The sequence below is a fragment of the Paenibacillus ehimensis NBRC 15659 genome (assembly GCF_004000785.1).
Taxonomy (GTDB): Bacteria; Bacillota; Bacilli; order Paenibacillales; family NBRC-103111; genus Paenibacillus_G; species Paenibacillus_G ehimensis.
The window spans coordinates 1-57,671 of the sequence record NZ_BILX01000034.1 but is presented as its reverse complement, the minus strand read 5'-3'; the positions used below and the strand labels follow the sequence as shown (position 1 = coordinate 57,671).

Here is a 57,671-nt window from a genome sequence, read left to right as displayed (position 1 = left end):
ATGTCGAAGGGGTTGAGGTCGGCATGCTGTTTAAGGAAAAAGAGCCCGGAATTATTAAAGTCAGCTTCCGGTCCGGAGGGTTGGCCGATGTGGCGGCAATTGCCCAAAAATTCGGAGGCGGCGGGCATGTCAAGGCGGCCGGTTGCACGATTCGCGGTGCGATGTCCGAAGCGGTCGAACGAGTCGTTCGGGAAGTAGGGATGGCGCTCGCATGACAACGGAATTGGAAGGCATTTTGCCCGTTTGGAAGCCGAAAGGCTTTACTTCACACGATGTGGTGGCTAAAGTGCGCCGCATCGTAAGAATCAAGCGGATCGGTCACACGGGAACGCTCGATCCCCAAGTGACAGGCGTCCTGCCGCTTTGCATCGGCAGGGCGACCCGGCTTGTCGAGTACATCCAAGAGCTGCCGAAAGCGTACGAAGCGACTCTGCTCTTGGGACTTTCCACCGATACGGAGGACTTGTCGGGGGAAGTGCTGGAGCGGGTGGAGCGTCTTGGAGAACGGTTGACGCCGGAGCAAGTGACCGCGGCGGCCTTACGCTTTGTCGGCAACATTGAACAGGTGCCGCCGATGTATTCCGCCGTCAAGGTGGACGGCAAACGATTGTATGAGCTGGCCCGGCAGGGCGTTCAAGTGGAGCGGAAGTCCCGAACCGTCACCATTTACGGCATCGAAGTGCTGGAGACGGACTGGTCGGGAGATTATCCGCAGGTCAAGTTTCGCGTCGACTGCTCCAAGGGAACGTACATCCGCACGCTGTGTGCGGATATCGGACAAGCTCTCGGCGTTCCTGCCGTAATGGGGGAGTTGGTGCGAGTCTCGACCGGACATATCGGGCTGGAACGCTGCCTGACGCTTGAGCAGATCGAAGCTCTCCACCAACGCGGAGAGCTCGCCGAGCGTTTGATTCCGATGGAGCAGGCGGTTGCCCATTTGCCGTCCGTCCGGCTTTCTTCCGTTCAAGCACAGAAAGCGCTGCAGGGTCAAAAAATTCGCGCCAGCGAAGGGCAGAAGGCGGCATTAAACGCCTTTTCGTCCACCGGCGAGCGGGCGGTCGCTTGCTTCACGGAAGAAACGGGCGCGTTAATCGGTCTTTTTGACTGGGATTCGGAACCGGGCTTGCTGCTGCCGGTCAAAATATTTTCTTGAGCTTGAGCGGTAAACGCACCAAAGAAATGTAGGTGAAGGATACATCCATGGAAACGGTACAGCTATCGTATCCGCTGCCGCAGGACGGCCGTCCGGACGATTCCGCCAAGGTGCTGGCGATCGGAGATTTCGACGGCGTTCACCTCGGTCACCGGGAAGTGATTCAGAGGGCGGTCGAGCGCGGGGCCGAGCTTCAACAGCCGGCTGCCATCATGACGTTTCATCCGCATCCCAGACAAGTGCTTGGGATGGACAAATACACCAGGCTGCTCACGCCGCTCGCGGCGAAGCAGGAATTGCTGCGGCAGCTTCAGGTCGACGCGACCTATGTCGTGAACTTCAGCGAATCGTTTATGCGCGTCACGCCCGAACAGTTTGTCGAGCACATGCTTGTGCCGATGAAGGTCAGTACGGTTTTCGTCGGATTTGACTTCACCTTCGGCTACAAGGGCGCAGGGACCCCGGATACGCTGTGCGATTTGGCCAAGGGGAGATTTGCGGTCGAGGTGGTTCGTCCGTTTCACAGGAACGGAGAGAAGGTAAGCAGCACTTTGATTCGCGAATGCTTGCTGCGCGGCGATATTGCCGAAGCGAATGCGCTGCTTGCCCGGCCTTACCGGCTGGAAGGGACGGTCGTACACGGAGACGGGCGGGGCCGTACCATCGGTTTCCCGACCGCGAATCTTGAGGTAAGCCAGCCTTACGTCATTCCGGCCAATGGCGTCTACGCCGTACAGGTCACTGTCGGGGGCCGCAAAGTAGGCGGGGTCATGAATGTCGGGGTGAAGCCTACCTTCGTCACCGGACTGACGCAGCCCGCGCTGGAGGCGCATTTGTTCGATTTTCACGAAACGATCTATGGAGAGAACGTGCAGGTGGAACTGCTCGCTTTTATTCGCGAAGAACGGAGATTCGCTTCGGTTCAAGAGCTGATTTCCCAGATCGGTCAGGATGCGGATCAGGCGCGTTCGATCCTTGCGGCTCGGAATACGGTACAAAACTCGTAATTTTATTTTACTTTTATAAACAAACTATGGTATACTATGAAACGTTGTCGATTCAACATGCTTTTGCATGAGGAAATCAGGACATCGCATGAACCTTGGCATGGAGAATCGAGTACTCCATCGGTCTCTGGGCCATAGGGGATATACTTATTATTTTCGGAGGTGACTCAATCATGGCATTGACACAAGAACGCAAGCAGGAACTGATCCAAACGCACAAAACGCATGAAAGCGACACTGGATCTCCAGAAGTGCAAGTTGCAATTCTTACGGAAAACATCGTGAACCTGACGAACCACTTGAAGACGCACAAGAAAGATCATCATTCTCGTCGCGGTCTGCTCAAAATGGTCGGCCAACGCCGTAAGCTTCTGACGTACTTGAAAAACAAAGACGTCAAACGTTACAGCGCTTTGATCGAAAAACTCGGTCTGCGCCGTTAATTCAGCCTTACAACTAAAGCAACCACGTTTGTCCTTTGTGCACGCCGGAACGCCTGGCGTACGGATGCACGGGCTGCGGGGTTGCTTTTTTAAAATATCGGGATAGCCTTAACTTGGCAATTTGTTCGGTCAGGACTGATCGTTGCCGCAGGCATAAGCTGCATTTTTGAGTTACTATTTTCATAAAAAGAAGGAAATACTGACTGATATGCAGAATGGTTAAGGAAGACCTTCGGTCGAATGATCCCTACATAACGAATTCCGGACATGGAATTTCAGAAGCTTTGAACGAAAATTGAGGAGGTTGAATATGGAGAAGCAAGTGCAGATGGATCTCGGCGGACGTCCGTTGATTCTGGAAACCGGGCGTCTGGCGAAGCAGGCGAACGGCGCTGTCGTTGCGCGCTACGGCGAAACCGTCGTGCTATGTACGGTAACGGCTTCTGCCGAGCCGAAAGATTTGGATTTTTTCCCTCTAACCGTAAACTATGAGGAGCGTCTTTATTCGGTTGGCAAAATCCCCGGAGGCTTTATTAAAAGGGAAGGGCGTCCCAGCGAAAAAGCGATTTTGTCCAGCCGCTTGACGGACCGTCCGATTCGTCCGTTGTTTCCGGAAGGGTTCCGCAATGACGTGCAGATCGTTGCGATCGTCATGAGCGTGGATCAGGAATGCGCGCCGGAAATTGCGGCAATGATCGGAACCTCCGCAGCGCTCAGCATTTCGGACGTACCGTTTAACGGTCCGGTTGGCGGCGTCATTGTCGGACGGGTGGACGGGCAGTTCGTCATTAACCCGACCGTCGAGCAGTCGGAAAAAAGCGACATTCACCTCGTCGTGGCAGGCACGAAGGATGCCATCATGATGGTCGAAGCCGGTGCGGAAGAAGTGCCGGAGGAAGTGATGCTGGAAGCGATCATGTTCGGTCATGACGAAATCCGCAAAATCGTTGCCGTTCAGGAGCAATTCGTGCAGGAAGTCGGCAAGCCGAAAATGGAAGTCAAGCTTCACAGCGTCGATAGCGAAGTGAATCAAGCGGTTCGCGAGTTCGCCCAAGCGCGACTGGTCGAAGCGGTCAAAATTCCGGAGAAGCATGCGAGACAAGATGCGATCGACGCGATCAACAACGAAGCGAAGGAGCATTTTGCCGCGGTCTACGCCGAAACGCCGGAGAAAATGGCCGACGTCAAAGAAACGCTGTACGATATCGTGAAAGAAGAAGTGCGCCGCTTGATTACGCATGATAAAGTTCGCCCGGACGGTCGCGGACTCGATGAAATCAGACCGATCGAATGCGATATCAACCTGCTGCCGCGTACGCACGGCTCCGGCTTGTTTACCCGCGGCCAAACGCAGGCGCTCAGCGTCTGTACGCTTGGAGCGCTCGGCGATGTGCAAATTCTCGATGGTCTTGACCTGGAAGAATCGAAGCGGTTTATGCATCACTACAATTTCCCGCCGTTCAGCGTAGGCGAAGCCCGACCGCTGCGTGCGCCGGGACGGCGCGAAATCGGACACGGGGCGCTCGGCGAACGCGCGCTGGAGCCGGTGATTCCTTCCGAAGCCGACTTCCCGTATACGATCCGTCTGGTTTCCGAGGTGCTGGAATCGAACGGCTCGACCTCGCAGGCGAGCATTTGCGCGAGCACGCTGGCGATGATGGATGCAGGCGTTCCGATCAAAGCTCCGGTAGCGGGCGTAGCCATGGGGCTGATCAAGGACGGGGAGCATTACTCGATCTTGACGGACATCCAAGGGATGGAAGACCATCTCGGAGATATGGACTTCAAAGTGGCCGGTACCGCCAAAGGCGTCACCGCGCTGCAGATGGATATTAAAATCGACGGCATCGATCGGGCGATTTTGACGGATGCGTTGGAACAGGCGAAAAAAGGCCGCATGCACATTTTGAACAAAATGCTGGAGCGTATTTCGCAGCCGAAATCGGACCTGTCGCCTTATGCGCCGAAAATCGTCACGATGCAAATCAACCCGGACAAAATCCGCGATGTCATCGGAGCGGGCGGCAAAATCATCAACAAGATCATCGAAGAAACCGGCGTGAAAATCGACATCGAGCAGGATGGCCGCGTCTACATCGCTTCGTCCAACAGCGAGATGAACGAAAAAGCGCGTCAAATCATCGAAGGCATCGTCCGCGAAGTGATCGTCGGGGAAACGTATCTCGGCACGGTGAAGCGGATCGAAAAGTTCGGCGCTTTCGTCGAAATTTTACCGGGCAAGGAAGGCTTGGTGCACATCTCCCAGTTGTCGACCGAGCGGGTAGGCAAGGTTGAGGATGTCGTCAAGATCGGCGATGCGATTACCGTGAAAGTAACGGAGATCGACAACCAAGGCCGCGTCAATTTGTCGCGTAAAGCGGTATTGACGGCGCAAGTTCCGGCCCAAACCTAATTTAACGCTTGAGTGTTCAAGCGAGCATGCAGAAAGAGCCAGAGCAGTCTGTCTCTTTTTTGTTTGCCCGAAATTCCGGATTCCAGCCGCGGCGCTCCCTATACGTTGGTCTAAACCTGTCCTGCAGGGCATAAGATGGGGACAAACAGGTGTGGACAGGAGAATGGGCATGAAACGCAAACAATGGTTAGCTGCGTCATTATGCTTTGGAGCGCTGCTGCTCGGCCTGCAGTTTTCTCCGGAGGTCGATCGGTTCGTGCAGCATGCGCGAGAAAAGAACGGCACCGAATGGGCTGCAGACGATGTACGGACGCGGTCTTCTCTGCTTTCGCTTAGGGCATGGCATGACGAAGGGGGAGAGCGCCGTGCCAGAATGCTTGAGAGAATCAAGGCCGAGGCGGCGAAGCGCAATATACCGCCGGTGGATGCCAAGATCGACCGCGTCTGGAAAGCGATACCGGGATATAACGGGCTTGAGGTCGATGTGGAGAAGTCGTTAGAGCTGGCGGAGCAGCAGTCGTTTCCGGAAACGCCGCAGCTTGTGTTCCGCGAGGTGCCGCCTCAGATCGATCTGGATCAGCTCGGACCGAATCCCATCTACAAAGGCAATCCGGCGAAGCCGATGGCGGCTCTCATGATCAATGTGGCGTGGGGCGACGAGTATTTGCCGCGGATGCTGGACGTTCTGCGCAAGGAGCAGGTGCATGCGACCTTTTTTTTCGACGGGATGTGGCTGCGAAAGAATATTCCGACCGCCCGCAAAATTATGGGGGAAGGACATGAGGTCTCCAATCATGCTTACTCTCACCGGGACATGAGCAAGCTGAGCCGCACGCAAACCGCTGCCGAAATCAGCAAGACCGAGACGATGCTGAAGCAGGAATTGGGCGCGCAGAACCGTCTGTTTGCCCCGCCATCGGGCGACTACAATCAAATGACCGTAGACGTCGCGCATGAGATGAACCTGCGCACCATTCTGTGGACGATCGATACGTTGGATTGGAAGAAGCCGGAGCCGTCTTCCATCGTGCATAAAATCGCTACCCGGATCGAGCCGGGCTCGCTGATCCTGATGCATCCCACGTCTTCGAGCAGCGCCGCGCTGCCGGGCATCATTCGCGCAATTCGGGCCAAAGGGCTGTCTTTGGGCACCGTGAGCGAGGTAATCTCGCCCGCTCGGGTTCCGGAGGTTGAGTCCGCCGGACAATAATGGTAATATCAGAATGTTATACCTATGCAGGGAATCAAGACTTCGCCGTACCGAGGAGGCTTAAAGCGTTTGGACAAATACACACTTACCAACGGACTGCGGCTCGTCATCGAGAAAATTCCGACGTGCCGCTCCGTTGCTTTCGGCATCTGGGTCAAAACCGGATCGCGCAGCGAACATGAGACGAACAACGGCATTTCGCATTTTATCGAGCATATGCTCTTTAAGGGAACGGAAAAATACTCCGCCAAAGATATCGCCGAAATTTTCGACGGCATCGGAGGCAACGTGAACGCCTTCACCTCCAAGGAGTATACATGCTATTATTGCAAGGTGCTGGACGAGCATCTGCCGCTTGCGGTGGAAGTGCTCTCCGACATGTTTTTCGGTTCGTTATTCGATGAGACGGAATTGGAAAAGGAAAAAAATGTAATCTACGAAGAAATAGCGATGTATGAAGATACCCCCGACGATATGGTGCACGATCTTATTGCCCGGGCCGCTTTCGGCGGGCATTCGCTTGGACGTACCATCATCGGCACGCAAAGCAATCTGGCGGCAATGACCTCCGATACGCTCAAGGAGTATATGAAGTCGCAGTATACGATTGCCAATACGGTCATCAGCATCGCCGGCAACATCAACGACGATGTCGTCGGGTTGATCGAGAAGCATTTTGGCAGCTTCGCGAATGCGGGCTCGCAGGCTCCGCTTGAGCCTTTGGCATTCCGGAGCGGCTCCGAGTACCATCAGAAGAAAACCGAGCAAAATCATATCTGCTTATCGCTGCCCGGGTTAGCTGCGAAGGACGACCGGCTGTATGCGATGATCCTGCTGAACAATGCGATCGGCGGCGGCATGAGCTCCCGGTTATTCCAGGAAATCCGCGAGAAACGCGGGCTGGCCTACTCGGTATATTCCTATCATTCTTCCTACCAGGATGGCGGTCTGTTTACCGTCTATACCGGTACGGCGCCTAAGCAGACCGAAGAAGTGCTTAAGGTGACGCTTGAGCTGCTGGCCGACATCAAGGAGAAGGGATTGACCCCGACGGAGCTGAAGAAGGGCAAGGAACAGATGAAGGGCAGCTTGATTTTGAGCCTGGAAAGCACGAGCAGCCGGATGAACCGGATCGGGAAGAACGAGCTGATGCTTGGCCGACATTACAATCTGGATGAAATGATCCAACGGATCGAAAGCGTGGAGATGGAGCATGTTCAAGCGCTGACGTCGGAGCTGCTGTCCGTACCGTTTGCGCTGGCTATGGTCGGGCAGACGAATGATGCCATCGCCGGATTTAGGAGGGATCAGCTTGTCTGAACGAATCGAAGTGTTCATTAAACGGCTGCCGGGGAACGAGGACATCGCGCTGCCGCAAAAAATGTCTGAGCTGGCCAGCGGCTTTGACTTGTACGCGGCCGTAAGCGAGCCGGTCGACCTCGGGCCGGGCGAACGGGCGCTCATTCCGACCGGATTTGCGCTTGCCATGCCGGCAGGGCTGGAAGCCCAAATCCGTCCGCGAAGCGGACTTGCTTTTAAACACGGGATCACATCCTTAAATACCCCGGGCACGATCGATGCCGATTACCGCGGCGAAGTCAAGGTGCTGCTGATCAATCACGGCAAAGAAACGTTTACCATCAACCGTAACGAGCGTATTGCGCAAATGGTGTTCCAAACGGTGCCGCTCATTACGCTGACCGAGGTAAACGAGCTGGACGAGACGGCACGCGGTGCGGGTGGGTTCGGGCACACGGGAACAAAATAAGGTAGACTGACAAGCTAAGCGTTTTTCCGCAGGCCGGCAATTCGGCCTGACGGAAGAGCGCTTTTTTGTTGGCCGCCGAAGGATGCCCAGCCGCTGGCGATTGGGGACTTGATCTGCTGGAACCCATCTCTGGGCTGTCGCATAAGATGATTTATCGAGAGCGACATGGAAAGAGGTGAGAATGAATGCTGACCGGGATTCAAGTAGCGTTGATCGGCGGCGATGCCAGGCAGCTCGAGGTGATTCATAAATGCTCCGAACTCGACGCATCCGTCGTCTTGTTCGGCTTTGATAATTTGCAGAACGGTTCAAGCGGGATCACCAAGGCAGAATTGACGCCCGAAGCGCTTCAGGCTGTGGATGCCGTCATTTTGCCTGCTGTTGGGACGGACGATCAAGGAAATGTGGACAGTCTGTTTTCATCCAAAGAATTGCGACTTACCCATGAACATATAGCTGCTCTGCCGAAACATGCCATCATTTTTACGGGCATGGCCAAACCTTACTTACGCGAATTATGCTCGAACGAAGGCATCGGGCTGATCGAATTGTTCGACCGTGACGATGTGGCGATTTACAACTCCATTCCGACAGCCGAAGGCGCGGTGATGATGGCGATTCAGAACACGGATATTACCATTCACGGTTCGGAATCGATGGTGCTGGGCTTCGGAAGAACCGGAGCGACGCTCGCCCGCACGCTGCAAGGCATGGGCGCGAAGGTCAGGGTGGGCGTGAACAAGCCTGAATATTACGCCCGTGCGATCGAGATGGGAATGAACCCCTTTTATACGCAAGAGCTGATTTCCCACGTATCCCAAGTGGATTTGCTGTTCAACACCATCCCGGCCATGGTGGTCACCGCCCAAGTCATCGCCAATATCCCGCATCGCGCCATTATTATCGATCTTGCATCCAGGCCGGGCGGAACCGATTTCCGCTATGCCGAAAAACGCGGTGTCAAGGCGATGCTCGCGCCGGGGCTGCCCGGGATTGTCGCCCCGAAGACGGCCGGGCGCATCATTGCCGATACGCTGACCCGCATCATCATGGAGGACGCAAGACGAAGGAGGAACGGGGAATGAACTGGGATCAATTGACGGTGGGCTTCGCGTTGACCGGCTCTCACTGCACGTTTGCCGAAACGATGCCGCAAATCCGGCGCTTTGTCGATGCCGGGGCCAAAGTCGTGCCCATCGTATCCAATACGATCATGACCACGGACACGCGTTTCGGCACCTCGGCAAATTGGCAAAAAGAGTTGAAAGAGATCACAGGAAATGATATTATTTCTTCAATTGTAGATGCAGAACCGCTCGGTCCTTCGAAACTCCTCGACATAATGGTTATTGCCCCCTGTACCGGGAATACGACGAGCAAGCTTGCCAACGCCATGACGGAAAGTCCCGTGCTGATGGCGGCCAAAGCGCAGATGCGCAACGGGAGACCGCTCGTGCTGGCGATTTCGACAAATGACGGATTGGGACTGAACGCGACGAACATCGGTAAGCTTCTGATTACCAAAAACATTTATTTCGTCCCGTTCGGCCAGGATGCGCCGACGGTCAAGCCGAATTCGCTTGTGGCGCGTATGGATTTGATCATGGAAGCTTGCGAAGCGGCCCTTCAGGGCAAGCAGCTGCAGCCGATGCTGATTGAACGGTTTAATTACTGATCCTGCATTTTTCATCATTTATCTTTAGGGGAGAGGACAATACATGTCGAATCAAAAGTTGTTTAACGTCGCAGTAGTAGGCGCGACAGGTGCCGTAGGAGAACAGATCCTCCGTTTGCTGACTGAACGGAATTTCCCCATTCAAGAGCTGAAGCTCTTGTCCTCGGCCCGGTCGGCAGGCAAGAAACTTCAGTTCAAAGGCCGTGAAGTGACGATTGAAGAAGCAACGCCGGACAGCTTTAAAGGCGTGGACATCGCCCTGTTCAGCGCAGGAGGCGACGTCAGCCGGGCGCTGGTTCCGGAAGCGATCAAGCACGGAACCGTATGTATCGACAATACCAGCGCGTTCCGGATGGACCCGGAAACGCCGCTTGTCGTACCTGAGGTAAATATCGACAAAGTCAGCGACCACAAAGGCGTCATTGCCAACCCGAACTGCTCTACGATTCAAATGGTGCAGACGTTGAAGCCGCTATACGACCGTTTCGGCATTTCCCGCATCATCGTTTCCACTTACCAAGCCGTATCCGGCGCCGGCGCCAGCGCGATTAACGAGATGCTCCGCCAGTCCCGCGAAGTCCTGGAAGGAAATGTTGTGGAGCCGCAAATTTTGCCGGTAGGCTCTTTGCCGGTCAAGCATCAAATCGCATTCAACGCTATTCCGCAAATCGACAAATTTGTGGAAAATGGCTTTACTTATGAAGAAATGAAAATGATCAACGAAACAAAAAAAATTATGGGTGACGACACGCTGGAAGTTACCGCGACTTGCGTGCGGATTCCGGTCGTTTACGGCCATTCCGAATCGGTTTATGTCGAGCTTAAGCAAGATTTCGATATCGAAGAGGTGAAACGCCTGCTGGCGGATGCCCCGGGGATCGTGGTGCAGGATAACGCTGCCGAACAGCTGTATCCGCTGGCTACGGAAGCCGCAGGTAAGCTGGAAACGTTCGTCGGCCGTATTCGCCGCGATCTTAGCAACCCGAGAGCCCTCAATCTGTGGATCGTATCCGACAACCTGCTGAAGGGAGCGGCTTGGAACGCCGTTCAAATTGCCGAATACATCGCGATCGAGCAGCAATAAATGGAACTATACTGGCTTTCTGAGACATTCAGGAAGCCAGAATTTTGCTTTTAACTATGGCAGATGGATAAGGGGAGAGATCAGATGAGGATCTTGGTGCAAAAATTTGGAGGCACATCTCTTTCCACAGCCGAGGCTAGAACACACGTTATTGAACACATCCAAGATGCTTTGAACCAAGAATACAAAACGGTTGTTGTTGTTTCGGCTATGGGTCGCAGAGGGGAGCCTTACGCAACGGACACGCTACTGGATTGGATTGGTCAAAATGGAAATAATCTTCCTGCGCGCGAAAGAGATATGCTGCTATGCTGCGGCGAATTCATCTCGGCCGCTACGCTTTGCAGCCTACTGAACGCCGAAGGCATTCCTGCCGTTGCTTTAACCGGTGCGCAAGCGGGAATTTTAACGAATGACGAGTTCGGCAATGCCCAAATCGTCTCGATCCGGCCGGGGCGGATGCTTGAGCTGCTGGAGCAGGGGAACGTCGTTATCGTCGCCGGCTTTCAAGGCGAGACGGCGACGGGCGATTTCACGACGCTCGGCCGGGGCGGAAGCGACACGTCGGCTACCGCGCTTGGAGCGGCTTTAAATGCGGAGCTCGTTGAAATCTTCACGGATGTGAGCGGTATTTTGACGGCAGATCCGCGGATCGTGGAAGAAGCAAGGCCGCTTTCGGTCGTCTCGTATATGGAAATCTGCAACATGGCGCATCTGGGCGCCAAGGTCATTCATCCCAGAGCGGTAGAAGTCGCTATGAATGCCGGGATTCCGGTGAGGGTGCGCTCTACGTTTTCCAAGGACAAGGGAACGCTTGTTACGCATGCCGACGCGCTTCGGAACGAATCGGACGCAGTCCAGGACCGGTTTGTGACGGGCATCGCCCACGTGCCGAATATCTCGCAAATTCGGGTAGCGCCTCAGGAAGGCAGCTACGATCTTCAGCTTAACGTGTTTAAAGCGATGGCGCGGCAGCGAATCAGCGTCGATTTTATTAACGTCAACCCGTCCGGCGTCGTATACACGGTCTTTGATCATGAGGCGGAGCGGGCGGCCGAAACGCTTCAAGGAATGGGCTACACGCCGCACATCACGCCGAACTGCGCGAAAGTTTCGATCATCGGGGCGGGAATGAACGGCGTACCCGGCATCATGGCCCACATTGTCGAAGCGCTTACGGAAGAGGACATCCAAATTCTGCAATCTGCCGATTCGAACACAACCATCTGGGTATTGGTGCAAGGCGACGATATGGTCAAAGCCGTCCGTGCCCTGCACCGCAAATTCGAGCTCCATAGATAACGCATAATGTTTTAGGAGGAGACAGCACGTGGATTTTGGCACAATGATAACCGCCATGGTTACGCCGTTCGATGACAAGCTTAGTATCGACTGGACACAATTTGAGAACGTGATGGACTACTTGATCGAGGAGCAGCAAAGCGACAGTCTCGTCATCTGCGGCACAACCGGCGAATCTCCTACGCTAACTGATGAAGAGAAGCTCGAAAGTTTTCAAAGGGCTGTAAAGCACGCGCGCGGCCGCTGCAAAATAATTGCAGGGACCGGCAGCTACGATACCGCTCATTCCATTCATTTGTCGCAAGCGGCCGAAAAGCTGGGTGTCGATGCGCTGCTTCTGGTGGCGCCGTACTACAATCGGCCTTCGCAAGAAGGACTTTTTCAGCATTACAAAGCCATTGCCGAGTCGGTTAACATCCCGATCATTCTTTATAACGTGCCCGGGCGGACCGGCGTCAATATCGACCCGGAAACGACGATTCGTTTGTCGCACATTCCGAACATCGTAGCGACGAAGGACTGCACCGATACGGACCAGTTGACACAGATCATTACCGGTGCCGCCCCGGGCTTTCTTGTCTACAGCGGCGACGATAGCGCCACACTCCCCGCTTTGGCGGTGGGAGCGCGGGGAATCGTGAGCGTTGCCAGCCATGTGATCGGCAAAGAAATGAGAACGATGATCGATCGTTACTTGCAGGGCGAAGTAAAAGAGGCAGCGAGGCTTCATGGCCAGTTGCTACCGGTGTTCCGCGGGCTGTTCTTATGCCCTCATCGCGTACCGAGTCCTGCTCCTGTCAAGCATGCGCTCAACCTAAAAGGACTTCGCGTGGGCGGGGTTCGTCTGCCGCTCGTGGACGTCACGGAACAAGAAAAACAATTTATCGCTTCGCTTTTTGCATAAGCTATACGACAATCGGTGCCCTGCGGCATCGGTTTTCTTTTTTTGGGAATAATACGCTTTACGCTGGGTGGATGGCGAAATGACCGGCTCACTTGTAAAGAGTCTTTTTTTTCATGTATAATGATGTCAAGTGACTGGTGCGGTTAAAATTTGGTTTTGAATAATCATATGGAAATCGTCGTCAATTACATTGAGGAGGTTTAGTTACTTGTCCAAGAAAAATATAGACAAATTAACGATTTTCGCCCTGGGCGGCGTGGGTGAAATCGGGAAGAACATGTATGTCGTTCAATATGCGAACGATATTGTAGTCGTAGACTGCGGCTTGAAATTTCCGGAGGAAGATATGCTCGGGATCGATATCGTCATTCCCGATATTTCTTACTTGATGGAAAATCGCGATAAAGTGCGCGGAATCGTCATTACACACGGCCACGAGGATCACATCGGCGGCTTGCCGTACGTTCTTAAGCACCTGAACGTCCCGGTGTACGGAACAAGGCTGACGATGGGCCTGATCGAGATGAAGCTGAAGGAAGCGAATCTGCTCGGTGAAACGAAACGGATTGTCATTACGGCCGATTCGGAATTAAAGCTCGGCTGCATGACCGCGACATTCTTCAAGACGAACCATAGTATTCCCGACTCGGTAGGGGTATGCTTGGAAACGCCGGAAGGCAACGTGGTTCATACCGGTGACTTCAAGTTCGATCAGACGCCGGTCAACGAGCAGTACGCGGATCTTCACCAGATGGCAGCGATCGGCCGCAGAGGCGTTATTGCACTGTTGTCGGACAGCACGAATGCGGAGCGTCCGGGATATACCGGTTCGGAGCGCAGCGTAGGCGCGGAAATCGAAGACGTATTCCGGAAAGCGAAGCAACGTGTCGTGATCGCAACCTTCGCCTCCAACATTCACCGGATTCAGCAGGTGATTGACGCGTGCGAATCGACCCGCCGCAAGCTGACCGTGATCGGACGGAGCATGGTAAATGTCGTGAGCATCGCCAGCGAGCTGGGGTATCTGCGCATTCCGGATGGAATGTTGATCGAACCGGAGGAAGTGAACAAACTCGCGGCCGACCGCGTAGCCATTCTGTCTACAGGATCACAGGGCGAGCCGATGTCGGCGCTGACGCGGATGGCCCGCTCCACGCATCGCAAGATGGACATTTTGCCTGGCGACACCGTCATCATCGCCGCTACGCCGATTCCGGGGAATGAGCGGTACGTAGGGCGGACGGTGGACGAACTGATGCGCATTGGCGCGCATGTCATTTATGGACCTGGCTCGATCACGGGGGTACACGTATCCGGACACGGCAGCCAGGAAGAATTAAAGCTGATGCTGAATATTATGCGTCCGAAATATTTTATCCCGATTCACGGGGAGTACCGGATGCTTCGCCAGCACGGGATGCTTGCCGAATCGGTCGGCATCGCGCGCGAAGATATTTTTATCGTGGATAACGGCGATACGGTGGAGATTCAGGACGGCGTCGCCCGCAAAGGCTCCAAAGTGCCGGCAGGCAACGTTCTGATCGACGGTCTCGGCGTCGGCGACGTCGGGAACATCGTGCTTCGCGACCGCAAGCTGTTGTCCCAAGACGGCATTCTGGTCGTCGTCGTAACGCTCAGCAAGCAGGATGGGACGATCCTGTCCGGTCCGGATATTATCTCTCGCGGCTTCGTATACGTGCGGGAGTCGGAAGGATTGCTGGAAGAAGCGAACCGGATCGTGACGAGCACGCTCCATCGCTTAATGAACGAAAATGTCAATGAGTGGGCTTCGCTCAAAACCCATGTCAAAGACGCGCTCGGCCGATTTTTATATGAGCAAACCCGAAGAAGACCGATGATTTTACCAATCATCATGGAAGTGTAAAACTTCCCACCAGTCATACGAGCTCACTTTAGGATAGAGTCGAATAAGAAGCGGTTCTTGTAAAGACCACGTAAACGGAGGGCAGATTCCCACGGTTTACGCGGTCTTTTTTCCGTATATCCTTCTCGGAACCCCGCATAGTTTTGGCCGACTGCACCATACTAACAAGGACATTTCAGCTAACGGAGGGATGTTCTTCATGCAATCCAACGACAAACAAGAGCAGCAGCCGGTGCAGCCGCCCCAAGCGCCGACAACGGAAGAAGGACGCAAAAGCGCGACGGTCGATACGATTCAGCAGTTAGGGCAGACAGCTGCGCCTACCACCGAATCCAATATTTTTTGCATGACCATTATCGGTCAGGTGGAGGGACATATCGTTCTGCCGCCGCAAAACAAAACGACCAAGTACGAGCATTTGATTCCGCAGCTTGTAGCCGCGGAGCAAAACGCAAAAATTGAAGGCGTGCTTATTATTTTGAACACGGTAGGCGGAGACGTGGAAGCCGGGCTGGCGATCGCCGAAATGATCGCTACGTTGTCCAAACCGACGGTCACGCTCGTGCTCGGCGGCGGGCACAGCATCGGAGTCCCGATTGCCGTCTCGGCCAATTATTCGATCATTGCCGAGACCGCAACGATGACGATTCATCCGATCCGTCTGAACGGTCTGGTGATCGGCGTTCCCCAGACCTTCGAATATTTGGACAAAATGCAGGAGCGAGTGATCCGCTTCGTCACCCGGCATTCCCGGGTCGACGAGGAGAAATTCAAAGAACTGATGTTCAAAACGGGCGAGCTCACGCGCGACATCGGCACGACGGTCATCGGTGCGGATGCCGTCAAATACGGACTCATCGATTCGCTGGGCGGCATCGGAGAAGCCATTCGCAAGCTCAACGCCTTGATCGACGAGCGCCGCGCCGGCCATGCGGGAGGCATGATCCAATGATTCATTATTCGATACTGCCGCTGGAAACCGTCTACGAAGGAATCGAAGCGATGAAATCGTCCACCGTCGATATCGTGATGAACGGGGTCAGGATGCAGGTTGAGCCGGTCAACGCGCAGCAAGCGAGGATCGTCCGGCTGATCAGCTGCAACCCGCAGGATTTTTTGAACCCCCAATACGCTCCAGGTCGAATGATCGAGTTTCAGCCGATGGCCCGGGAAGCCGGTGAATAAAGGAAGCCGACAGTTTTCCCCGCTCCTGATTTGCCGGAGGGGAATATATTTTCGCATTCTTCGTTTAGCTTCACCCCAGTTTATGGTATAATGAAGGCTCGGGGGTGAGCGGCCTTGGCCAGGAAAAGGAAAAAGGGCAAGGGAATCAAAACAAATCTCAAATTTGAACTGTACGGCATCGTTATTTTGATTTTTTCGATCATCGCTTTATCCCGTGAAGGTTCGGTAGCCCGTTCGTTGACCTATCTGTTTCGATTTGTGATCGGAACTTGGGATTTTCTCATTCCGCTCGTGTTTATATACGCCGGATTGTACGCGATGATGAAAAGAGAATGGCCGGTTTGGCGGACGCACCGCAAGCTCGGGGTGCTTCTGATCATCCTGTCGCTGCTGCTGATGAGCCATATCAGCCTGTTCTCGCAGCTTTACCCGAAAGGGAATTTCACGGAAGGCCAAGTGCTGTCCCAGACATGGGCGAGTATGATAGACGGATTGGATCCGACGGAAAAAGGAATGGCGATTCTGACCGACGGCGTCGGCGGTGGAATGATCGGGGCGGTGCTCTACGCGGTGCTGCATTTTTTGTTCAGCAACCTGGGCGCCCGTCTGATTCAGTACACGCTGTTCGTCGTAGGATTCATTCTCATTACGGGATTATCGGTCGGCGATATCATGAACAAAATTAGCGGGCGCAAGCCGTTTGCCGAGACGCTGCTTGGCCAATACATAAAGCGCAAGCTGCTGGAGAGAAGCCGTGTGAAGGCGGCGGCCGCGAGCGCGCAGCGCAAGAAGAAGCCGTCTGTTGCAACGGTCTATGTGCCGCCCCCGGAGGACGAGTTCGACGAAGAGACGCTGAAGCCGGAGCGCAAGGAACGAAAGCCGGGAAAAATGCGCAGCTTGTTCTTCGAGCTGCTTAATCCGACCGAAACGCCGGAGAAGAGCAAGGCGGAAGGCAAGAAGAAAAAGGACCGCGTTCAACCGGAAGAGGAGGAAGAAGCGGTTACGGTCTATTCGGCGGCACCGGATTCATACGACAACGATTCCGGCTTCCCGGAACAAAACATTCCTTACGAAGAAGAACGCGAACCGGCTATTCCGGTGATCCGCGACTTTCAAGAGCAGGTTCATCAGGAGGCGGCGCGAACGTCCGACAGCTCCGCTTCGGCTCAGAAGGCCGCAGACCGGAAACCCGATTCGGCGGCTCATGAGCAAGAAGGAGCCGAAGGAACCGACGATTTTGATATCAAAAACAAACCGCTCGCTGTCCCGTACGAGCTGCCTTCCTTGCAGCTGTTGGCCAAGCCCGCTTCGGGCAAAGGAAGCGATTCGCTGGATTACAAGGCGGTTGCCCGCAAGCTGGAAGCGACGCTCGAGAGCTTCGGCGTACGCGCCAAAGTTTTGGAAGTCGTCCGTGGCCCTGCGGTTACCCGGTACGAAATCCAGCCGGACGTCGGCGTGAAAGTGAGCCGCATCGTCAGCTTGACGGATGACATCGCCCTTGCCTTGGCTGCGAAGGATATCCGTATGGAAGCGCCGATTCCGGGCAAGTCCGCCATCGGGATCGAGGTGCCGAATACCGAGGTATCCGTGGTCACGATGCGCGAGGTCATGGAAAGCCCGGCCTTTCAGGACGCGGCGTCGAAATTATCGATCACGCTGGGACGCGATATTTCCGGGCAGCCGATCGTCGGCAATCTCGCGCGTATGCCGCACTTGCTCGTCGCAGGGGCGACAGGATCGGGGAAATCCGTTTGTATTAACGGAATCATCACAAGCGTTCTTTATAAAGCCAAGCCCGACGAAGTCAAGTTTCTGATGATTGACCCGAAGATGGTCGAGCTGAACGTTTACAACGGGATTCCGCACCTGCTGGCCCCAGTTGTAACGGATCCGAAGCGGGCCTCGCTGGCGCTCAAAAAAGTTGTCGTCGAGATGGAGAAGCGGTACGAGCTGTTCTCCAAAAGCGGCACACGCAATATCGAAGGCTACAACTCGATGCTGGTGGAAACGCAAACGGGGGCGCCGCTGCCTTATATCGTCGTCATCGTGGACGAGTTGGCCGACCTGATGATGGTTGCGGCCAACGATGTGGAGGATGCGATCTGCCGCCTCGCCCAGATGGCGCGCGCCGCAGGCATCCACCTCATCATCGCTACGCAGCGGCCGTCGGTCGACGTCATTACCGGCGTTATCAAAGCGAACATTCCTTCGCGGATCGCCTTCGGCGTCTCCTCGCAGGTCGATTCGAGGACCATTCTCGACTCTGCGGGCGCGGAGAAGCTGCTCGGCCGCGGAGATATGCTCTACTTGCCGATGGGGGCTTCAAAGCCTGTCCGGGTCCAGGGAGCCTTCCTGTCCGATCAGGAGGTGGAAGCGGTCGTCGGCTTCGTCCGGACGCAGGGGCAGGCGGAATACGTGGAAGACATGGTTCCGCAGGTCGAAGACAAGCAAGAAGAGACGGAAACGTTTGAGGACGAATTGTACGATCAGGCGGTCCAAATTATTCTGGAAGCGAAGCAAGCGTCCGTATCCCTGCTTCAGCGGCGCATGCGGGTCGGCTATACACGCGCTGCCAGGTTGATCGATACGATGGAAGCACGGGGCATCGTAGGCCCTTACGAGGGCAGCAAGCCGCGTGAAGTATTGATGTCGCTTGAGCAATATCAAATGAATCGAATGAGCTCCTGAGCGAATTCCGGACATGTTACACAGGCCCAGCGATTCCCAGTTTAGGCTGAATAGAAGCTGACTCCCTTTCTCATAATAACCTTAAAAAGGTTGCCATAACGAAGGCGGGAAAGGTGAGTATCAGAATGAATAAACGATTGATCATCATCACGCTTGGCCTGGTATTTATTCTGTTTGCCGGATTTCAGCTCAAGCAGCATCTGAAGGTGCAGCAGACGTTCAGCAAGAACGAAATCCGCTACGGAGCGTCCGGCACGGCCGACGTATACGAGCTCCAAGGTCGCTTGAAGCATCTCGGGTTTTATTACGGCAAGGTGGATGGCGATTTCGGCTATCAGACCTTAAAGTCGCTTAAATGGTTTCAGTCCGAATTCGGATTGAAGGTTGACGGTGTCGCTGGGGACAAAACGAAGCTGAAGCTGTGGGAAGCAACAAAAGGCTGGAGGGCGAAAACCGAAGATCTGCCTCCTTGGGTTGCCGGCGCCGGACAAGGGCAAGCCCCCCAAGGCGGAGGCGCGGCCGGCGCCAATGTGCCGCCGGCGAACGCCGGTATACCGCGCTCCAACCGTCTCGGACTTTCCGAGCAGGACCTGAATCTGATGGCTAATGCGGTACATGGCGAAGCGCGCGGAGAGCCGTATATCGGCCAAGTCGCCGTTGCCGCCGTTATTCTTAACCGGGTTCAATCGCCAAGCTTTCCGAATACGGTCTCGGGCGTCATTTTCCAGCCTGGAGCGTTTACAGCCGTAACGGACGGACAAATATGGCTGACGCCGAACGAAACGTCTCGCAAGGCGGTTCAAGACGCGCTGAACGGGATGGATCCATCCGGCGGATGCATTTATTATTTCAATCCGATAACGGCGACGTCCAAATGGATTTGGTCCCGTCCACAAGTTAAGCAAATCGGCAAACATATTTTCTGCAAATAGCGCATGTAGTAGAAGTAACCATCTTCACGGTTGCTTCTTCTGTTTATAGAGGAATATAATGGAATATACCCGGGAAGGCGGAAGTGAAGCCATGATGATGAGAGGAGTTGTTTCGTCTTTGAAGCAAATACGATTCGAACGGGGAACGGTGCAGGGCGTGCGTGTGCATGTGCTGCCGACGGAGCAGTTCAAAACTTATGCAATATCCGTCTATGTGGGCAGTCCGCTGCAGGAGGATACGGTTACACCTAATGCGCTTATTCCTTTTGTGCTTCGGCGCGGCAGCAAAACCTACCCGGAAACGAAGCAGTTCCGCGAGAAGCTGGACGATTTGTACGGGGCCGGTTTCGGGTTTGACGTGTACAAGCGCGGGGATTACCAGATGCTACAATTCCGCATGGATGTGATTCAGGACGATTTCGTTTCGAGTCCGCAGCCGCTGCTTGATCAAGCCATTCAATTTTTGGGCGAAGCGATTACGCAGCCGGCGATGGAAGGCCGAACCTTGGTCCGCAAATATATCGATTCCGAGAAAACGACGCTGCAGAAGCGGCTGGAGTCTATCGTTAATGACAAAATCCGCTATGCTGCGGAACGGTGCATCGCCGAAATGTGCAGCAACGAGCCGTACCGGCTCCATCCGCTTGGCACGATCGATCGTATCCCATCGATCGACGCAGAGGGCTTGACCGAACGGTATGAAGCCTTGCTGCGGCAGTCGCCGATCGATATTTATGTGGTAGGCAATACGAAGCTGGAGCAGGTGCTTCCCTTGATTGAACGCTACTTTGCGGCCAGGGGCGAGCGTTCTTCGGACTACTCGCTCAGAGCCGAGCACCGCAGCGTCGGTCAAGTGAAGGAAGTCGTCGAGCGTCTCGATGTAAACCAAGGGAAGCTGAATATGGGGCTTCGCGTGCGAACCTCGTATGCGGACGATTCGTACCCGTCGGCGCTGCTATATAACGGGATCTTGGGAGGATATCCCCATTCCAAGCTGTTCACCAACGTCCGCGAAAAGGCGAGCTTGGCCTATTATGCCTCCTCCCGCTTGGACGGGCACAAAGGCATCTTGACGATCCAATCGGGCATCGAAATCGCAAATTACGAGAAAGCTGTCTCGATTATCAAGGAACAGCTGACAGCCATGGAAGAGGGGCAAATCAGCGATACGGAGCTGCAGCAGACGAAAGCGATGATTACCGGACATTTGCGCGAGCTGCAGGATTCGGCCTTCGAGCTGATCGCTTTCGATTTCAACAACCGTCTGTCCGGCGCCGACCGCACGGTTCCGGCATTGATCGAAGCGGTGGAGCAAACGGATAAAGAGCAGATCCGCCGGATGGCCCGTCAGGTGCAGCTGGATACGATTTATTTCTTACGTGATAATAAAGGGGGGCAATAAATGCGCACGATCCCTTATCCGCATGTAAAGGAAACGTTGTACACCGAAGAGCTTCCGAACGGATTGAGCGTGTTTGTTTTACCGAAGGAAGGCTTCCAGAAAACATATGCCACCTTTACGACAAAATACGGCTCGATCGATAACGATTTTCAGGTCGAAGGCGAAGCGCGGCGCAAAGTGCCGGACGGTATCGCGCATTTTTTGGAGCATAAAATGTTCGAGGAGCCGACAGGGGATATCTTTTCCGTGTTCGCCGCCCAAGGGGCTTCTGCCAACGCCTTCACAAGCTTCGATCGCACGGCCTACTTATTTTCCGCGACGGAGCACATCGAGGAAAACTTGTCGACGCTGCTGAACTTTGTGCAAAATCCGTATTTTACGGATGCAAACGTGGAGAAGGAAAAAGGCATTATCGGCCAGGAAATCAATATGTACCGGGACAATCCGGACTGGCGGGCCTATTTCGGACTGATCGAAACGATGTATCATAAGCATCCGGTACATATCGATATTGCCGGAACGATCGAATCCATCGGTGAAATTACGAAAGAAATGCTGTATGAGTGCTACCATACGTTTTATCATCCGAGCAATATGAGCTTGTTTGTCGTAGGCGGGGTCAACCCGCAGGACATTATGGAGCTGGTCAAACGGAACCAAGCGGGGAAAACGTTCAAGCCGCAGGGGACGATCCACCGTTATTTTGAAGATGAGCCGGACCAAGTGAAGGCTCCGCGTAAAGTGACCGTGCTGCCGGTCTCGCTGCCCAAGTGCTTGTTCGGGTGCAAGGAGCCGGGGCAGCCATTGCGGGGACGGGAGCTGCTGAAGCGGGAACTGACCATGAAGGTGCTGCTCGACATTTTGGTAAGCCCCAGCTCGGCCATTTACCAGAAGCTGTACGACGAGCAGTTAATTTCCGACAGCTTCGGCTCCGAGTACAATATTGCCGAAAATTATGCGTTTACCGTGATCGGCGGAGATACGAAGGATCCTGAGCGATTGATCGGCCGCGTGCAGGAAGAAATCGACCGGGTCAAAGCGGACGGGATTGCCTCCGCCGATTTCGAGCGCAGCAAGAAGAAAAAAATCGGCGCTTTCCTGCGCCAGCTCAACTCGCCTGAAGCGATCGCCAATGAATTTACGAAATACCGGTTTAAGGGCATCGATTTATTCGATATGCTGCCCGTGTATGAAGAGTTGACCCTGGAGGATGTCAACGAGCGGCTGCGCGTGCATTTCGATTGGAGCCGTCTGGCCGCTTCGATTGTGACAAGTGAAGCGAATGGAACCTAGTCATAGTAAGCCTTTTCCGGAGCAAACGGTGCTCGTCACGGGGGCGAGCCGCGGGATTGGCGCCGCGATCGCTTGCCGTTTCGCTTCGGTGGGCATGAATGTGGTCATCCATTACCTGAATTCGCACGAAGGGGCGAACGAAACGGCCCGCACTTGTATGAAGCTGGGGAGCCGCGTGTTAACGGTAACGGCAGACCTGCGGTCGAGGGAGCAAATCGAACGGATGCAGGAGAAACTGGCGCAGCACGGTCTTGTCCCCGATATTTTGGTCAATAATGCCGGTATTTCGCATTACGGCCTCTTTTCCGATTTGGAGGAGGCCCAGTGGGACGAAATTATGGACATCAACTTGAAGGGCGCGTTTCTGATGACGCGTCAATTTATGCCGGCCATGATCCGTCAAAAGTACGGCAGAATTATCAACGTGTCGTCGATTTGGGGCATCTCCGGCGCTTCCTGCGAGGTCGCTTATTCGACCGCCAAGGGCGGCATAAACGCCTTTACGAAGGCGTTGGCGAAGGAGCTTGCGCCGTCCGGGGTCACCGTGAACGCCGTAGCTCCCGGCGCAGTCGATACGTTGATGATGGCAGGGTTTGACGAGCGGGAGAAAGAGATGATCGAAAACGATATTCCCGTCGGCCGCTTCGGGAAACCCGACGAGATCGCGTCGCTCGTCTATTTCCTCGCGCTCCCCGAATCCGGTTACATCACAGGGCAAATTATCAGTCCCAACGGGGGCTGGCTGACTTGACGTCCCGTATAAATCCTTATCGAAATGCAAACATTAATGATGTAACGACATTCATTTCGATAAGGAGGATGCATACATGGCTACGGTGCTTAAAGTGTTCGACCGTTGGAAAGAATTTTTGGGAGAGCGTGTAGAACAAGCGGAACGGGCAGGGATGACGGAGGAGACGATCTCGCAGCTCGCTTTCCAAATCGGTGAATTTTTGTCTGATAAAGTCGATCCGGAAAATAAAGAAGAACGGGTGCTGAAGGACCTGTGGGACGTATGCGACGAAGAGGAGCGCAAGGTCATGGCCCGGGCCATGGTCAAACTGGCTAAAGCAAATCATTAATTATCCGGCATTTTACATGAGCCTCCTGTCCAGGGAGGCTTTTCTTATAGATATAGAATTTATAAGTTATCAGCGGAGCTGATTGAATTGGATATCGCAAGAAAAGCTTCCGTTAAAACACGAATGTACTTTCCCGAAATGGCTTCGATAAGATGCTCTTCTTATGTTCCTGCACGAGTTGGCTTCGCGGGCGGTTTTCTTATATACTGGTATAGACGAACGGGAGAAAGAGGTTGAACCGCAAGTGAAGAAGCTGAAACGTTTGTTTGTAGGAATAGGCATTCTAGGTTTGCTTAGCGGCTGCGGCAAAAACATCCCGGCGATCGATCCTGCCTTGCTTCAAGCAAAATCGTCGATTCTCGTCGTAACGGGGCAGGAAATGCCGGACGATGTGAAAACCGCTCTGCAAACGGCACTCGTCAATTGGCGCGATAAAAAGCAGACGGCCTTCGAATGGATGGACAATACGACCGCGCTGACCGAAGACCAGCTGTCCAAAATTAAAACCAGATCTTATGACTATATCCTTGTCGCCGGACATAATTTAGTACAAAATACGCTTCCCGCCGCAGCGAATATCCCGGAACGCAAGTGGGTAATGCTGGACGACCAGCTGGCGCGGCAATCCCCTGTGGTCAGCGGCAGTAACATTATGGTAAAGCTGGTCCCGGAGGACCGGTTTCGGAAGGAATGGAGCGAGTGGGTAAGCCTTCAGCTTGACAATGGCCGGGCGATCGAATGGGTAACGACATCGGCTTATCCGATTCCGTCCGAGTGGGCGCCTTCCGAAGAAGCGGAATATATTAATCTCGCCGACGCCGAAGGCTGGTATACGCAGTTTCAATTCCAGGTGAACAGCCACGGGCCGGCGTGGATCGCGGTATTCGCTCCGCTGGAAGCGGCGCAATTACAGAGGCTGAAGGCTACGCAGGTTCCGGTGATCAACATGGCTGCCACCGGTATCGAGCTGCAGTGGGGAGGCATACTTGCATCCATTGAAGACATGATGGCCAAGAAAGCATGGATGCCGGGGATTCAGCCATATTCGGACGCCGAAGCGAAAATCAATAAAAATTTGTGACTTTCTTCCCTGAAACGGGGAGGATTTTAGCGAATATTGTAGAATTCTTTTGTAATCAATCACAAACCTAGGATCGGAGAACGACGGATGATAACGGAAACAAACGAAATCAAGCAGTGGTACATGGAATACCGAATCCACAAAAACCGTCCGGGTCTTCTCGGGGACATCGCCTCCCTGATGGGGATGCTCGATATCAATATCGTTACCATCAACGGGGTGGATAACCGCACCCGCGGCATGCTTTTGCAGACGAATGATGAAGAAAAAGTTGAATTAATGGGTAAAATGTTGAAAAAAGTGGATAATATAACTATAACGGCATTGCGTCCGCCCAAGCTGGTCGATATTCTTGCCGTCCGTCACGGCCGTTATATCGAACGGGATTCCGACGACCGGAAAACGTTCCGTTTTACCAGGGACGAACTGGGACTTTTGGTCGATTTTCTGGGCGAGCTGTTCAAACGCGAAGGCAACCATGTGGTCGGACTCCGCGGGATGCCGCGCGTAGGCAAGACCGAGTCGATTATCGCCGGAAGCGTCTGTTCCAACAAGCGTTGGACGTTCGTCTCCTCGACATTGCTCCGTCAGACGGTACGCAGCCAGCTTTCCGAGGATGAAATGAATCCGAACAACGTATTTATTATCGACGGGATCGTCTCGACGCTCCGTTCCAACGAGAAGCATCATATGCTGCTGCAGGAGATTATGGCGATGCCTTCCACCAAGGTGATCGAGCATCCGGATATTTTTATCCGGGAATCACAGTATACATACGATCATTTTGACTGCATCGTGGAGCTTCGAAATACACCGGACGAAGAAATTACATACGAGACGTTCACGGCCGGATTTGACGAATATTAATGCCCTGTCCAGGTTCTGAGCGTCGGAAAGGGGTGACCACGTGTCCGATCTGGGTCAATTGCTAAGAAAAGCCAGAATCGAGAAGAAAATATCTCTCGATGACCTGCAGGAAACAACCAAGATTCGCAAACGGTATCTGGAAGCGATTGAGGACGGCAACTATAAAGTGCTGCCCGGGAACTTTTATGTCCGGGCTTTTATAAAGAGCTATGCCGAAGCGGTCGGGCTGGACCCGAACGAAGTGTTGAACATGTATCAGAATGTCATCCCGCAACCGGAGCCGGAGCAAATCGAACCGATCCGCACCAAGCGGACCACCCGCAATACGGAACGGCTCGGGAAGTGGGCGTCCAATGTGATGGTCATTTCCTTCGTCGTGCTTATCCTTGGGGTCATTTATTACTACATGAGTCAAAGCTATACCGGGAATACGAATGATGCGACGAAGGAGCTGCCGAAGAAAATTACCGATAAAGTCGAGCCCGCTGCCCAGACGCCCGACCCCGGAAATACCGGAGCGAACGGAACGAATGGCGCGAACGGAGCGCTTGCGGATAACAAGCCGGTGCAGGTGCCCACGCCGCCCCCGACACCGCCTCCGACAACGGAGGTTAAGCTGGTCAAAAGCGAGCGGGGAACCGATTATTATACGGTTGCCGGTACGGATAAGCTGAAAATCGAAATGAAAGTGACCGGGGATTCGTGCTGGATCGAGGTCGATTCGCCGCCTGGCCCGAATAAAACGGTGATCGATTCCACGACGTTCAAAAACGGGGAAACGAAGACGTGGGATTTGACCGATGCGGCTTTCTTGATTTTCGGAAAAGCCAATGCGGTTGAACTAACCGTTAACGGCTCGCCGGTTGTCGTAGGCGATCAGCCGAACGTGAAAAAAATTCAAGTCGATATTCAAAAGCCGTAGCATAAACCTCCGGCAAAATGGAAATACTGGACATCGTATACATGGGTTCATTTGCCTGAAGGATGTGCCGACCGGACTGCCAGTTGGATGGTTGCCGGGCTTGCGTGCCGGTCCGCATGCTCGGCTGGTATTTGACACCGGATGCTTGGAGCTGCGGAATATTCGGTTTCGGGTTGGCCCACATTCTGCTGGGGGTTCTTGACATGTTTCGCCGTTAGGCCGACAACGACAACGCTTAAGTTTCCAGCGCATTTGAACAATACGGCTTCAAGACACGCGAAAGCTTTGTGCTGAGGGTGTCTTTTTTGTTACAATAGAGGGCGTGGAATTTAGAAAAGAAAGGGGAGCGGAGTTTGTGAGCAGTGAAAACTCGTTTGATATCGTATCGAAGCTGGATCTTCAGGAGCTGAACAACGCCATTAATCAGGCGGAAAAGGAGATCGCGACACGTTTCGATTTCAAAGGAAGCAAGAGCAGTATTTCGTTGGAAAAAGAAGAGTTGGTAGTTGTCTCCGACGACGATTTCAAGCTTCAGAACGTATTGGACATTTTACAGTCCAAGATGGCGAAGCGCGGCATATCGCTTAAAAATTTGGAGTATGGCAAAGTCGAGCCTGCTGCAGGCAGTACGGTGCGTCAACGCATTAAAGTCAAGCAGGGGATCGATCAGGACAACGCCAAAAAAATCAACGTGCTGATCCGCGATTCCAAGCTGAAGGTGAAAAGCCAGATTCAAGGGGATCAAATTCGGGTAACCGGAAAAAGCAAGGACGACTTGCAGCAAGTTATAGCGCTGCTCCGGAAGGCGGATCTTCCGCTCGAACTTCAGTTTATCAATTTCAGGTAAGGCCAAGAACGGTTCGGCTGCCTTACGGAAACGGGTCCGTAAGGTATTTTTGCTGCTTTTGACACCTTTTCACGCGGTATATTATACTTGAACCAAACCGTTTAGTAGTAAAAGGTACTAACCATGGTGGAGGATTTCAGACATGACAGAGAAAGTGAAAGTGGTTACCTTAGGATGTGAGAAAAACCTGGTCGATTCGGAGATCATGTCCGGGCTCGTGCATGAGCGCGGGTATTCCCTGGTTAACGATAAAGAAGAAGCGACCATCATTATTGTAAATACATGCGGATTTATCGATGCAGCCAAAGAGGAGTCCGTCAACACGATTCTGGATTTGGCGGAGCTGAAGGAGACGGCCAATCTCAAGGCGCTGATCGTATCAGGCTGCCTGACCCAGCGGTATAAGGAAGAATTGATGAAAGAGATGCCGGAGATCGACGGAATCGTCGGGACCGGGGATTTCCACAATATCAACGACATTATCGATCAGGCGCTGGTCGGCCGCAAGCCTGTGATGGTCGGCAATCCGGTGTTCAACTACGAGCAGAAGCTGCCGAGAAGGATGGCGACTCCGCGCTATACGGCTTATGTGAAAATTGCAGAGGGCTGCGACAACGCCTGTACGTTCTGCAGCATTCCGATCATGCGGGGCAAGTTCCGCAGCCGTTCCGTCGAATCGATTTTGGACGAGGTGGCCCAGCTTGCATCGCAGGGCGTCCGGGAGATCAGCCTGATCGCACAGGATTCGACCAACTACGGGACGGATCTGTACGATACGTTCATGCTGCCGGAGCTGATGAACCGGGTAAGCGCCGTGCCGGGCATCGAATGGGTGCGGCTGCATTACGCGTATCCCGGCTTTTTTACGGACGAGTTGATCGATGTCATTGCCAACAACCCTAAAGTGTGCAAATACATCGATATGCCCTTGCAGCACAGCGAAGACAGCATCTTGAAGCGGATGCGGCGTCCGGGGCGTCAGCGGGACGCACGGGAGCTGATCCGCAAAATCCGCGAACGGATTCCGGGCGTATCGCTTCGTACGTCGATTATTGTCGGTTTCCCAGGGGAAACGGAAGAAGATTTCGAGAATCTGAAATCGTTTATCCGCGAAGTGAAATTCGACCGTTTAGGCGTCTTCACTTATTCCAAGGAGGAAGATACGCCTGCTTCCCGTCTGCCGGACCAAGTGCCGGACGAAGTTAAAGAATACCGCTCGAACGTGCTCATGGAGCTGCAGCGCGAGATTGCAAACGAGCGCAACGGCGAGCGCATCGGTCAAGTGATTGACGTTTTGATCGAAAAATACGACGGTCGCAACGACGTCTACGTGGGCCGGTCGCAGTACGATGCTCCCGAGATCGACGGGGAGGTATTTGTCGGCGGCGGGCAGCTCAAAATCGGCGAAATTGCCAAGGTTCGCATTACCCACTCATTCGAGTTCGACTTGTCCGGGGAGGTCGTGGCATGAATCTGGCCAACCGGATCACTCTGGCGAGAATATTTCTGGTTCCGATCATCATGTTATTTCTGCTCGTCAACGTTAAGTTTCCGCACATTCGCATCGAGCAGTTCAGCATTACGTACAACCAGATTATCGCGGCGCTGATCTTTATCGTAGCCGCCAGCACCGACAGTTTGGACGGATATATCGCCAGAAAACGGAAGCTTGTCACCAATTTGGGCAAGCTTCTGGATCCGCTGGCCGACAAGCTTTTGGTGTCTGCCGTATTGATCTCGCTCGTTGAAATGAACAAGGTTGACGCTTGGATCGTCATCGTGATCATCAGCCGCGAGTTCGCCGTCACCGGCTTGCGGCAAATCGCTTTGCTCGAAGGGTCCGTCATCGCGGCCAGCAAATGGGGGAAATGGAAGACGGCGGCGCAGATTACAGCCATTATCGCACTGCTTATCAACAATTTTCCATTTGCGTTCATCAACTTCCGCTTCGACATCGTAGCCAGTTGGATTGCCGCTATCATCACGATTTATTCGGGCTTCGATTATTTTATCAAGAACAAGCATGTCATTAACTTTAGCGATCAAAAACAGTAGGGACAGCCTATTGTTTTTGTGCTGTTTGGAGGCGTACCGTGAGAGCTGAGATCATAGCCGTCGGCACCGAGCTGCTGATGGGACAAATCGTAAATACGAATGCGCAGTACTTGGCCAAAGGCCTTGCGGATATCGGCGTAGGCGTTTATTTCCAGACGGTCGTCGGCGACAACGTCTCGCGGATCAAAGAGTCGCTGCATATCGCCAAAGGCCGTGCGGATCTCATTATTTGCACGGGCGGACTCGGACCGACGCAGGACGATTTGACGAAGGACGTGCTGGGTGAAGTGCTCGGGCAAAAGCTTGTCATTCATGAGCCTTCGATGAATAAAATGACCGAAATGTTCCAGCGGCGGGGCATCCCGATGGTGGAAAGCAATGCGCGGCAGGCGCTGATGCTGGAGCAAAGCGACCCGCTGCCCAACGATACGGGGCTTGCGGTAGGCGTAGCGGTGACGCATGAGGGTACGCATTACATTTTGCTTCCCGGCCCGCCCAAAGAGATGAAGCCGATGTTCGACCGGTATGCCAAGCCTTGGATTGAATCCAAGATGGACCATGTGCAGCCGCTTTACTCGATCATGCTGAAATTCGCGGGGATCGGAGAGTCGGCGCTCGAGCATGCCTTGATCGATTTAATCGAGGCGCAGACGGACCCGACCATTGCTCCTTATGCCAAGGAGGGGGAGGTGGCTATCCGGCTCACAACGCGCGCTTCCTCGGCCGACGAGGCGATGGCCAGACTCCGTCCGCTGGAAGCGGAAATCCGGGGCCGGCTGAACGAGCACATTTACGCGGCAGAAGACATTACGCTGGAGCAGCAGGTGCTGCGAATGCTTGCGGAGAGCGGGCAAAAGCTTGCCGTCGCCGAGAGCTGCACGGGAGGCCTGCTCAGCGATTTGCTGACAGCCGTTCCGGGGAGCTCGCAATCGTTTTTGGGGGGCGTCATTTGCTACTCCGTGGCGTTAAAGCATAAGCTGCTCGGTGTTCCGATGGATCTGCTGGAAGGGCCGGGCGCGCCCGGCGCCGTCAGCGAGGAGACCGCGGCGGAGCTGGCCCGCAATACGCTTCGTCTGCTGGATGCGGACGTTGCCGTATCGATTACCGGCGTCGCAGGGCCGGACGAGACGGAAGGCAAGCCGGTCGGCTTGGTTTACGCAGGTCTCGCGCACCGGAACGGACAAGCCTTTGCCATCAAGCTCCAGCTGTCCGGCAACCGCGAAACGATCAAGCTGCGGGCAGCCAAAAGCGCGCTCTATCACTTGTGGAAAACGATAAAATCATAGTTGCCAGAAAAGCCAAAATAAAGTATAATAGATTTTAGCGGAAGAACCGTAACATTTTGAACCAAATGTGTTACGGTTTTTCTTTTGCCAAGCAAGCGAATGTATGTTCGGAAAAATGCTTGTCAGCCGATTCAAAACACGGTAATATGGTATCAGCAGATAAATAAAAAAGGACGTGATTCTTTTGTCAGATCGGCGCGCAGCCTTGGAAAATGCCCTTCGTCAAATTGAAAAGCAATTCGGGAAAGGTTCGATCATGAAATTGGGCGAATCAACCCATATGCAGGTAGAGACGATCCCGAGCGGATCGCTGGCCTTGGATATCGCCCTGGGCATCGGCGGATTTCCGCGAGGTAGAATTATAGAGGTATACGGGCCGGAATCGTCCGGTAAAACGACGGTAGCGCTTCATGCCATCGCCGAAGTTCAGAGAGTCGGCGGCACCGCGGCGTTCATTGATGCGGAGCACGCGCTGGACCCGTCGTATGCAAGCAAGCTCGGCATCAACATCGACGAGCTGCTGCTTTCCCAGCCCGATACGGGCGAGCAAGCGCTGGAAATTGCGGAAGCGCTGGTGCGCAGCGGCGCGGTTGACATCATCGTCATCGACTCGGTTGCGGCTCTCGTACCGAAGGCCGAAATCGAAGGCGAGATGGGGGACTCTCACGTCGGCTTGCAGGCCCGCCTTATGTCGCAGGCGCTGCGGAAGCTGTCCGGGGCGATCAACAAGTCTAAGACGATCGCTATCTTTATCAACCAATTGCGCGAGAAGGTCGGCGTAATGTTCGGCAACCCGGAGACGACTCCAGGGGGCCGCGCGCTCAAGTTTTATTCGTCCATCCGGCTTGACGTACGCCGCGTAGAGACGATCAAGCAAGGCAACGATATGGTGGGTAACCGGACCCGGATCAAAGTCGTCAAAAACAAAGTAGCGCCTCCGTTCAAGCAAGCGGATATCGATATTATGTACGGCGAAGGCATTTCCAAGGAAGGCAGTATCGTCGATATCGCCACCGAGATGGATGTCATCCAAAAGAGCGGCGCATGGTATTCTTACAATAACGACCGCCTCGGCCAAGGACGTGAAAATGCGAAACAGTTCTTGAAGGAAAACCCGCATATCGCCGACGCCATCGAGAAGAAAATTCGTGAGAACAGCAATCTGATTCCGGTGGTCGGACCGAATACGGACGACGAGTCCGAAGAGGAAGAATTGGCGCTGTTTGAAGAGCAAGAATAACGTTCCGGCACCTTTAATCCAGATTAAAGGTGCCTTTGCCATTTTCAAGGGAGGTACTTGGATTCATGACCGAGCAGGATAGGCCGCAGCTTCAATCGGGGCTGATTACGAAGGTGGAACGGCAGCGCAGGGGGCCGCACCGTTATAACATTTATATCGACGAGTCCTTTGCATTTTCGGTCCATGAGGACTTGATGATCAAGCACAGGCTGCTTAAAGGCGAAGCTGTCGAAGCGGCGCAGCTTGAGCAGATTTTGGCCGAGGACGAAGCGCATAAAGCTTATTTGGATGCGATCCGTCTGCTCTCCAGCCGGCTCCGGTCCGAACACGAAATGAAGGCCAGGCTAAAGCAAAAAGGGTATACCCCGGAAATCACGGCAGCGACGGTCGAGCGTCTGGCGAAGGAAGGCTACTTGAACGACGAGCAATTTGCCGAGCAGCTCGCCAAGCAGCGCCTCGAATCGCAAAAAAAAGGGCGGCATTGGATCAAGCAGGAGCTGCAGCAAAAAGGAATCCGCAAAGATCATATTCAAGCGGCGATGGAGCAGGTGGACGAAGAAACGGAATTTGAGATGGCGTATAGCCTTGCCTCGAAACGATACCATTCCGAGTTGGCGAAGGATCCGTTGAAGGCCAGGCGTAAAATTGCCGGCTTCCTGCAGCGCCGGGGCTATCCGGGAACGGTCGTTAGCAAAGTGCTCGCGCGTCTGCCTCGAAAAGGACCGGAAGGGGACTGGGACGAAGAGATGCTCCCCGAGGAAGAGCAATTCTAGCAAATATGGAAAACGTGATCATGCGAAGGACGGAATATCGTCTCATTCGGACCGAACACCTTGACAAGCTTCTTTGTCAAAAGATAAAATAATCATGTAAATGCGATACACAGAATCTTCCTGAACAGCCTGAGGAGGATTCGAACAAAGTAAAATCGCCAATTTTTACTTTTTACTAGCGCTTGTAGAATGGATTAAACAACCTGATTATCCCAAGCTTACCCCTTGGAGAAACAACGAGGAGGTGAACTGGATGCCTACGACAGTCATCTGGATCATAGTCGTTCTCGTTGTTGGTGCTCTATGCTTCGGGATCGGTTATTTTATCCGCAAGTCCCTTGCAGAGGCGAAGATTTCCAGTGCTGAACATGCTGCCGAGCAGATCAAGGAAAATGCCCGTAAAGAGGCAGAAGCACTGAAGAAAGAAGCGGTTCTGGAGGCGAAAGACGAGATTCACAAGCTCAGAACCGAAGCTGAAAAAGACATTCGTGACCGTCGAAATGAAACTCAACGACAAGAGAGACGATTGTTGCAAAAAGAGGAATCGCTGGATAAAAAATTAGAATCTCTTGAGAAAAAAGAGGAGCAGGTCGCCAACAAGGAGAAACGAATCGAAGAAACCCAAACGCAAATTGATCAGATTTATAGAGATCAAGTTGCCGAGCTGGAGCGAATTTCTGCGTTGACGATGGACGAAGCCAAACAAATTATTTTGACCAACGTAGAGCAGGAAGTTCGCCATGAAACCGCTCAATTGATCAAGGAAATCGAACAGCAAGCCAAAGAAGAAGGCGACAAAAAGGCCAGAGAAATCATTACTCTCGCTATTCAACGCTGCGCGGCCGACCATGTGGCCGAAACGACCGTATCGGTCGTAGCGCTTCCGAACGAAGAGATGAAGGGCCGGATTATCGGCCGCGAAGGCCGCAACATCCGGGCGCTGGAGACGCTCACCGGCATCGATTTGATCATCGACGACACGCCGGAAGCCGTCATTTTGTCCGGATTCGACCCGATTCGTCGGGAAATCGCCCGAACTTCGCTTGAGAAGCTTGTAGCGGACGGACGAATCCATCCGGCCCGCATTGAAGAGATGGTCGAGAAGTCCCGCAAGGAAGTCGACGAGCGGATCCGCGAATACGGAGAGCAAGCGACGTTCGAGACGGGTGTACACGGCCTTCATCCTGATCTGATCAAAATTTTGGGCCGACTCAAATTCCGTACAAGCTACGGTCAAAACGTGCTAAAGCATTCCATGGAAGTGGCTTACCTTGCCGGACTGATGGCAGGAGAACTCGGAGAAGACGTGACATTGGCGAAGCGTGCCGGTCTCCTTCATGACATCGGGAAAGCATTGGATCACGAAGTGGAGGGCTCTCACGTCGAGATCGGCGTTGAGATCGCCAAGAAGTACAAGGAGCATCCGGTGGTCATAAACAGTATCGCTTCGCATCACGGCGACTGTGAAGCCACCTCGGTCATCGCTATGCTGGTCGGCGCGGCTGATGCGCTCTCTGCTGCAAGACCGGGCGCGCGCCGGGAAACGCTCGAAACGTACATCAAAAGGCTCGAGAAGCTCGAAGAGATCTCCGAATCGTTCGAAGGCGTCGAGAAGTCGTATGCGATCCAAGCCGGACGCGAAGTCCGCGTAATGGTTCAACCTGAGAAGGTGGACGATACTGAGGCATTCCGACTGGCAAGAGACATTACGAAGAAAATCGAAAGCGAGCTCGATTATCCGGGCCACATCAAGGTCACGGTCATTCGGGAAACGCGCGCTGTAGAATACGCCAAATAATTGCATACACTACAGAGGGAAGTGGCGATGTTGCCACTTCCCTCTCTAATTCAACGGAAAGTTGCAGTAAATTAAAGCGAGTAGGGGGAGAGTCCGATGAAAATACTGTTCATTGGAGATATTGTCGGTTCGGTCGGCCGAAAGGCGTTGAAAACGTGCTTACCGACCCTCAAAAATAAATATAACCCGCACTGGATCATCGTGAACGGAGAGAACGCGGCGGCAGGGCGGGGCATCACGGCCGCTATCGCCAAAGACTTCTTCGAGCTTGGCGTGCATGGGATCACGATGGGCAACCATACGTGGGACCAGAAAGAAATTTTCGATTTCATCGACAAGGAAGACCGGATGGTCCGGCCGGCCAATTTCCCAAAGGGAACTCCCGGAAAAGGGATGACGTTTATCAAAGTAAAGGACATCGAGCTGGCTCTCATCAATTTGCAGGGACGAACCTTTTTGCCTCCGCTTGACTGTCCGTTCGAGAAAGCGAACGAGCTGGTAGAGCAGGCCAAAAAAAGGACGAAGTACGTGTTCCTGGATTTTCATGCCGAGGCCACATCCGAGAAGCTGGCGATGGGCTGGCATTTGGACGGTAAAGTATCCGCCGTCGTCGGGACGCATACGCATGTGCAGACGAACGACGAACGGGTGCTGCCTCAAGGCACGGCCTATGTGACGGATGTAGGCATGGTCGGCCCACGGGACGGCATTCTCGGGATGGAGCGGAACGCCGTGCTGCAAAAGTTTAAAACCCAGCTCCCTGTCCGCTTTGTCGTGGACGAAGGCAAGTGGCATTTTCATGCCGTCAGCATCGAGCTGGATCCGGCAACAGGGCTCGGAAAAAAGATTCAATTGATTCGCTTGGACGAAGAGGCGATTTTGTTCGATTGAATTGACGCGCAATTCAAATATTTTCGAAAATACCATCTTCGGGCAGAAGGAATTAACCGCAAATTCCTAGAATATGATTAGTACTGGAAGCAATCATCATTCCCGAGGAGGTACTTTTCATGGAAGTATTAAAAGTGTCAGCAAAATCCAACCCAAATTCCGTCGCAGGCGCGTTGGCTGGAGTATTGCGTGAACGCGGGGCTGCTGAGCTCCAGGCCATCGGGGCAGGAGCTCTCAACCAAGCGATTAAAGCCGTGGCCATCGCGCGAGGATTTGTGGCTCCCAGCGGGGTTGATTTGATCTGCATACCAGCATTTACGGATATTGTCATCGACGGGGAAGACCGGACAGCCATTAAGCTGATTGTAGAACCGAGATAATGGCTTTGCAGCTTATAGCCGAACGACCAAAGCACCTGTTTACTTCTGTAGACAGGTTTTTTTTGGTTTTTTTTATTTTGGCTAAGAGTCAAGCTTGCTTCCAAGGAGGGGATAGCCGATGAAGGTGATCGACGGGCACTGTGATGTTTTGCTTAAAATGTACGAGAACCCGGCCATTGATTTTTTCGATCCTCATGTGAACGCATTGGACGTATCTTATGCAAAAATGGTGCAAGGGGGCGTAAAGCTGCAATTTTTTGCGATTTATTTGCCTGAACGTATAACTCAGCCGCAATTTGACCATTACTTGGAATATATAAATATTTTTTATCAGAAAGTGATGCGGGACCCGCGCATGAGGCAGGTAAAAAAACGCGCCGATTTGGAAGCGGCTCTGACGGGCAATCAGACCGGAGCGATGCTCACGCTCGAAGGTGCGGATGCGCTGCAGGGGAACCCCTTGTATCTTCGGACGTTATACCATCTGGGGGTCCGAATGATCGGAACGACTTGGAACTACGCCAATTGGGCGGCGGATGGGGTGCTTGAGCCAAGACAGGGCGGGTTTACGCGGCGTGGCAAAACGTTTATTAAAGACTGCAACGATTTGGGTATGCTATTGGATGCGTCCCATTTGTCCGAGGCGGCGTTCTGGGATTTAGCGGGGGCCTCGGCCAAGCCTTTCGTAGCGACGCATTCCAATGCCAGAGCCGTGTGCGGGCATCCGAGAAATCTGAACGACGGGCAAATCCGGGAATTGATCCGGCGGGACGGACGCATCGGCGTAACGTTCGTTCCCTGGTTCGTGCAGCAAGGCGGGCTAGCCTCCATGGATGGTGTCCTAAAGCATGTCGAGCATATTTGCTCGCTGGGGGGCAGTGGCCAGCTTGTGCTCGGATCCGATTTTGACGGCATCGATCAATGGATCCCCGGACTGGAGCATGCGGGAAAGATCCCGCTCCTGACGGAAGCTTTGCTTAGACGGTTTCCGGAGGAACTGGTGAGAGGGTTCATGTACCGCAACTGGTTTACGTTCTTACATCGTCATTTGCCTGTTCATTAAAAATTAACATCTGATTTGTAGATATAAGACAACTAAACTATTCTCTAATCGATATGGATTTGATCTAAAAAAGCTATCTATGCATTTTGTCGAAAACCCTTGCTTTTTACGTGTATTAGTCATAGAATTTGATGAGACAACTGAAAGATTTTTTTTATATGAATATGAAATCTTTACAGTTCATGGTTTAGCTGCATGTCAGCGAAATTAAAAGGAGTGGACAACGTTGATTAGCCAATTATCTTGGAAGGTCGGAGGACAACAGGGGGAAGGCGTGGAAAGTACCGACAAAATCTTTTCCACGGCATTGACCAGACTGGGGTACTACTTGTACGGGTACCGCCATTTTTCCTCGCGGATCAAAGGCGGCCACACAAACAATAAGATCAGAATCAGTACGAAGCCGATTCGCTCCATTTCCGACGATTTGGACATTCTCGTGGCCTTTGACCAAGAAACAATTGATGTGAATGCGCACGAGCTGCGCGAGAACGGCGTAATCATCGCCGACGCAAAGGTTAATCCGGTCATTCCGGAAGGCGTTAAAGCAAGACTGTTCCCGGTGCCGATTACGGCGATTGCGGAAGAGCTTGGCACTTCCTTGTTTAAGAATATGGCTGCTTCCGGCGCATCTTGGGCTTTGCTTGGTTTGCCGCTTGAAGTGTTTAATAAAGCAGTAGAAGAAGAGTTCGGCCGCAAAGGCGCTGCCGTGGTGGAGAAAAACGTGGAAGCGGTTCGCAAAGCCGCCGAGTTCGTTCTCGAATTGACTGGCGGTCCGCTGCCGGAATTCCAGCTGGAGCCTGCCGACGGCAAGCAAAAGCTGTTCATGATCGGTAACGATGCTATCGGTCTTGGCGCAGTAGCTGCAGGCTGCCGCTTCATGCCTGCCTACCCGATCACGCCGGCTTCCGAAATTATGGAATACTTGATCAAGACGCTGCCGAAATTCGGCGGAACGGTTATCCAAACCGAAGACGAAATCGCGGCATGTACGATGGCCATTGGGGCCAACTACGGCGGCGTTCGCGCCCTGACGGCTTCCGCAGGTCCCGGTCTTTCCTTGATGATGGAAGCGATCGGCTTGGCCGGTATGACGGAAACGCCTGTCGTTATCGTCGATACGCAGCGCGGCGGTCCAAGTACGGGACTTCCGACGAAGCAGGAGCAATCCGACGTGCTTGCCATGATTCACGGGACGCACGGCGAAATTCCGAAAATCGTTCTGTCGCCTTCCACCATCGAAGAGTGCTTCTACGACACGATCGAAGCGTTCAACCTGGCGGAAGAGTATCAGGTTCCGGTTATTTTGCTGACAGACCTGCAGCTTTCCCTGGGTAAACAAACAAGCGAATTGCTCGATTACAATAAAATCCAGATCAAGCGCGGCGAGCTGCAAACCGGCGAACTGCCTGCTCTGGGCGAGAACCAAATGTTCAAACGCTATGAATTCACGGAGAACGGTATTTCGAAGCGTTCGCTGCCGGGTCAAAAATACGGCATCCACCATGTAACCGGGGTTGAGCACGCCGAAGACGGACGTCCGTCGGAAAGCCCGGTTAACCGTAAGAAAATGATGGACAAACGTTTGGGCAAAATGAAGCAATTGAAAGTAACGAATCCGATTCTGGTCGACGCTCCTCATGAAGAGCCGGACCTGCTCATCATCGGTATGGGCTCCACTGGCGGCACGATTGACGAAGCAAGACGCCGTCTGGCCGATAAAGGCATGAAAACGAACCACATCACTGTTCGTTTGCTGCACCCGTTCCCAGTGGAAGAGATCAAGCCGTATCTGGAAAAAGCGAAAACGGTCGTTGTTGTTGAAAATAATGCTACCGCTCAGCTCGCTTCCTTGATTAAGCTGAACGTTGGCTATGCCGATAAAATTAAGAGCATGTTGAAATATGACGGTAATCCGTTCTTGCCTGCCGAAATCACTAAATACTGTCAGGAGTTGAACCTTGTATGGCAACGTTAAAAGATTTCCGTAACAATATCAAACCGAACTGGTGCCCAGGTTGCGGCGACTTCTCCGTGCAAGCGGCTATCCAAAGAGCGGCTGCCAATGTCGGTCTGGAACCGGAACAGCTTGCGGTTGTCTCGGGGATCGGCTGCTCCGGCCGGATTTCCGGTTACATCAACGCTTACGGATTCCACGGTGTTCACGGACGTTCGTTGCCAATCGCGCAAGGTCTCAAAATGGCTAACCGCGAACTGACGGTCATCGCTGCAGGCGGTGACGGCGACGGCTTCGCGATCGGGATGGGTCATACGGTTCATGCGATCCGCCGAAACATCAACATCACCTATATCGTTATGGACAACCAAATTTACGGCTTGACCAAAGGCCAAACGTCGCCCCGCAGCGCCGAGGGCTTCAAGACGAAATCGACGCCGTCTGGCTCCATCGAGTCCGCGCTGTCGCCGCTTGAAGTAGCGCTGGCTGCCGGAGCTACGTTCGTTGCTCAATCGTTCTCCAGCAACCTGAAGCAGCTGACGAACTTGATTGAAGAAGGTATGAAGCATGAAGGCTTCTCCTTCATCAACGTATTCAGCCCGTGCGTCACGTTCAACAAAGTGAATACGTACGAATGGTTTAAAGAGCATATCGTCGATTTGGAAGAAACGCCGGACTATGATTCTTCCAACCGTGTGGCAGCCATGACCAAAATCATGGAAACCAACAGCCTCGTGACGGGACTTATCTATCAAGATAAAACCAGAAAAAGCTACGAGGATATGGTTGCAGGCTTCAAGCCGGAAGCTCTCGCGAAGCAAAATATCAAAATTACCGAGCAAGAGTTTGAAAAATTGGTGGCAGAATTCAAATAATTTTCCGAAATTTCTTAAGCATACGGCCTTGGGCCGTATGCTTTTTTTATGCCGGGCGGGTATAATAGACTTGAGCTTCATGGAATCTTTTGCATAAGAGAGGGGCACATGGACATGAAACAAGTACCGATCGGCGTTTCCGCCAGACATATTCATTTGTCGAAAGAACATATTGCGCTGCTTTTTGGCGCAGGGTATGAATTAAAAGAGATGAAGGCATTGTCCCAGCCGGGTCAGTATGCCGCCGAGGAAACGGTCGCGGTCGTCGGCCCGAAAGGCCGCATCGACAAAGTTCGCATTCTGGGACCGGCCCGCAGCAAGTCGCAGCTTGAGATTTCCCGGACCGATGCGTTCGCTCTCGGGGTGAATCCGCCCGTACGAGAATCGGGACATATTGACGGAACTCCCGGCATTAAGGTGATCGGACCGGCCGGCGAAGTGGAGCTGGAGGAAGGCGTCATCGTTGCGGCGCGCCATATTCATTTTCATACCGACGATGCCGCCAAGTGGGGCATTGCGGATAAACAAGAGCTCACCGTACGCGTCGAAGGAGAGCGCGGAGTAACTTTTGAGCACGTGATTGCCCGGGTGTCCGATCAATTCGCGTTGGACATGCATATCGATACGGACGAAGCGAATGCGGCCGGAATTAAAACCGGCGATATCGGCGTTATACTAATTTAGGAGTCTGTTCGACGGATTTTTCATAAATTGTTAAGGAATAACCCAAGGAAGGGATTGCTGCGGAAAGTTTACGTCCGCCTTTGAAATGAAGTTGTAACCGCCCAATCCCTTCCTGACGGGTACAACGTGTTAATTAAGATTTTCCTTTCATCGAAGAGACTCCTATATCCGCCATGAATTTCTTTGAAATGCAGGCTGCAAGCATGATATAATGAAAGGTATGATCTTTGCAGCATACTGCAAGCTTCAGGAGGAATTCATTTCATGACGACAAAAAATAAATCCGAGAAAGATTACTCGATATATTTCCAGCCGCCGTCTCTGAGCGATGCGAAGAAGCGGGGGAAAGAAGACATTGAAGTGCATTACGACTTCGACATCCCGGAAGAGATGCGCGAGATCGGCAAGGACAAGTATTACCTCATTCAAACGTACGGCTGTCAAATGAACGAGCACGATACCGAGACGATCAAAGGGCTGCTTGAGCAGATGGGCTACCGCTCGACCGACGACCGCAAGCAGGCGGACGTCATTCTGCTTAACACCTGTGCCGTACGGGAAAATGCGGAAGATAAAGTGTTCGGCGAGCTTGGGCATCTCAAGCATCTGAAGATCGAGAAGCCGTCGCTCATTCTGGGCGTGTGCGGCTGTATGTCGCAGGAAGAATCGGTTGTGAACCGGATTTTGAAGAAGCATCCGTTCGTCGATCTGATCTTCGGCACGCATAACATCCACCGCCTCCCGTTCCTGTTGAAGGAAGCGATGTTCAGCAAGGAAATGGTGATCGAGGTGTGGTCCAAGGAAGGCGACATCATCGAAAATCTGCCGAAGAAGCGCGAAGGCATCAAAGCGTGGGTCAACATCATGTACGGCTGCGATAAGTTCTGTACGTACTGTATTGTGCCGTATACGCGAGGGAAGGAACGCAGCCGCCGTCCGCAGGACGTTATTGCCGAAGTGCGCGACTTGGCGCGTCAGGGCTTCAAGGAAATCATGCTGCTCGGCCAGAACGTAAACGCCTACGGCAAAGATTTCGACGATATGAAATACGGGCTCGGCGATTTGATGGACGAAGTGCGCAAAATCGATATTCCGCGCGTTCGCTTCACAACGTCGCATCCGCGCGATTTTGACGACCGTTTGATCGAGGTGCTGGCGAAGAAGGGCAACCTGATGGAGCATATCCACCTGCCGGTTCAATCGGGCAGCAACGAGATTTTGAAGCGGATGAGCCGCAAATATACGCGTGAGCATTACTTGGAGCTGGTCGCTAAAATCAAAAAGGCGATTCCGGATGTCGTGCTGACGACGGATATCATCGTAGGGTTTCCGGGCGAAACCGACGAGCAGTTCGAGGAAACGGTCTCGCTCGTGCAGGAGGTCGGCTACGACAGCGCCTTTACGTTCATTTATTCTCCGCGGGAAGGCACGCCTGCAGCGGGTATGGAGGATAACGTGCCTTACGAGGTGAAGCGGGACCGTCTGATTCGTCTGAATGACGTGCTGAACGTTTACGCCAAACGGAGCAACGAGCGTTTAAAAGGACAAACAGTGGAAGTGCTGGTGGAAGGCGAAAGCAAGAACAACGCCGCCGTATTGGCCGGCCGGACCCGCACGAACAAGCTCGTCCATTTCGAAGGGCCGAAGGAATTGGTGGGCCGGTTTGTCCAAGTGAAAATAACGGAGACCCCGACGTTCTACATTAAAGGCGAATTGGTCGGAGAAGCCGTAGCTCAATAAATCGAATGCAGGGGCGTGACGAATCATTATGGCAGAGCAAAAGTTTACGAATTGCGGCATGGAGCTGTATACGAATACGGAAATGATCGTGCGCGAAGATATTTTGGATAAAGCCAGGGAGCTGGCGGGGCTGCTCGCTACCTCGAATGAGGTGCAGTTTTTCCAGCAGGCGGAGAAGCAAATTGCCGGAAACGATCATATCCAGACATTGATTAGCGCGATCAAAAAGAAGCAGAAGGAAATCGTCGCTTTCGAGTCGTTCGAGAATAAGAAGATGGTCGAAAAAATCGAGAAAGAAATCGACGAGCTGCAGGATCAGCTTGATGCGATCCCGATCGTCAGCCAATTCAAACAGTCGCAGGAAGATATCAACTACTTGCTGCAGCTCGTCATGGGCGTCATTCGCGACACCATCTCCGATACGATTACGGTGGAACAAGGAACCGTAGCCCGTTCGGGATGCAGCGAGTAAGCAGGATTATACGAATACGCAGTCAGCTTGAGAACCGGCGTGCAGCCCCGGATGGGGAGGCAGGTCGGTTTTTTTGTCGGTTTCGGCTGGTATAATGTGGGGGTCATAGCCGGATAATAAGACGAAACTTTTGAAGGAGGCACAGCTTGATGTCATCGACAGTTAACATTCCCGGCCCCAAAGGCCTGCCCCTTTCCGGCAATCTGCTTGCATTTCGAAAAGATCCGCTAGGGTTTCTCATAAAGGCGCGACAGCAGTACGGCGACGTGGCGCATATTCGCTTCGGACCGCGGCATGTCTATTTAATTAGCGATCCGGAGCAAATTAAAGAGGTGCTGCTGACGAAGCAAAGCGCTTTTCGCAAGGCGAAAGGGCTGCAGACGGCGAAAGCGGTCGTAGGCGAAGGCATTCTGACGAGCGAGGGCGAGAAGCATATGCGGCAGCGCCGGCTGCTGCAGCCGTCGTTCCGCAAGGATCGGATCGGCAAATATGCCGAGGCCATGATCGAATATGGCGAAAAGATGCTGGCGTCTTGGAAATCCGGAGAAACCCGGGTCATTACGGACGATATGATGCAGCTGACGCTGGATATTATTACGCATACGATGTTTGGGACAAGCATTGCGGATGGCGTGGACGATATTAGCCATGCGATTGATGTAGGGATGAAATACGTCACGCATAAAGCGACTTCCGTAATCGACATTCCGGAAAGCCTGCCGACGAAGAGCAATCTCGAATTCAAGCAAGCCGCCGCGACACTGGACAAGGTGATCTTCGGCATTATTGAAGAACGCCGGAAGCATCCCGATCCGAGCCGTGGCGATCTTCTTTCCATGCTGCTTGCAGCACGGGATGAGGAAGACGGTACAGGGATGAGCGACCGGCAAGTGCGGGATGAAGTGATGACGATTTTCATTGCAGGACATGAAACGACGGCCAATACGCTCTCTTGGACGTGGTATTTGCTGTCCCAGAACCCGGAGGCGGAGAAAGCGTTTCACGAGGAGTTGGATCGGGTTTTGGACGGACGCAAACCGACCTACGACGACTTGGAGAAGCTTCCCTTCACGCACCATGTCGTCTCGGAGTCGATGCGGCTATATCCGGCGGCTTGGGCGATCAACCGGGAGATGCAGCAGGAGGTGGAAATCGGCGGCAATACGTACAAGCCGGGGGATACGCTCATGATGAGCCAATATGTCATGCACCGCAGGCCGGACTTTTTCGAGGAGCCCGAGCGGTTCAAGCCCGAACGTTTTGCGGGAGATCTGCTCAAAAAAATTCCGGCGTTTGCCTATTTTCCGTTCGGCGGCGGTCCGCGCGTCTGCATCGGCAACAATTTTGCGCTCATGGAGGCGACACTGCTGCTTGCGACAATCGGCAGCCGTTACACGCTTAAGCTGGCACCCGGCCATCCTCCGGTGGAGCCGGAGCCGCTCGTTACGCTGCGGCCAAAGGGCGGCTTGCAGATGGCCGTTACGGCAAGAAGATAAATCAGCATGCTGTAGGCGGGATAGACTTCGACCGGTGCCGGAGAAACTTCGGGATGCCGCTGACGCTGGTGAAAAGGAGGAGCAAAGTTTGGATATCGTTAAATTTACGGTTGATCCGCACAGTGAGGAAGAGCGTGAAGCGCTGTTGAAGGAGGTTCGCGAACACGGCGCATTGTCGGGAGCGGAAAAGGAACAGCTGACGAAGGAGCTGAAAGAGCTGCAGTTCGATGCTGCGCCCTAAGGCGTTTGATGCTCCAATGCAAACGAAACTGCAAACGATTATTGCCGAGAAGCCTCTTTCGCCGAATGCCGGCGGAGGGGCTTTATTTCGTTTGCATGCGAATTCAGTTTGAGCGGCGGGTGTGCTACAATAATCGGGAGAGTGTGCGGATTGAGGTGAACGATCGTTGGAGAAAGACGTATTGACCCGGTTTGGCGTGTCCATGCCGGAGGAGCTGATCAAGCAGTTCGATCAATATATCGCGGAGCGGGGCTACACGAACCGATCGGAAGCGATCCGGGATCTGGTACGTAAAGTGCTGCTGGAGCCGGGCGGCTTGAAGGCCGATCAACTTGTAGCGGGGACGATCGTCATGGTGTATGATCACCATGCGGCCGATCTTCCTTTGCAGCTTATCGAGCTGCAGCATCATTACCATCATGACATTATTTCGACGATGCATGTCCATCTGAATCACGATCAATGTCTTGAAATCATTGTCGTTCGCGGCTTGCTCGCCAAGCTTCGGGAGCTGCAGCACAAGATTCAAGTACAGAAGGGCGTGCTTTACGCCGAGCTTTCCGTCACGTATTTGGACGAGCGGGGGGCCGGACAGGGGCACGCCGATACGGCGGAGCATCATCACAGCTAGCCACTTCAAACGGCGGCCGTTTCTTTGCACGCAAAGAAGCGGCCGCCGATTCAATGGGCAGCAGCTTTATTTGAAAATTTCCGTTATCGATTTAAAAAAAGAAAATGAGCGACCGATAAACTAATGGTATGGAAAAGAAAGGCGTTTTTTTCTATGCCATTAACACAGGGAAGAGAGGTAACCGGAATGACGATGATTGGCATTGATTTGGGGACGACGAACAGTCTGGTTGCTTATTGGACGGAAGACGGTCCTGCCATTATTCCGAATGTGCTCGGGGAGCGTTTGACCCCTTCGATCGTAAGTGTGGACGAAAACGGCGAGATTCTGGTCGGTCAAATTGCCAAAGAGCGATTAATTACCCATCCGGATCTTACGGCGGCTACCTTCAAGCGCTATATGGGGACGGAGAAGACGTATCGTTTGGGTCAATATACTTTTACTCCGGAAGAGCTGTCTTCCTTCGTCATTAAATCGCTTAAGGCGGATGCGGAGGCTTTCTTCGGACATCCCGTGACGGAGGCTGTGATCAGCGTTCCGGCTTATTTCAACGATACCCAGCGCAAAGCGACGAAGCGTGCGGCTGAATTCGCCGGTTTAAAGGTGGAGCGGCTGATCAGCGAGCCGACGGCCGCGGCGATCTCCTACGGTCTTCATCAGCAGCAGGACAATACCAAGTTTCTCGTCTTCGACTTGGGCGGCGGCACATTCGACGTCTCCATCCTGGAGTTTTTCGAGGGCGTGATGGAAGTGCAGTCGATCGCGGGCGACAATTACTTGGGAGGCGAGGATTTTACCCAGCTGCTCGTTTCTTACTTTATCGAAACCCATGGAATCGATTTTCAAGAGCTGGATTTTAAAGCCCGTTCCGCTCTGTTCAAGCAGGCTGAAATATGCAAAAGGCTCTTAGGTACGGAGAGCGAAGGGAAAATGAGTTTTACCCTGGAGAATCGTACGTACGAGACGAGTTTGGACCGCAACGATTTTGAGAAGATTGCCGGACAGCTTATTTTGCGTCTGCGTCATCCGATCGAGCGCGCGCTGCGGGACGCTTCCTTGTCACCGGACGATCTGGATGCCGTCATTCTGATCGGAGGGGCAACCCGAATGCCGGTCATCAAATCGGTGGTCGGCAAAATGTTCGGCCGGCTGCCATTCACTCAAATCAATCCCGATGAGGCCGTTGCCTTGGGGGCCGCCATTCAAGTCGCGCTGAAGGAAAGAAACGAAGCCTTGAAAGAGGTCGTTCTGACGGACGTATGTCCCTATACGCTTGGTATTGAAACTACGAAGCGGATGGGGAACGATAAATTTGACGACGGTCACTTCTGCCCGATTATTGAGCGGAACACCCCGATTCCTGTCAGCAAAGTAGAGTCCTTTCAGACGCTGCACGATAACCAGACAAGCATACGCGTGATTGTGTATCAAGGGGAGAGCCGGCGGGTGGAAAATAATTTGAAGCTGGGCGAGCTGCTCGTCGAGGTGCCTTCGGATAAGGCCGGCGCGCAATCCATTGACGTCCGGTTTACGTATGATATTAACGGCATTCTGGAGGTCGAAGTCACTACGGTCAGCACCGGCGTGAAGAAGAAGACGATTATTCAGAAAGATCCGGGCAAGCTGTCGGAGCTGGAAATTGAGGAAAGATTGAATCAACTGAAGGACATCAAAATCCATCCCCGTGAAAGAACGGAAAACCGGCTGCTGCTTGCGAAGGGCGAACGGCTGTACGAGGAAGCGCTTGGGGAGAAGCGTTCGGAGATTGCATTTTTGCTGGAGCAGTTCGAACGGGTTCTCGCCTCTCAGAATGAGCAGGAAATCAAAAAGGCTTCCTCGGTTCTAAGGAAGCAGCTGGAGCATTTGGAGAGGTGGCGTGACTATTAATGCGGGTGTGGGAAATACTGGGGATCGACCCGACGCATGAGGTATCGGCGATTAAGAAAGCTTATGCCGCAAAGCTGAAAATCCATCATCCCGAGGACGATCCGGACGGTTATCAGCGGCTTAGGGAAGCTTATGACCAGGCGACCAAGCTGGCGAAGCGGCAGCAGAAACAGACGAGTCGAGCGACCGAAGAGCCGGAAGCTTTCGCCGGTTTGGAAATGGAGCAGGAAGACGGGACCGAAACGGAAGACATCACTCTGGATGAAGAAGCCGGGCTGTATGATGAAGACGACGGACCGCGTCGCATTCCCCGGATGGTTCTTTGGCAAGAGCGGGACAAGGAAAGAGACGACCCGGGAAGCCAAGCGGAGCATTTTATAGGGCAGGTAGAGCGGCTGTACCGCGATTTTCCGTCGCGAATCGAAACCACCAAATGGGCGGCGCTGTTGAATTCCGACGTTGTATGGAACATCCACTTGCAAAACGGCATTTCCGGCCGGCTGCTTGACTTTTTGGAAAAGCATTATTTTTTGCCGAAAGAGGTTTGGAAGCTGCTGGACAGTGCGTTTCATTGGAGCGGGCTGGTTGCGGAAGACAAGGAAAGCTTCTCGGAACAATATCCCAAAGTGTATGCTTATGCTTTTGCACAATCGTACGAAGCGGCAAACATGGGATATTCCCTTCTGCTGGGGGCGGGAGAGATCGATCATGAAGCCTATCTTCGCTATCGCGAGGAAGCCTGGCTGGCATTAATGAATCATGATTTGCCGGCTGCCCAGCATTCGTTAGAAAAAGCCTGGGATCTTTTCGATGCAGACCCGGATGTGATCCGTATGGAAGCGGAATGCGGCTGGCGCCTTGGAGAACCGGAAAGGGTACTGGCCATGAGCGATCGTCTGATCCAGTTGTGTCCCGATCAGGCTGACGGGTATTGGTACCGTTCGCGCATATGGATGCAGGATGGAAGGCTGGCTGAAGCGGTTCAAGATCTGCAGCGCATTCTTTCACAACTTCCGGATCACATGCTCGCGTTATCGCTGGCCGGGACCTGCTATAAAAAGCTGGGCAACCTGGAAAAGGCCAAAGAGATGTTCCAACGCATTCTTGTTTTGGATGCGAACGATATTGATGCGGTTCTAGCGTTGGCGGAAATCAATGCGCTGATGATAAAAGATCTGAGAGCACGGCGTGTAAAAGGCAGCAGAAGCGTCAGAAAACGGCTGTACCGGGAGTTGGGTAAAGCGCCTCTGCTTAAGCGATTGAAGCAAGCCGCTTATTTTTTTGTTTCTAATAAATGGTTCAGTCTGATATGCATCGTGGCGCTGCATTTATGGATCGCGAGTTCGTTTGTGAAGCATACGGGGGAAACGCCCTTGGCTTATTGGAGCGAAGCTGTGAGGCCGTTCAAAATCATGAATGTCTCTTCAGCATCCAAATGGGAGCTTCTGGCTCCCGAAGAGGCCGTGCGGGTAAAGCTTGCCGATGCGTCCTATATGGCCATTCAAGAAGTAAAGGTTAAAGACGGCAGCGGTAAGGAGACGACGATGTACCTCTCCTTGGATGAGGCCAAGAAGCAGGGACTTCAATCGAATATCACAGGCCATCTCTGTATGGGCTATCTCGATGGGAAAGCGATCTTTGTGGTGGGCAATTACAAACAGACCAAAGAAATATACGATTTTCAAAGGATCGAGCTGGAAGGCACCCTTCGCTCCATGCCTGAAGAGCTTAAGACGGAAATCGAGAATTGGAAAAACCGAAGCTCGAAGAGCGCCCTGTCAAAGCCGCTTCCAATCTCCGACAAATATATCGACGCCACTGCGAAGCCGAGCAAGAAGACTCTGCCGAGCCTGCCTTTGCGGATTTATTTTTATCTGTTCATCTTAGCGCTGTTTTATGTTTCGGCGCTGCGGGAGCTGCGGAGAGTTAGCAAGCTCGTCGGCTATAACTAATTAGCGGGGGAGGGAACAAGCCTATGACCGATACGGCGGCACGGAAGATCATGAACGATTACGTTGAAGCGATGACTTCGTTATGTATCGTCGGGAAATTCGGCGAATATTTTTTGCGCAATCCCGAAATGATCTTCGAGCGGCGAAGCGCTCTACGCGGCCTGTTCAAGTTTTGGAACATCGCAAATACGCAGGAGCTTAAACAAAATGTAGAATGGACGATCGCGATAGGGGCCAGAAAGGAATTTGGGGAGCTGTACAATTGGCTGTCGTCCGTTTCGGAGGCCGAACGGGCTTCTATCGGACAGACTACCGCCGATCCTGCACGCAAACATCAGTTGTCCGTTGTCAGACAGTATGTATGGCGGATGCCAACTGCCGGTATAGCGGCGTACGATTATTCCATGGCGGTATTCCGGGCCTGTGCCGGACAGAAGCTGGGTTACATAACGGAACAAGAGAAGTGGGCGTATATCGAAGAGGTCATCCCATTGGTGAAGGACGATTTTTCCAATTGGAAGGATTACCTATATAGCTTTAACGTGGGGGCCGTCTTTACATCCCGTCTTTTGAATGCGGATTATATAAGCGAAAACGGCGTATTGCTGACAAAGCTGCTATTTTCGCGCAACGATTCCTTTCGGAGGGCTAGCTTAGGCTAGTCCTCTTCGCTTCTTTTCGGGGGCGCCGCGTTTCTTTGTCATGAAAACCGCCGCTCGTCCATATAGTTTAACGATGACCGGGTGCGGGGGCCTCAATCGGAATGGAGTGAGACGCGAATGAGCGGACAAGCGGATATGAGCCGAATTACGCTGCATATTACCGGAATGACGTGTGCGGCGTGCGCCGCACGCATCGAGAAGGCGGTCGGCAAAATGGAGGGCGTGGCGGAAGTCGGCGTCAATATCGCTCTGGAGCGGGCCGTCGTCTTGCTGGATACGAAGCGGGTCCGGACGGAGGAAGTCGAAGCGCGGATTGCGCAGCTCGGATATGGCGTCCGTCCGCTGCATCCGGCCGACGGGAAATCAGACGGCAATAGCGGCGGGGAAATTGGCCGCTGCCGGGCGTTGTTTTTGCTTTCGCTTGTTTTTACGCTGCCCTTCTTCTGGGCGATGGTCCCGCATCATGCGGCCTCCTCCTCGCTCTGGGTGCCGGACTTGCTGGCGAACCCCTGGTTTCAGCTGGCGCTTGCCGTTCCGGTGCAGTTCGGTTTCGGTCTTCCTTTTTATATCCGGGCCTACGAAGCTTTGAAAAACGGAAGCGCGAATATGGATGTGCTCATTGTACTGGGCACGTCAACCGCTTTTTTGTATAGTCATTATTTGTTGTTTCATCCCGGGCAGGCGATGGCAGGAAGCGGGCACCACAGCCCGTACTACTTCGATACGAGCACCATGATTATCACGATCGTATGGCTTGGCCGATGGATCGAAGCGTCCGCCCGGAAGCGCACGGCGGATAGTCTCCGGCAGCTTCATGCGTTGCAGGCGGACACGGCCTGCATGCTGACCCCGGAGGGCGAACGCCGGGTTCCGGTAAATATGCTGAAGGAAGGCCAATTGCTCCGCGTCCGTCCCGGCGAGCGGGTGCCGCTCGACGGTATCGTGGCGCAGGGGACATCTGCGGTGGACGAATCGCTAATCACCGGGGAAAGCATGCCGGTTGAGAAACGAAAAGGAGACCGCGTCATCGGCGGAGCCTTGAACGGTTCCGGTGTGCTGGAAATCCGCGTCCTGCGCAGTGGCAGTCAAAGCACGGTAGCCCGGATGATTCGGATGGTCGAAGAAGCGCAGAATGCGAAGGCACCGATTCAGCGCGTCGCCGACAACATCGCCGCGGTGTTCGTTCCGGTCATTGCCGCTGCGGCCGTGTGCACCTTTTTGTACTGGTACGGATTGGGCGAGCCGGGTGCTGCGGGCGGGGCTTTGGAGAAGGCCATTGCCGTACTCCTGATTGCTTGTCCATGCGCCTTGGGCTTGGCAACGCCGGTATCCATTCTGGTTGCATCTGGCCGCGCGGCTCAGAAGGGGATCGTGTACAAGGAAGGGGCCGCACTGGAACGGCTTCATCAAACGGATATACTTCTGTTCGATAAGACGGGTACGGTGACGTTCGGGACACCGAAGGTGACCGATGTGATCGCTGCGGAAGGCGAAACGCAGGCCACGCTGCTGAGCAAGCTCGCGGGCGCGGAGCAGCTCTCCGAGCATCCGCTCTCGCGTGCGGTTGTCGAAGAGGCCGAGAGACGGGGATTGCGGGTGCCTGATTGCGACTGCTTCGTAGCCGTTCCCGGCTGCGGGGTTCGGGCGGAGGTGCACGGACGCGGGATTGTCGCAGGGACTCGGCGTTGGCTGGATGAGCAAGGCATATCTTTTGCGGATACGGAAAAGGTTGCCGGCCCCCTGCGCAGCCAAGGGAAGCAGTTGATCTATGTCGCGGTGGACGGCCGACCGGCCGGGGTCGTCGCACTTGCCGACACGCTGCGTCCGACGGCGGCATCGGCGCTGCGGCAGCTCCGAAAGCAGGGAATGGATATCCGGCTGGTGACCGGAGATCATGTTTCTGCCGCTAAAGCGATTGCGGAGCGGCTTGGAAATGTCCGGTATTACGCGGATATGCTTCCGGACCAGAAGCTCGGGCTTATCCGGCGGCTGCAGAGCCAAGGGAAGCGGGTGGCCATGGTCGGCGACGGCGTTAACGATGCGCCGGCCCTCGCGGCAGCGGATATCGGCGTAGCCGTCGGTAACGGGACGGATGTGGCCAAGGCTGCCGCTGATGTGCACTTGCTAAAAAGCGATTTGACCGCCATTGCCGATGCCGTACGGATCAGCCGAAAGACGATGACAAACATATACCAGAATATGGGATTCTCTTTTTGCTATAACGCATTGGCGATTCCTGCGGCATTAAGCGGCCATCTGGCGCCGTGGATGGCCTGCACGGCTATGGCTTTAAGCTCTTTGACGGTGATTATTAACGCGCTTCGGCTGAAACGGGTATAAAATTCCTTCAATTCAGGCGTAAAAGGCAGGGAAGAGAAATGGCGATCGGCATTCATGATCTGATGCTGGCTTGGCTTGCCGGATTGCTCGGCGCACCGCACTGCATTGGGATGTGCGGCGCAACCGTCTCCGGCTTTGCGCTGCAAGCGAAGACGAGTCCGCTTCGCTCCGTTCTGGCTTACAATGCCGGACGGATTGCAACCTATGCCGCGCTCGGGGCGTTTATGGGCACGGTCGGCTCGTTCGTCGATGGCGCAGGGAAGCTGGCGAATGTGCAGGGGACAGCGAGCTTATTGGGCGGCTGTCTTATTTTGCTGTGGGCCTTGCGGCGAATCGCCCTCCCGCTGCATAGGCTGGACCCGCACCGGCTGCCGTTTGTCCGGCGGCTTGCGGACCGGTACCGGACGGCGGAGGAGGCCGGGGCCGCGGTCGTCAGCGGTCTGCTGCTCGGCTTCCTCCCCTGCGGCTTGACCTATGCGATGGAAATGAATGCGGCGGCGAGCGCAAGTCCGCTGCATGGCATGCTGCTTATGCTGCTGTTCGGTCTGGGTACCGTGCCTGCGCTGGTTTTCGTCGGGCTGTTTGCGGGCAAGTTGAACAAGCGGTTGCGGAGAAAGGCCGCTATGGCCGGCCAATTCGTAGCCGTCTGGATCGGAGTGCAGTCCGTGCTGCGGGGCTTGGCTGCGGCCGGATGGATTCCCAGTATCCATCCCTGGCTTTGGTGATGAATTGTAAAGGATTGTCCTCAAAACGGCCATAAATCAAGCGAAAAATAGCCCGGCGGAGTCATAGGCATGCGCGGGACGATTCGCTACAGTGGAAGCAGGCCAGGGAAAACGCCCGATATCATCGGACGGCGGCAAAAGGAAACCGGACCCGGAGCGATTTGTCTCCGGCCGTCATCGACACGTCGGCCACGGACGAGCCCGCCATGAGCGGGATGCCTTCGCCGACGTAGCGGCCGGCTTCCGTTTCCGTCAGGGTAAAGGGGCTTGCGCCGCATAGCATTTGCGGCATCGAGATGGTGGCGGCTCCGGCCGCCCCGCTCACCGGCCGTCCGTCTGCGTCCCGCAGCGTGACGGTAAACGTGCCGGGCTTCAGCGCTGTGGCCGGGCTCGGATGAAGCGACACTTGAATGCGGTAGCCTTCTACGATAAATTCCGAGACGGGCGGAAACTGAGGGGAGGTGGCGGCGAATTGCCTGAAACCGAGCCAAGTCCCCAGAACGATCACGGCGCCGAGGCCGAAGAGGCGAAGCCACGCGATGTTGGGCATAGCAGCCGTATCCCTGCCTTTCCGGGTCATATCGTTTCATATGTATCCCGGATCAAGCTCCAATATTCCTCTAAACAAAGGTGGTAATGATCATGAAGCAGGCCTGGATGCCATTGGCAATCGGATTGCTGCTGTTAGCCGGACTTGCAACGGCTTGCGGCGGGGACAAAAGCAGTGCGCCGGCGAACGCCCCCTCCAAAACGGCAGCTGGCGAAGCGTCTAACGCGGAAGCAATTTACAAGGCGAACTGCGTCTCCTGTCACGGGGCCGATCTTTCGGGCAAAGTTGGACCCAATCTTCAGAAGACGGGGGCCAAGCTGAGTCAAGAACAAATCTCGGCCAAAATTCAAAACGGCGGCGGAGGGATGCCTTCCTACAAAAACACGTTGAAGGAACCCGAGATTCAGGCGCTGACGGAATGGCTGTCCGCCAAAAAGTAAACGAAGAGAGCGCGTCTCCGCCGAGCGGACGCCTCTCTTTTTTTGGCTAAACCCGGAGGAGAGAAGGCGGTATAGCAGCGGCCGCTTCATGAAATTGTCAAGGTTATCGCGGCAGCGGAGTGTTTTTCGGGTGGAAATTGTGGTATTTTGGTAAGCAAACGGGTAAACTATACTGTTTGATTCGAAAGGGGTTTGAACAGAAGCTTATGGCAACCATTATTTTGATCCTGTGCTTGCTTGTGATGGGCACGTTTTTCAGCTTGGCTTTCGTATGGCTGTTTCAGAAAAAAAAGGGACTTGCCATCAGCTTTACGATTCTGGGGCTCGTAAGCGCATTCGTATTCTATTATGCCATTTTTCAGGGCTGGCTTGAACTGCCGGAGCAGTACGGATGAACGACGGACGCAAGCGAGCGAACGTTCTCCCGGGCGCCGAGGTGCTCATCGTCCTGAAGCAGGATCAGCGGACGGGCAAGCTGACACGCGGCATCGTGAAGGATCTGCTGACGAATTCGGCGACGCACCCGCACGGCATCAAAGTGCGTTTGACGGACGGACAAGTCGGCCGGGTCAAGGAAATCGTCAACCCGGCAGCCGGAAAGCCGGAGTAGAAATAATCGTGCCTCTCCCCGCGTATTCTGTAGCATCCGGAATAAAAAAGCGAAGGGGAGGGAGCTTTTATGTCTGTTTGTCCGCTGCCGCCGGTGCCGTATGTTCCGCTGCCGCCGGCTCATGCCCATCCGTTCATAGGCTTGACCTCCACAGCGCTGGGGCATCTCCATCGAGTCGAGATGTTCGTCTATGCCACGAACGGAGACGGAACGGACGGGCACGTGCACAGGTATCAAGGGCATACGAACACCGTTATGGGTCACTTTCACCGTTTCATTGGGATGACGGGACCCCCGATCGCGCTGCCGGACGGCTCCCATTATCATGAGATCGATGCGCTTACGAACGACGAGCCGTTCGAGTTTAAGGAAAATTACTACAAAACCGTGCTATCGATCAAAAGGCACTCGCACAAGTTTGCCGGACCAACGGGAACGGGGATCGGCTACGAGCCTCCGGGCTGGTAAAGTAGTTTTGCAGTTCAGCCGCTCATCGAACGGAACCCGGACGGCGTGAGCCAGTATCAGCAAAAGGTTATATTTTCAGACGCGGATATCGAGGATCCGGGTCTTTTTTTTGTTGGGCTTGTTCGCATTAAAATTCTATGTATTCGGATCGAGATTGTACACATAATTTCAATATGATTTAAACTAAGAGCGTTTCGATACGGTTCAGTTTGTCTTATGCGGCTATTTGGCTTTAGGATGGCGATATTGCAGACAAGATAACGAAAACATTATTCCAAAATGAATTAAAGTGAGGTATACTTAAAAGGACAACGGCGAACGGGGGGAGCAAGATGAAATCATGGATGCAGAAACTGAGGCCGCTGGGGCCGATTTTTTGGACCTTCTGCAAAATCAGTCCGGTCACCTTCGGCGGCGGCTACGCGATGATCCCTGTCATGGAACGGGAGGTCGTCGGCAAACGGCGGTGGATCGAACCGGGCGAGATGAGCGGCGTCTTATCGATAGCCGGGTCGGCTCCGGGCGGTGTAGGCGTCAATGCGGCGGCGTTCATCGGTTACCGGCTGGCCGGGGTGCCGGGGGCGGCGGTGGCGGTCGGCGGAATGACGCTGCCAGCCTTTTTGATCGTATTTTTGCTGAGTCTTGTGTTCCGGGAGATCTACGATCTGCCGAAAGCGGCTGCGGCCTTTCAAGGCATTCAAGCGGCGATTGCCGCCTTGATTATCATTTCGGCGTACAACATGGGGAAAAGCTCTATCGTTGACCGTACGACGCTGGCTACGGCGGCATTCACGGTCGTGCTGCTGCTTGTCTTTCATGTGCATCCGATGCTGGTTATTTTGATCGGACTCGTGATCGGGCATTTGCTTGTCCGCATGAAACGAAAGCTTGGCTATCGCGCGTTCGAACCTAAGGACGAGGAGCCTCCGGCGGCCGGAAACGGCTATAAATATGCGGATTACTTTATTGCAGACGGGATTTGAAACGGGGTGACGGTGATGCTATGGAGCTTGTTTGCGGTGTTTCTTAAAATTGGTTTCGTCTCGTTCGGCGGAGGGTATGCGATGATTCCGCTGATCCGGCATGAGGTGCTGCTCCACGGCTGGATGGAGGAGCGGCAGTTTACGGATACCGTCGCGTTGGCCGGGATGGCTCCGGGACCGATCGCGACGAACAGCGCCACCTTAATCGGTTATGAAGCCGCCGGCGTTCCGGGAGCGATCCTGTCGACGCTCGGCATGGTGCTGCCGTCGCTGGCGATGATTGTGATCATCGCCGCGTTCTTTTTCCGGATGCAGCAGCGGCAGTGGGTCAAAGCGACGTTCTACGGGCTGAAGCCGGTGGTGACCGGGATGATCGTCTACGCGGCGATCCACTTCAGCTTGCCGGGAAGCGGGGCCGGTTGGATGAGCTGGCATACGGTCGGAATGCTGATTATTTTGGCGGTATGTCTGGGCGCCTTGATCAAATACCGCTTGCATCCGCTCGCGGTGATCGTTCTCTCGGGCGTGCTTGGAATCGCCTTTTTTCAATAATGCGAGAAGTGACCCAAGATTGCCCCGTTATGGGGCTGAGGTTGTTGAGAAAGTGATCAATTGAAGCCATAGATGTTACGAGGGGGTGGGGTATCTACTTCCGGTCGCTCTTGTCAGCGGGAAACTTTGATTGAAGCCGCTTAGCAGCGGATATTTCCCGCAGACAAAGGCGAACGCTATCGCTCCTTCAGTAGATACCCCACCTCCGTATGTTTTTCTATTTTTTATATGACCACTTTCCAACATTCTGAGCCCCGTTATGGGGCTTTCTTTGTGCGGTTGTGGTACAATAAAAACCGAATTTGCCGTACGTTGGAGTGAACGAACATGGGAGAACTGCCGATAGATCGCGTTTTAACGGAGTTGAAGGAGAAGCTGGGCAAGCATACGAATGCCGTGCTGGTCGCGCCGCCCGGCGCAGGCAAAACGACCCGCGTGCCGCTTGCGCTGCTGGAAGAGCCGTGGGTGGCCGGGCGCAAAATAATTATGCTGGAGCCGCGCCGACTGGCTGCGAGAACCGCTGCCCGATACATGGCGGCCCGGCTCGGAGAGCAGGTCGGCGAAACCGTGGGCTATCGGGTCCGGCTGGATACGAAGGTCGGACCGAAAACGCGCATCGAAGTCATGACGGAAGGCGTGCTTACGCGCCTGCTGCAGGCCGATCCCGCGCTTGAGGACGTGGCTGTCGTCATTTTTGACGAATTCCATGAACGAAGTTTGCATGCGGATCTGGGCTTGGCGTTTGCTTTGGAGTCGCAAGCGGTGCTGCGGGACGACTTGCGCATCCTGGTCATGTCGGCTACGCTGGATGCGGCTCCGGTTGCCGCGCTGATGCGCGACGCGCCGGTTGTGGTCAGCGAGGGCCGCAGTTATCCCGTGGAAACGCGGTATTTAAGCAAGCCTGTGGAAGGGAAGCTGGAGCCGGCGGTGGCCGCATGCATCCGTCAGGCGCTGGCGGCCGAGGAAGGGGATCTGTTGGCGTTTTTGCCCGGTGCGGGGGAAATTCGGCGCGTGGAACGGCTGCTGCTTGAAGCGGGATTCGGTCCGCAGGTACGGATCGCTCCGCTGTACGGGCAGCTTGCTCAAGGGGAGCAGGATGCGGCCATCGCGCCGAGCGTGCCGGGGCAGCGCAAGGTCGTGCTCGCGACCTCCATCGCCGAATCGAGCTTGACCGTAGAAGGGGTGCGCATCGTCGTCGACGGCGGCCGGATGCGCGTCCCGCGGTTCTCCCCTCGAACGGGCATGACGCGGCTGGAGACGGTAACCGTCTCGCGGGACTCGGCGGACCAGCGCCGCGGGCGCGCCGGACGTACGGCCCCCGGCGTGTGCTACCGGCTCTGGACGGAGCAGGAGGATCGCCGGCTGGCGCCTCACCGGGCGCCCGAGATCATGGAAGCGGATCTGGCCGCTCTTGCGCTTGAGCTGGCCGTTTGGGGCGTCGCCGATCCGGCGCAGCTCGCTTGGCTGACGCCGCCGCCTGCGGCCGCCTATGGTCAGGCGGTCGCGCTTCTCAAGCAGCTCGGCGCACTGGGAGACAGTGGAGCGATTACCCCGCACGGCCGCCGCATGGCCGAGCTCGGCGTCTCGCCCCGGCTCGCGCACATGATGCTGCGGGCGGTGCCGCTCGGGCTTGGCGGGCTGGCCTGCGAGCTGGCCGCGCTGCTAAGCGACCGCGACCTGCTGCGTTCCCGGCCGGACGCGCCCAATGCCGACCTGCGGCTGCGCGTGGAGGCGCTTCGCGGCGTGGGCGCCGTGCAGGCGGCTGATCCGGCGGCCC

At 54.1% G+C, this 57,671-nt stretch carries 56 protein-coding genes (1 of these 56 running past the window's edge); 55 read left to right on the top strand and 1 reads right to left on the bottom strand.

Annotated features, from left to right (window positions below; translation table 11 throughout):
* From PEH01S_RS19770 to PEH01S_RS19540, 48 genes are all read left to right on the top strand, one after another.
* On the top strand, window positions 1-215 hold the 3' end of the coding sequence (locus PEH01S_RS19770) for a DHH family phosphoesterase (protein WP_025850710.1). 772 nt of this gene lie to the left of the window's left edge; 215 of the gene's 987 nt are visible here — the last part of the coding sequence; its start codon lies beyond the left edge, outside the window; its stop codon occupies window positions 213-215.
* Window positions 212-1,153, top strand: coding sequence for a tRNA pseudouridine(55) synthase TruB (gene truB / locus PEH01S_RS19765; protein ID WP_127487574.1), 942 nt, complete (start codon window positions 212-214; stop codon window positions 1,151-1,153). The genes PEH01S_RS19770 and truB overlap by 4 nt, the downstream gene beginning before the upstream one ends.
* 47 nt (window positions 1,154-1,200) lie before the next feature.
* Window positions 1,201-2,160 carry a bifunctional riboflavin kinase/FAD synthetase gene (locus PEH01S_RS19760; protein WP_127487572.1) on the top strand — a complete coding sequence of 320 codons (960 nt, stop codon included), beginning with the start codon at window positions 1,201-1,203 and terminating at the stop codon, window positions 2,158-2,160.
* Between the two features lie 173 nt (window positions 2,161-2,333).
* Window positions 2,334-2,603 (top strand): 30S ribosomal protein S15, encoded by a 270-nt coding sequence (rpsO, locus tag PEH01S_RS19755; protein ID WP_025850707.1) that lies wholly within the window; start codon window positions 2,334-2,336, stop codon window positions 2,601-2,603.
* A 310-nt stretch (window positions 2,604-2,913) separates the two neighbouring features.
* A complete protein-coding gene (gene pnp, locus PEH01S_RS19750; protein WP_127487570.1) occupies window positions 2,914-5,016 on the top strand; it encodes a polyribonucleotide nucleotidyltransferase in 2,103 nt (700 codons plus the stop codon).
* 169 nt (window positions 5,017-5,185) lie between these two features.
* Window positions 5,186-6,226 carry a polysaccharide deacetylase family protein gene (locus tag PEH01S_RS19745; protein ID WP_127487567.1) on the top strand — a complete coding sequence of 347 codons (1,041 nt, stop codon included), beginning with the start codon at window positions 5,186-5,188 and terminating at the stop codon, window positions 6,224-6,226.
* Between the two features lie 69 nt (window positions 6,227-6,295).
* The gene (locus PEH01S_RS19740; protein WP_025850704.1) at window positions 6,296-7,546 is read left to right on the top strand and encodes a M16 family metallopeptidase; all 1,251 of its coding nucleotides are present in this window, start codon (window positions 6,296-6,298) and stop codon (window positions 7,544-7,546) included.
* A complete protein-coding gene (dut, locus tag PEH01S_RS19735) occupies window positions 7,539-7,994 on the top strand; it encodes a dUTP diphosphatase (protein WP_025850703.1) in 456 nt (151 codons plus the stop codon). Before PEH01S_RS19740 ends, dut begins: the two co-directional genes overlap by 8 nt.
* Window positions 7,995-8,179: 185 nt before the next feature.
* Window positions 8,180-9,079, top strand: coding sequence for a dipicolinate synthase subunit DpsA (dpsA, locus tag PEH01S_RS19730; RefSeq protein WP_025850702.1), 900 nt, complete (start codon window positions 8,180-8,182; stop codon window positions 9,077-9,079).
* Window positions 9,076-9,669 carry a dipicolinate synthase subunit B gene (locus PEH01S_RS19725; protein WP_127487565.1) on the top strand — a complete coding sequence of 198 codons (594 nt, stop codon included), beginning with the start codon at window positions 9,076-9,078 and terminating at the stop codon, window positions 9,667-9,669. Before dpsA ends, PEH01S_RS19725 begins: the two co-directional genes overlap by 4 nt.
* A 43-nt stretch (window positions 9,670-9,712) precedes the next feature.
* Window positions 9,713-10,753, top strand: coding sequence for an aspartate-semialdehyde dehydrogenase (locus PEH01S_RS19720; protein ID WP_127487563.1), 1,041 nt, complete (start codon window positions 9,713-9,715; stop codon window positions 10,751-10,753).
* 84 nt (window positions 10,754-10,837) lie between these two features.
* Window positions 10,838-12,055: an aspartate kinase gene (gene dapG, locus PEH01S_RS19715; protein WP_127487561.1), complete on the top strand. Its 1,218-nt coding sequence runs from the start codon at window positions 10,838-10,840 to the stop codon at window positions 12,053-12,055.
* Between the two features lie 28 nt (window positions 12,056-12,083).
* A complete protein-coding gene (dapA, locus tag PEH01S_RS19710) occupies window positions 12,084-12,959 on the top strand; it encodes a 4-hydroxy-tetrahydrodipicolinate synthase (RefSeq protein ID WP_025850698.1) in 876 nt (291 codons plus the stop codon).
* Window positions 12,960-13,167: 208 nt separating this feature from the next.
* A complete protein-coding gene (locus PEH01S_RS19705; RefSeq protein ID WP_127487559.1) occupies window positions 13,168-14,844 on the top strand; it encodes a ribonuclease J in 1,677 nt (558 codons plus the stop codon).
* Between the two features lie 199 nt (window positions 14,845-15,043).
* On the top strand, window positions 15,044-15,796 hold the full coding sequence (locus PEH01S_RS19700) for a ClpP family protease (RefSeq protein ID WP_127487557.1): 753 nt from the start codon (window positions 15,044-15,046) through the stop codon (window positions 15,794-15,796).
* On the top strand, window positions 15,793-16,029 hold the full coding sequence (locus PEH01S_RS19695) for a YlzJ-like family protein (protein ID WP_025850695.1): 237 nt from the start codon (window positions 15,793-15,795) through the stop codon (window positions 16,027-16,029). Before PEH01S_RS19700 ends, PEH01S_RS19695 begins: the two co-directional genes overlap by 4 nt.
* Window positions 16,030-16,143: 114 nt before the next feature.
* Window positions 16,144-18,717: an FtsK/SpoIIIE family DNA translocase gene (locus PEH01S_RS19690; RefSeq protein WP_127487555.1), complete on the top strand. Its 2,574-nt coding sequence runs from the start codon at window positions 16,144-16,146 to the stop codon at window positions 18,715-18,717.
* Window positions 18,718-18,842: 125 nt separating this feature from the next.
* Complete coding sequence (gene sleB / locus PEH01S_RS19685; protein ID WP_127487553.1) at window positions 18,843-19,649, top strand: spore cortex-lytic enzyme; 807 nt, start codon at window positions 18,843-18,845, stop codon at window positions 19,647-19,649.
* 97 nt (window positions 19,650-19,746) lie between these two features.
* Window positions 19,747-21,051, top strand: a complete 1,305-nt coding sequence (yfmF, locus tag PEH01S_RS19680; protein WP_127487582.1) for an EF-P 5-aminopentanol modification-associated protein YfmF — start codon at window positions 19,747-19,749, stop codon at window positions 21,049-21,051.
* Complete coding sequence (yfmH, locus tag PEH01S_RS19675) at window positions 21,052-22,344, top strand: EF-P 5-aminopentanol modification-associated protein YfmH (RefSeq protein ID WP_025850691.1); 1,293 nt, start codon at window positions 21,052-21,054, stop codon at window positions 22,342-22,344.
* A complete protein-coding gene (ymfI, locus tag PEH01S_RS19670; protein WP_025850690.1) occupies window positions 22,334-23,095 on the top strand; it encodes an elongation factor P 5-aminopentanone reductase in 762 nt (253 codons plus the stop codon). Before yfmH ends, ymfI begins: the two co-directional genes overlap by 11 nt.
* Before the next feature lie 76 nt (window positions 23,096-23,171).
* The gene (locus PEH01S_RS19665; protein WP_025850689.1) at window positions 23,172-23,426 is read left to right on the top strand and encodes a DUF3243 domain-containing protein; all 255 of its coding nucleotides are present in this window, start codon (window positions 23,172-23,174) and stop codon (window positions 23,424-23,426) included.
* 244 nt (window positions 23,427-23,670) lie between these two features.
* The gene (locus PEH01S_RS19660) at window positions 23,671-24,507 is read left to right on the top strand and encodes a hypothetical protein (RefSeq protein ID WP_127487580.1); all 837 of its coding nucleotides are present in this window, start codon (window positions 23,671-23,673) and stop codon (window positions 24,505-24,507) included.
* 87 nt (window positions 24,508-24,594) lie between these two features.
* On the top strand, window positions 24,595-25,374 hold the full coding sequence (locus PEH01S_RS19655) for a DUF3388 domain-containing protein (protein ID WP_025850687.1): 780 nt from the start codon (window positions 24,595-24,597) through the stop codon (window positions 25,372-25,374).
* A gap of 40 nt (window positions 25,375-25,414) precedes the next feature.
* Window positions 25,415-26,296 (top strand): helix-turn-helix domain-containing protein, encoded by an 882-nt coding sequence (locus PEH01S_RS19650; protein WP_127487551.1) that lies wholly within the window; start codon window positions 25,415-25,417, stop codon window positions 26,294-26,296.
* Window positions 26,297-26,651: 355 nt separating this feature from the next.
* Entirely contained in the window at window positions 26,652-27,143 is a 492-nt protein-coding gene (locus PEH01S_RS19645) for a YajQ family cyclic di-GMP-binding protein (RefSeq protein ID WP_025850685.1), read from the top strand.
* 142 nt (window positions 27,144-27,285) lie between these two features.
* Window positions 27,286-28,614 carry a 30S ribosomal protein S12 methylthiotransferase RimO gene (gene rimO / locus PEH01S_RS19640; protein ID WP_025850684.1) on the top strand — a complete coding sequence of 443 codons (1,329 nt, stop codon included), beginning with the start codon at window positions 27,286-27,288 and terminating at the stop codon, window positions 28,612-28,614.
* Window positions 28,611-29,198: a CDP-diacylglycerol--glycerol-3-phosphate 3-phosphatidyltransferase gene (gene pgsA, locus PEH01S_RS19635; protein WP_025850683.1), complete on the top strand. Its 588-nt coding sequence runs from the start codon at window positions 28,611-28,613 to the stop codon at window positions 29,196-29,198. Before rimO ends, pgsA begins: the two co-directional genes overlap by 4 nt.
* 38 nt (window positions 29,199-29,236) lie before the next feature.
* Window positions 29,237-30,484, top strand: coding sequence for a competence/damage-inducible protein A (locus PEH01S_RS19630; RefSeq protein ID WP_127487549.1), 1,248 nt, complete (start codon window positions 29,237-29,239; stop codon window positions 30,482-30,484).
* Between the two features lie 184 nt (window positions 30,485-30,668).
* Complete coding sequence (recA, locus tag PEH01S_RS19625) at window positions 30,669-31,724, top strand: recombinase RecA (RefSeq protein WP_025850681.1); 1,056 nt, start codon at window positions 30,669-30,671, stop codon at window positions 31,722-31,724.
* A gap of 65 nt (window positions 31,725-31,789) precedes the next feature.
* Complete coding sequence (locus tag PEH01S_RS19620; protein WP_127487547.1) at window positions 31,790-32,497, top strand: RecX family transcriptional regulator; 708 nt, start codon at window positions 31,790-31,792, stop codon at window positions 32,495-32,497.
* Window positions 32,498-32,750: 253 nt separating this feature from the next.
* On the top strand, window positions 32,751-34,295 hold the full coding sequence (gene rny / locus PEH01S_RS19615) for a ribonuclease Y (RefSeq protein ID WP_025850679.1): 1,545 nt from the start codon (window positions 32,751-32,753) through the stop codon (window positions 34,293-34,295).
* A 96-nt stretch (window positions 34,296-34,391) separates the two neighbouring features.
* Window positions 34,392-35,186 carry a TIGR00282 family metallophosphoesterase gene (locus PEH01S_RS19610; RefSeq protein WP_127487545.1) on the top strand — a complete coding sequence of 265 codons (795 nt, stop codon included), beginning with the start codon at window positions 34,392-34,394 and terminating at the stop codon, window positions 35,184-35,186.
* Window positions 35,187-35,305: 119 nt separating this feature from the next.
* Entirely contained in the window at window positions 35,306-35,566 is a 261-nt protein-coding gene (locus PEH01S_RS19605) for a stage V sporulation protein S (RefSeq protein ID WP_006286829.1), read from the top strand.
* Between the two features lie 118 nt (window positions 35,567-35,684).
* A complete protein-coding gene (locus PEH01S_RS19600; RefSeq protein ID WP_127487543.1) occupies window positions 35,685-36,629 on the top strand; it encodes a dipeptidase in 945 nt (314 codons plus the stop codon).
* Between the two features lie 226 nt (window positions 36,630-36,855).
* Complete coding sequence (locus PEH01S_RS19595; RefSeq protein WP_127487541.1) at window positions 36,856-38,607, top strand: 2-oxoacid:acceptor oxidoreductase subunit alpha; 1,752 nt, start codon at window positions 36,856-36,858, stop codon at window positions 38,605-38,607.
* Window positions 38,595-39,461, top strand: a complete 867-nt coding sequence (locus PEH01S_RS19590; protein WP_025850675.1) for a 2-oxoacid:ferredoxin oxidoreductase subunit beta — start codon at window positions 38,595-38,597, stop codon at window positions 39,459-39,461. Before PEH01S_RS19595 ends, PEH01S_RS19590 begins: the two co-directional genes overlap by 13 nt.
* A 114-nt stretch (window positions 39,462-39,575) precedes the next feature.
* Window positions 39,576-40,145: a phosphate propanoyltransferase gene (pduL, locus tag PEH01S_RS19585; protein ID WP_127487538.1), complete on the top strand. Its 570-nt coding sequence runs from the start codon at window positions 39,576-39,578 to the stop codon at window positions 40,143-40,145.
* A 264-nt stretch (window positions 40,146-40,409) separates the two neighbouring features.
* The gene (gene miaB / locus PEH01S_RS19580) at window positions 40,410-41,885 is read left to right on the top strand and encodes a tRNA (N6-isopentenyl adenosine(37)-C2)-methylthiotransferase MiaB (RefSeq protein ID WP_025850673.1); all 1,476 of its coding nucleotides are present in this window, start codon (window positions 40,410-40,412) and stop codon (window positions 41,883-41,885) included.
* A 28-nt stretch (window positions 41,886-41,913) separates the two neighbouring features.
* On the top strand, window positions 41,914-42,357 hold the full coding sequence (locus tag PEH01S_RS19575) for a RicAFT regulatory complex protein RicA family protein (protein ID WP_025850672.1): 444 nt from the start codon (window positions 41,914-41,916) through the stop codon (window positions 42,355-42,357).
* Window positions 42,358-42,506: 149 nt separating this feature from the next.
* A complete protein-coding gene (locus PEH01S_RS19570; RefSeq protein ID WP_127487536.1) occupies window positions 42,507-43,853 on the top strand; it encodes a cytochrome P450 in 1,347 nt (448 codons plus the stop codon).
* Window positions 43,854-43,941: 88 nt separating this feature from the next.
* Entirely contained in the window at window positions 43,942-44,094 is a 153-nt protein-coding gene (locus tag PEH01S_RS34685; RefSeq protein ID WP_161782267.1) for a hypothetical protein, read from the top strand.
* Between the two features lie 166 nt (window positions 44,095-44,260).
* A complete protein-coding gene (gene nikR / locus PEH01S_RS19565) occupies window positions 44,261-44,725 on the top strand; it encodes a nickel-responsive transcriptional regulator NikR (protein WP_025850670.1) in 465 nt (154 codons plus the stop codon).
* Between the two features lie 186 nt (window positions 44,726-44,911).
* Complete coding sequence (locus PEH01S_RS19560; RefSeq protein WP_127487534.1) at window positions 44,912-46,612, top strand: molecular chaperone HscC; 1,701 nt, start codon at window positions 44,912-44,914, stop codon at window positions 46,610-46,612.
* On the top strand, window positions 46,612-48,564 hold the full coding sequence (locus PEH01S_RS19555; RefSeq protein ID WP_127487532.1) for a J domain-containing protein: 1,953 nt from the start codon (window positions 46,612-46,614) through the stop codon (window positions 48,562-48,564). Before PEH01S_RS19560 ends, PEH01S_RS19555 begins: the two co-directional genes overlap by 1 nt.
* A gap of 23 nt (window positions 48,565-48,587) precedes the next feature.
* Window positions 48,588-49,226: a DUF1266 domain-containing protein gene (locus tag PEH01S_RS19550; protein WP_025850667.1), complete on the top strand. Its 639-nt coding sequence runs from the start codon at window positions 48,588-48,590 to the stop codon at window positions 49,224-49,226.
* A 117-nt stretch (window positions 49,227-49,343) separates the two neighbouring features.
* Entirely contained in the window at window positions 49,344-51,566 is a 2,223-nt protein-coding gene (locus tag PEH01S_RS19545) for a heavy metal translocating P-type ATPase (RefSeq protein WP_025850666.1), read from the top strand.
* 38 nt (window positions 51,567-51,604) lie between these two features.
* Window positions 51,605-52,291, top strand: a complete 687-nt coding sequence (locus tag PEH01S_RS19540) for a sulfite exporter TauE/SafE family protein (protein WP_025850665.1) — start codon at window positions 51,605-51,607, stop codon at window positions 52,289-52,291.
* Between the two features lie 121 nt (window positions 52,292-52,412).
* Here PEH01S_RS19540 and PEH01S_RS19535 read toward each other — a convergent pair whose 3' ends face one another.
* A complete protein-coding gene (locus PEH01S_RS19535; RefSeq protein ID WP_161782266.1) occupies window positions 52,413-52,841 on the bottom strand; it encodes a FixH family protein in 429 nt (142 codons plus the stop codon).
* 92 nt (window positions 52,842-52,933) lie between these two features.
* On the opposite strand from PEH01S_RS19535, the gene PEH01S_RS19530 reads away from it, so the two are divergent.
* From PEH01S_RS19530 to hrpB, 7 genes are all read left to right on the top strand, one after another.
* The gene (locus tag PEH01S_RS19530) at window positions 52,934-53,281 is read left to right on the top strand and encodes a c-type cytochrome (RefSeq protein WP_025850663.1); all 348 of its coding nucleotides are present in this window, start codon (window positions 52,934-52,936) and stop codon (window positions 53,279-53,281) included.
* 206 nt (window positions 53,282-53,487) lie between these two features.
* A complete protein-coding gene (locus PEH01S_RS19525; RefSeq protein WP_025850662.1) occupies window positions 53,488-53,676 on the top strand; it encodes a hypothetical protein in 189 nt (62 codons plus the stop codon).
* Window positions 53,673-53,891, top strand: a complete 219-nt coding sequence (locus PEH01S_RS19520; RefSeq protein WP_025850661.1) for a YwbE family protein — start codon at window positions 53,673-53,675, stop codon at window positions 53,889-53,891. The genes PEH01S_RS19525 and PEH01S_RS19520 overlap by 4 nt, the downstream gene beginning before the upstream one ends.
* A gap of 69 nt (window positions 53,892-53,960) precedes the next feature.
* Window positions 53,961-54,359 carry a YmaF family protein gene (locus PEH01S_RS19515; RefSeq protein ID WP_127487530.1) on the top strand — a complete coding sequence of 133 codons (399 nt, stop codon included), beginning with the start codon at window positions 53,961-53,963 and terminating at the stop codon, window positions 54,357-54,359.
* A 332-nt stretch (window positions 54,360-54,691) separates the two neighbouring features.
* The gene (locus tag PEH01S_RS19510; protein WP_173426585.1) at window positions 54,692-55,342 is read left to right on the top strand and encodes a chromate transporter; all 651 of its coding nucleotides are present in this window, start codon (window positions 54,692-54,694) and stop codon (window positions 55,340-55,342) included.
* A 15-nt stretch (window positions 55,343-55,357) separates the two neighbouring features.
* Window positions 55,358-55,894, top strand: a complete 537-nt coding sequence (locus PEH01S_RS19505; protein WP_025850658.1) for a chromate transporter — start codon at window positions 55,358-55,360, stop codon at window positions 55,892-55,894.
* Window positions 55,895-56,221: 327 nt separating this feature from the next.
* A partial coding sequence (gene hrpB / locus PEH01S_RS19500; protein WP_127487528.1) for an ATP-dependent helicase HrpB occupies window positions 56,222-57,671 on the top strand: 1,450 nt, incomplete at its 3' end.

Coding starts and splice junctions, on each gene's coding strand:
- truB (WP_127487574.1), top strand. CDS start 212: ATGACAACGGAATTGGAAGGCATTTTGCCCGTTTGGAAGCCGAAAGGC.
- PEH01S_RS19760 (WP_127487572.1), top strand. CDS start 1,201: ATGGAAACGGTACAGCTATCGTATCCGCTGCCGCAGGACGGCCGTCCG.
- rpsO (WP_025850707.1), top strand. CDS start 2,334: ATGGCATTGACACAAGAACGCAAGCAGGAACTGATCCAAACGCACAAA.
- pnp (WP_127487570.1), top strand. CDS start 2,914: ATGGAGAAGCAAGTGCAGATGGATCTCGGCGGACGTCCGTTGATTCTG.
- PEH01S_RS19745 (WP_127487567.1), top strand. CDS start 5,186: ATGAAACGCAAACAATGGTTAGCTGCGTCATTATGCTTTGGAGCGCTG.
- dpsA (WP_025850702.1), top strand. CDS start 8,180: ATGCTGACCGGGATTCAAGTAGCGTTGATCGGCGGCGATGCCAGGCAG.
- PEH01S_RS19725 (WP_127487565.1), top strand. CDS start 9,076: ATGAACTGGGATCAATTGACGGTGGGCTTCGCGTTGACCGGCTCTCAC.
- PEH01S_RS19720 (WP_127487563.1), top strand. CDS start 9,713: ATGTCGAATCAAAAGTTGTTTAACGTCGCAGTAGTAGGCGCGACAGGT.
- dapG (WP_127487561.1), top strand. CDS start 10,838: ATGAGGATCTTGGTGCAAAAATTTGGAGGCACATCTCTTTCCACAGCC.
- PEH01S_RS19700 (WP_127487557.1), top strand. CDS start 15,044: ATGCAATCCAACGACAAACAAGAGCAGCAGCCGGTGCAGCCGCCCCAA.
- PEH01S_RS19695 (WP_025850695.1), top strand. CDS start 15,793: ATGATTCATTATTCGATACTGCCGCTGGAAACCGTCTACGAAGGAATC.
- sleB (WP_127487553.1), top strand. CDS start 18,843: ATGAATAAACGATTGATCATCATCACGCTTGGCCTGGTATTTATTCTG.
- yfmF (WP_127487582.1), top strand. CDS start 19,747: ATGAGAGGAGTTGTTTCGTCTTTGAAGCAAATACGATTCGAACGGGGA.
- yfmH (WP_025850691.1), top strand. CDS start 21,052: ATGCGCACGATCCCTTATCCGCATGTAAAGGAAACGTTGTACACCGAA.
- ymfI (WP_025850690.1), top strand. CDS start 22,334: ATGGAACCTAGTCATAGTAAGCCTTTTCCGGAGCAAACGGTGCTCGTC.
- PEH01S_RS19665 (WP_025850689.1), top strand. CDS start 23,172: ATGGCTACGGTGCTTAAAGTGTTCGACCGTTGGAAAGAATTTTTGGGA.
- PEH01S_RS19655 (WP_025850687.1), top strand. CDS start 24,595: ATGATAACGGAAACAAACGAAATCAAGCAGTGGTACATGGAATACCGA.
- rimO (WP_025850684.1), top strand. CDS start 27,286: ATGACAGAGAAAGTGAAAGTGGTTACCTTAGGATGTGAGAAAAACCTG.
- pgsA (WP_025850683.1), top strand. CDS start 28,611: ATGAATCTGGCCAACCGGATCACTCTGGCGAGAATATTTCTGGTTCCG.
- PEH01S_RS19620 (WP_127487547.1), top strand. CDS start 31,790: ATGACCGAGCAGGATAGGCCGCAGCTTCAATCGGGGCTGATTACGAAG.
- rny (WP_025850679.1), top strand. CDS start 32,751: ATGCCTACGACAGTCATCTGGATCATAGTCGTTCTCGTTGTTGGTGCT.
- PEH01S_RS19610 (WP_127487545.1), top strand. CDS start 34,392: ATGAAAATACTGTTCATTGGAGATATTGTCGGTTCGGTCGGCCGAAAG.
- PEH01S_RS19605 (WP_006286829.1), top strand. CDS start 35,306: ATGGAAGTATTAAAAGTGTCAGCAAAATCCAACCCAAATTCCGTCGCA.
- PEH01S_RS19600 (WP_127487543.1), top strand. CDS start 35,685: ATGAAGGTGATCGACGGGCACTGTGATGTTTTGCTTAAAATGTACGAG.
- PEH01S_RS19590 (WP_025850675.1), top strand. CDS start 38,595: ATGGCAACGTTAAAAGATTTCCGTAACAATATCAAACCGAACTGGTGC.
- pduL (WP_127487538.1), top strand. CDS start 39,576: ATGAAACAAGTACCGATCGGCGTTTCCGCCAGACATATTCATTTGTCG.
- miaB (WP_025850673.1), top strand. CDS start 40,410: ATGACGACAAAAAATAAATCCGAGAAAGATTACTCGATATATTTCCAG.
- PEH01S_RS19575 (WP_025850672.1), top strand. CDS start 41,914: ATGGCAGAGCAAAAGTTTACGAATTGCGGCATGGAGCTGTATACGAAT.
- PEH01S_RS19570 (WP_127487536.1), top strand. CDS start 42,507: ATGTCATCGACAGTTAACATTCCCGGCCCCAAAGGCCTGCCCCTTTCC.
- PEH01S_RS19560 (WP_127487534.1), top strand. CDS start 44,912: ATGACGATGATTGGCATTGATTTGGGGACGACGAACAGTCTGGTTGCT.
- PEH01S_RS19555 (WP_127487532.1), top strand. CDS start 46,612: ATGCGGGTGTGGGAAATACTGGGGATCGACCCGACGCATGAGGTATCG.
- PEH01S_RS19550 (WP_025850667.1), top strand. CDS start 48,588: ATGACCGATACGGCGGCACGGAAGATCATGAACGATTACGTTGAAGCG.
- PEH01S_RS19545 (WP_025850666.1), top strand. CDS start 49,344: ATGAGCGGACAAGCGGATATGAGCCGAATTACGCTGCATATTACCGGA.
- PEH01S_RS19540 (WP_025850665.1), top strand. CDS start 51,605: ATGGCGATCGGCATTCATGATCTGATGCTGGCTTGGCTTGCCGGATTG.
- PEH01S_RS19535 (WP_161782266.1), bottom strand. CDS start 52,841: ATGCCCAACATCGCGTGGCTTCGCCTCTTCGGCCTCGGCGCCGTGATC.
- PEH01S_RS19530 (WP_025850663.1), top strand. CDS start 52,934: ATGAAGCAGGCCTGGATGCCATTGGCAATCGGATTGCTGCTGTTAGCC.
- PEH01S_RS19525 (WP_025850662.1), top strand. CDS start 53,488: ATGGCAACCATTATTTTGATCCTGTGCTTGCTTGTGATGGGCACGTTT.
- PEH01S_RS19520 (WP_025850661.1), top strand. CDS start 53,673: ATGAACGACGGACGCAAGCGAGCGAACGTTCTCCCGGGCGCCGAGGTG.
- PEH01S_RS19515 (WP_127487530.1), top strand. CDS start 53,961: ATGTCTGTTTGTCCGCTGCCGCCGGTGCCGTATGTTCCGCTGCCGCCG.
- PEH01S_RS19510 (WP_173426585.1), top strand. CDS start 54,692: ATGAAATCATGGATGCAGAAACTGAGGCCGCTGGGGCCGATTTTTTGG.
- PEH01S_RS19505 (WP_025850658.1), top strand. CDS start 55,358: ATGCTATGGAGCTTGTTTGCGGTGTTTCTTAAAATTGGTTTCGTCTCG.